The 48,535-nt window shown below is 66.0% G+C and carries 49 protein-coding genes, 4 tRNA genes and 1 pseudogene; 22 read left to right on the top strand and 32 right to left on the bottom strand.

The genetic code is table 11. From position 1 onward, the window contains the following. On the top strand, positions 1-898 hold an 898-nt coding region (gene purM, locus WU80_RS10340), incomplete at its 5' end, for a phosphoribosylformylglycinamidine cyclo-ligase (protein WP_055405755.1). 28 nt (positions 899-926) lie between these two features. Here the strand turns inward: purM and WU80_RS10345 are convergent. Both WU80_RS10345 and WU80_RS10350 read right to left on the bottom strand, forming a co-directional pair. Then, positions 927-1,109 (bottom strand): DUF3073 domain-containing protein, encoded by a 183-nt coding sequence (locus tag WU80_RS10345; protein ID WP_055403512.1) that lies wholly within the window; start codon positions 1,107-1,109, stop codon positions 927-929. Positions 1,110-1,253: 144 nt separating this feature from the next. After that, positions 1,254-2,339: a folate-binding protein YgfZ gene (locus tag WU80_RS10350; protein WP_055403511.1), complete on the bottom strand. Its 1,086-nt coding sequence runs from the start codon at positions 2,337-2,339 to the stop codon at positions 1,254-1,256. Between the two features lie 117 nt (positions 2,340-2,456). Between WU80_RS10350 and WU80_RS10355 the strand changes: the two genes are divergently transcribed. Beyond that, the gene (locus tag WU80_RS10355; protein ID WP_156349569.1) at positions 2,457-3,320 is read left to right on the top strand and encodes an aminodeoxychorismate lyase; all 864 of its coding nucleotides are present in this window, start codon (positions 2,457-2,459) and stop codon (positions 3,318-3,320) included. A gap of 242 nt (positions 3,321-3,562) precedes the next feature. Here WU80_RS10355 and WU80_RS10360 read toward each other — a convergent pair whose 3' ends face one another. From WU80_RS10360 to lmeA, 8 genes are all read right to left on the bottom strand, one after another. After that, a complete protein-coding gene (locus tag WU80_RS10360; RefSeq protein ID WP_055403509.1) occupies positions 3,563-5,119 on the bottom strand; it encodes a sensor domain-containing protein in 1,557 nt (518 codons plus the stop codon). 143 nt (positions 5,120-5,262) lie between these two features. Next, positions 5,263-7,638: a hypothetical protein gene (locus tag WU80_RS10365; RefSeq protein ID WP_055403508.1), complete on the bottom strand. Its 2,376-nt coding sequence runs from the start codon at positions 7,636-7,638 to the stop codon at positions 5,263-5,265. A gap of 123 nt (positions 7,639-7,761) precedes the next feature. After that, entirely contained in the window at positions 7,762-8,424 is a 663-nt protein-coding gene (locus tag WU80_RS10370) for an FABP family protein (protein ID WP_055403507.1), read from the bottom strand. A gap of 145 nt (positions 8,425-8,569) precedes the next feature. After that, a complete protein-coding gene (locus WU80_RS10375) occupies positions 8,570-8,872 on the bottom strand; it encodes a DUF1416 domain-containing protein (protein WP_055403506.1) in 303 nt (100 codons plus the stop codon). A 1-nt stretch (position 8,873) separates the two neighbouring features. Continuing rightward, on the bottom strand, positions 8,874-9,707 hold the full coding sequence (locus WU80_RS10380; protein WP_055403505.1) for a sulfurtransferase: 834 nt from the start codon (positions 9,705-9,707) through the stop codon (positions 8,874-8,876). Positions 9,708-9,743: 36 nt separating this feature from the next. Then, positions 9,744-10,211: a DUF4395 domain-containing protein gene (locus tag WU80_RS10385; RefSeq protein ID WP_055403504.1), complete on the bottom strand. Its 468-nt coding sequence runs from the start codon at positions 10,209-10,211 to the stop codon at positions 9,744-9,746. A 108-nt stretch (positions 10,212-10,319) separates the two neighbouring features. Then, positions 10,320-10,409 (bottom strand): Ms5788A family Cys-rich leader peptide, encoded by a 90-nt coding sequence (locus tag WU80_RS26645; protein ID WP_369808509.1) that lies wholly within the window; start codon positions 10,407-10,409, stop codon positions 10,320-10,322. Positions 10,410-10,479: 70 nt separating this feature from the next. Further along, positions 10,480-11,292, bottom strand: a complete 813-nt coding sequence (lmeA, locus tag WU80_RS10390; RefSeq protein ID WP_055403503.1) for a mannan chain length control protein LmeA — start codon at positions 11,290-11,292, stop codon at positions 10,480-10,482. 178 nt (positions 11,293-11,470) lie between these two features. Here lmeA and WU80_RS10395 point away from each other — a divergent pair, with 178 nt between their 5' ends. The 5 genes and pseudogenes from WU80_RS10395 (at position 11,471) to pstB (ending at position 15,395) form a co-directional block, all read left to right on the top strand. Further along, a complete protein-coding gene (locus WU80_RS10395) occupies positions 11,471-12,247 on the top strand; it encodes a response regulator transcription factor (RefSeq protein WP_055403502.1) in 777 nt (258 codons plus the stop codon). Beyond that, positions 12,244-13,149, top strand: a complete 906-nt coding sequence (gene mshD, locus WU80_RS10400) for a mycothiol synthase (RefSeq protein ID WP_055403501.1) — start codon at positions 12,244-12,246, stop codon at positions 13,147-13,149. The genes WU80_RS10395 and mshD overlap by 4 nt, the downstream gene beginning before the upstream one ends. Before the next feature lie 128 nt (positions 13,150-13,277). Continuing rightward, entirely contained in the window at positions 13,278-14,405 is a 1,128-nt protein-coding gene (gene pstS / locus WU80_RS10405; RefSeq protein WP_055403500.1) for a phosphate ABC transporter substrate-binding protein PstS, read from the top strand. Positions 14,406-14,433: 28 nt separating this feature from the next. Then, positions 14,434-14,551, top strand: a pseudogene (locus tag WU80_RS26360) (phosphate ABC transporter, permease protein PstA); the annotation flags it as partial. A gap of 67 nt (positions 14,552-14,618) precedes the next feature. After that, entirely contained in the window at positions 14,619-15,395 is a 777-nt protein-coding gene (gene pstB, locus WU80_RS10410; RefSeq protein ID WP_055403499.1) for a phosphate ABC transporter ATP-binding protein PstB, read from the top strand. A 17-nt stretch (positions 15,396-15,412) separates the two neighbouring features. Here the strand turns inward: pstB and phoU are convergent, their stop codons facing one another. The 5 genes from phoU to WU80_RS10435 form a co-directional block, all read right to left on the bottom strand. After that, positions 15,413-16,081, bottom strand: a complete 669-nt coding sequence (gene phoU, locus WU80_RS10415) for a phosphate signaling complex protein PhoU (protein ID WP_055403498.1) — start codon at positions 16,079-16,081, stop codon at positions 15,413-15,415. Between the two features lie 58 nt (positions 16,082-16,139). Next, complete coding sequence (locus WU80_RS10420) at positions 16,140-18,161, bottom strand: LCP family protein (RefSeq protein WP_055403497.1); 2,022 nt, start codon at positions 18,159-18,161, stop codon at positions 16,140-16,142. Between the two features lie 216 nt (positions 18,162-18,377). Then, positions 18,378-19,511: a tRNA dihydrouridine synthase DusB gene (dusB, locus tag WU80_RS10425; protein ID WP_055403496.1), complete on the bottom strand. Its 1,134-nt coding sequence runs from the start codon at positions 19,509-19,511 to the stop codon at positions 18,378-18,380. A gap of 7 nt (positions 19,512-19,518) precedes the next feature. After that, entirely contained in the window at positions 19,519-20,541 is a 1,023-nt protein-coding gene (locus tag WU80_RS10430) for an acyl-ACP desaturase (protein ID WP_055403495.1), read from the bottom strand. 180 nt (positions 20,542-20,721) lie between these two features. Next, positions 20,722-21,327, bottom strand: coding sequence for a TetR/AcrR family transcriptional regulator (locus WU80_RS10435; protein ID WP_055403494.1), 606 nt, complete (start codon positions 21,325-21,327; stop codon positions 20,722-20,724). Positions 21,328-21,393: 66 nt separating this feature from the next. Between WU80_RS10435 and WU80_RS10440 the strand changes: the two genes are divergently transcribed. Beyond that, positions 21,394-22,422 carry an oxygenase MpaB family protein gene (locus tag WU80_RS10440; RefSeq protein ID WP_055403493.1) on the top strand — a complete coding sequence of 343 codons (1,029 nt, stop codon included), beginning with the start codon at positions 21,394-21,396 and terminating at the stop codon, positions 22,420-22,422. Positions 22,423-22,437: 15 nt separating this feature from the next. Here WU80_RS10440 and WU80_RS25345 read toward each other — a convergent pair whose 3' ends face one another. Genes WU80_RS25345 through WU80_RS10450 form a run of 3 tightly spaced genes read right to left on the bottom strand, consistent with a single transcriptional unit; the run spans position 22,438 to position 23,638 of the window. Continuing rightward, positions 22,438-22,641, bottom strand: a complete 204-nt coding sequence (locus tag WU80_RS25345; RefSeq protein ID WP_082459866.1) for a zinc transporter Slc39a7 — start codon at positions 22,639-22,641, stop codon at positions 22,438-22,440. Positions 22,642-22,684: 43 nt separating this feature from the next. After that, positions 22,685-23,092, bottom strand: coding sequence for a metalloregulator ArsR/SmtB family transcription factor (locus WU80_RS10445; protein ID WP_055403492.1), 408 nt, complete (start codon positions 23,090-23,092; stop codon positions 22,685-22,687). Between the two features lie 48 nt (positions 23,093-23,140). Next, a complete protein-coding gene (locus tag WU80_RS10450; protein ID WP_055403491.1) occupies positions 23,141-23,638 on the bottom strand; it encodes a nucleoside deaminase in 498 nt (165 codons plus the stop codon). An 89-nt stretch (positions 23,639-23,727) separates the two neighbouring features. On the opposite strand from WU80_RS10450, the gene WU80_RS10455 reads away from it, so the two are divergent. Next, positions 23,728-24,627 carry a class I SAM-dependent methyltransferase gene (locus tag WU80_RS10455; RefSeq protein ID WP_055403490.1) on the top strand — a complete coding sequence of 300 codons (900 nt, stop codon included), beginning with the start codon at positions 23,728-23,730 and terminating at the stop codon, positions 24,625-24,627. 27 nt (positions 24,628-24,654) lie between these two features. Here the strand turns inward: WU80_RS10455 and WU80_RS10460 are convergent. Next, positions 24,655-24,730 (bottom strand) — tRNA-Lys (locus WU80_RS10460). A gap of 124 nt (positions 24,731-24,854) precedes the next feature. On the opposite strand from WU80_RS10460, the gene WU80_RS10465 reads away from it, so the two are divergent. From WU80_RS10465 to WU80_RS10475, 3 genes are all read left to right on the top strand, one after another. Beyond that, a tRNA-Glu gene (locus tag WU80_RS10465) sits at positions 24,855-24,927 on the top strand. 29 nt (positions 24,928-24,956) lie between these two features. Next, a tRNA-Asp gene (locus WU80_RS10470) sits at positions 24,957-25,033 on the top strand. Between the two features lie 26 nt (positions 25,034-25,059). Then, a tRNA-Phe gene (locus WU80_RS10475) sits at positions 25,060-25,136 on the top strand. 32 nt (positions 25,137-25,168) lie between these two features. On the opposite strand, the gene xerC is transcribed toward WU80_RS10475, so the two are convergent. The 5 genes from xerC to WU80_RS10495 all read right to left on the bottom strand — a co-directional run bounded on the left by xerC (position 25,169) and on the right by WU80_RS10495 (position 29,227). Continuing rightward, positions 25,169-26,326, bottom strand: coding sequence for a tyrosine recombinase XerC (gene xerC / locus WU80_RS10480; RefSeq protein ID WP_012396382.1), 1,158 nt, complete (start codon positions 26,324-26,326; stop codon positions 25,169-25,171). Further along, complete coding sequence (locus WU80_RS25350; protein ID WP_012396381.1) at positions 26,327-26,557, bottom strand: AlpA family transcriptional regulator; 231 nt, start codon at positions 26,555-26,557, stop codon at positions 26,327-26,329. It abuts the gene before it with no gap. 10 nt (positions 26,558-26,567) lie between these two features. Next, on the bottom strand, positions 26,568-27,914 hold the full coding sequence (locus WU80_RS10485) for a cell division protein FtsK (RefSeq protein ID WP_009954443.1): 1,347 nt from the start codon (positions 27,912-27,914) through the stop codon (positions 26,568-26,570). Continuing rightward, the gene (locus tag WU80_RS10490; protein WP_012396380.1) at positions 27,911-28,333 is read right to left on the bottom strand and encodes a hypothetical protein; all 423 of its coding nucleotides are present in this window, start codon (positions 28,331-28,333) and stop codon (positions 27,911-27,913) included. The genes WU80_RS10485 and WU80_RS10490 overlap by 4 nt, the downstream gene beginning before the upstream one ends. A 99-nt stretch (positions 28,334-28,432) precedes the next feature. Continuing rightward, the gene (locus WU80_RS10495; protein WP_012396379.1) at positions 28,433-29,227 is read right to left on the bottom strand and encodes a GntR family transcriptional regulator; all 795 of its coding nucleotides are present in this window, start codon (positions 29,225-29,227) and stop codon (positions 28,433-28,435) included. A 77-nt stretch (positions 29,228-29,304) separates the two neighbouring features. Here WU80_RS10495 and WU80_RS25355 point away from each other — a divergent pair, with 77 nt between their 5' ends. Then, positions 29,305-29,733: an NUDIX hydrolase gene (locus WU80_RS25355; protein WP_012396378.1), complete on the top strand. Its 429-nt coding sequence runs from the start codon at positions 29,305-29,307 to the stop codon at positions 29,731-29,733. Between the two features lie 70 nt (positions 29,734-29,803). Here WU80_RS25355 and WU80_RS10505 read toward each other — a convergent pair whose 3' ends face one another. Then, on the bottom strand, positions 29,804-30,403 hold the full coding sequence (locus WU80_RS10505) for a TetR family transcriptional regulator (RefSeq protein ID WP_031349047.1): 600 nt from the start codon (positions 30,401-30,403) through the stop codon (positions 29,804-29,806). Positions 30,404-30,784: 381 nt separating this feature from the next. Here WU80_RS10505 and WU80_RS10510 point away from each other — a divergent pair, with 381 nt between their 5' ends. Then, a complete protein-coding gene (locus tag WU80_RS10510) occupies positions 30,785-31,420 on the top strand; it encodes a TetR family transcriptional regulator (RefSeq protein ID WP_023866545.1) in 636 nt (211 codons plus the stop codon). A gap of 45 nt (positions 31,421-31,465) precedes the next feature. Then, positions 31,466-31,888 (top strand): DUF6188 family protein, encoded by a 423-nt coding sequence (locus WU80_RS26365; protein ID WP_012396375.1) that lies wholly within the window; start codon positions 31,466-31,468, stop codon positions 31,886-31,888. A gap of 115 nt (positions 31,889-32,003) precedes the next feature. Here WU80_RS26365 and WU80_RS10520 read toward each other — a convergent pair whose 3' ends face one another. After that, positions 32,004-32,897, bottom strand: coding sequence for an alpha/beta fold hydrolase (locus tag WU80_RS10520; protein ID WP_014941273.1), 894 nt, complete (start codon positions 32,895-32,897; stop codon positions 32,004-32,006). A gap of 14 nt (positions 32,898-32,911) precedes the next feature. Further along, positions 32,912-35,980 (bottom strand): RND family transporter, encoded by a 3,069-nt coding sequence (locus WU80_RS10525; protein ID WP_012396373.1) that lies wholly within the window; start codon positions 35,978-35,980, stop codon positions 32,912-32,914. 800 nt (positions 35,981-36,780) lie between these two features. Between WU80_RS10525 and WU80_RS10530 the strand changes: the two genes are divergently transcribed. Next, entirely contained in the window at positions 36,781-37,467 is a 687-nt protein-coding gene (locus tag WU80_RS10530) for a TetR/AcrR family transcriptional regulator (protein ID WP_012396371.1), read from the top strand. A 12-nt stretch (positions 37,468-37,479) separates the two neighbouring features. On the opposite strand, the gene WU80_RS10535 is transcribed toward WU80_RS10530, so the two are convergent. Then, the gene (locus tag WU80_RS10535; RefSeq protein ID WP_031349045.1) at positions 37,480-38,673 is read right to left on the bottom strand and encodes a cytochrome P450; all 1,194 of its coding nucleotides are present in this window, start codon (positions 38,671-38,673) and stop codon (positions 37,480-37,482) included. 66 nt (positions 38,674-38,739) lie between these two features. On the opposite strand from WU80_RS10535, the gene WU80_RS10540 reads away from it, so the two are divergent. After that, positions 38,740-39,321: a TetR/AcrR family transcriptional regulator gene (locus tag WU80_RS10540; RefSeq protein ID WP_012396369.1), complete on the top strand. Its 582-nt coding sequence runs from the start codon at positions 38,740-38,742 to the stop codon at positions 39,319-39,321. A gap of 425 nt (positions 39,322-39,746) precedes the next feature. Here the strand turns inward: WU80_RS10540 and WU80_RS10545 are convergent, their stop codons facing one another. Then, positions 39,747-40,088, bottom strand: a complete 342-nt coding sequence (locus WU80_RS10545) for a hypothetical protein (RefSeq protein ID WP_012396368.1) — start codon at positions 40,086-40,088, stop codon at positions 39,747-39,749. A gap of 53 nt (positions 40,089-40,141) precedes the next feature. Continuing rightward, positions 40,142-40,795 (bottom strand): CAAX amino protease, encoded by a 654-nt coding sequence (locus tag WU80_RS10550; protein ID WP_012396367.1) that lies wholly within the window; start codon positions 40,793-40,795, stop codon positions 40,142-40,144. A 199-nt stretch (positions 40,796-40,994) separates the two neighbouring features. On the opposite strand from WU80_RS10550, the gene WU80_RS26370 reads away from it, so the two are divergent. Beyond that, the gene (locus WU80_RS26370) at positions 40,995-41,435 is read left to right on the top strand and encodes a hypothetical protein (RefSeq protein ID WP_012396366.1); all 441 of its coding nucleotides are present in this window, start codon (positions 40,995-40,997) and stop codon (positions 41,433-41,435) included. Here the strand turns inward: WU80_RS26370 and WU80_RS25365 are convergent. Next, positions 41,414-42,916, bottom strand: coding sequence for a hypothetical protein (locus WU80_RS25365; protein WP_012396365.1), 1,503 nt, complete (start codon positions 42,914-42,916; stop codon positions 41,414-41,416). The genes WU80_RS26370 and WU80_RS25365 overlap by 22 nt on opposite strands. A gap of 313 nt (positions 42,917-43,229) precedes the next feature. On the opposite strand from WU80_RS25365, the gene WU80_RS10560 reads away from it, so the two are divergent. Next, positions 43,230-45,776: an excinuclease ABC subunit UvrA gene (locus WU80_RS10560; RefSeq protein ID WP_055405042.1), complete on the top strand. Its 2,547-nt coding sequence runs from the start codon at positions 43,230-43,232 to the stop codon at positions 45,774-45,776. A gap of 25 nt (positions 45,777-45,801) precedes the next feature. Here WU80_RS10560 and WU80_RS10565 read toward each other — a convergent pair whose 3' ends face one another. After that, entirely contained in the window at positions 45,802-46,413 is a 612-nt protein-coding gene (locus WU80_RS10565) for a TetR family transcriptional regulator (protein WP_082459971.1), read from the bottom strand. 78 nt (positions 46,414-46,491) lie between these two features. Here WU80_RS10565 and WU80_RS10570 point away from each other — a divergent pair, with 78 nt between their 5' ends. The 3 genes from WU80_RS10570 to WU80_RS10580 form a co-directional block, all read left to right on the top strand. Then, on the top strand, positions 46,492-47,322 hold the full coding sequence (locus WU80_RS10570) for a mycofactocin-coupled SDR family oxidoreductase (protein ID WP_055405044.1): 831 nt from the start codon (positions 46,492-46,494) through the stop codon (positions 47,320-47,322). Positions 47,323-47,330: 8 nt separating this feature from the next. Beyond that, positions 47,331-48,149: a mycofactocin-coupled SDR family oxidoreductase gene (locus WU80_RS10575; protein ID WP_055405043.1), complete on the top strand. Its 819-nt coding sequence runs from the start codon at positions 47,331-47,333 to the stop codon at positions 48,147-48,149. Next, positions 48,146-48,535, top strand: a 390-nt coding sequence (locus WU80_RS10580; RefSeq protein WP_197285987.1) for a carboxymuconolactone decarboxylase family protein, incomplete at its 3' end; no start/stop codon positions are given. The genes WU80_RS10575 and WU80_RS10580, both read left to right, overlap by 4 nt.

Below are 48,535 nucleotides of genomic sequence, written 5' to 3' on the forward strand. Positions count from 1 at the left end.
AGATGTGTATAAGAGACAGTCCACCGACGGTGTGGGGACCAAACTTGCTGTCGCGCAGGCGATGGACAAGCACGACACCGTCGGCCTGGACCTGGTCGCGATGGTCGTCGACGACCTCGTGGTCTGCGGTGCGGAGCCGCTGTTCCTGCAGGATTACATCGCGGTGGGCCGGACGGTGCCCGAGCGCCTCAGCGCGATCGTCGCGGGCATCGCCGAGGGGTGCGTGCGGGCCGGCTGCGCGTTGCTCGGCGGCGAAACCGCCGAACACCCGGGGCTGATGGAACCGGACCACTACGACATCTCGGCCACCGGCGTCGGCGTCGTCGAGGCCGACGACGTGCTGGGCCCCGAACGCGTCAAGCCCGGCGACACCATCATCGCGATGGGCTCCTCGGGACTGCACTCCAACGGCTACTCGTTGGCCCGCACGGTGCTGCTCGAAATCGACCGGATGAACCTCGCCGGCTATGTCGAGGAGTTCGGCCGCACGCTCGGTGAGGAGCTGCTCGAACCCACCCGGATCTACGCCAAGGACTGCCTGGCGTTGACCGCCGAAACCCATGTCCGCACGTTCTGCCATGTCACCGGCGGCGGCCTGGCGGGCAACCTGCAACGGGTCATCCCGCACGGCCTGGTCGCCGAAATCGACCGCGGGACCTGGACGCCCGCCCCGGTGTTCCCGATGATCGCCCAGCGCGGCCGGGTGACGCGCGAGGAGATGGAGAAGACCTTCAACATGGGCGTGGGTATGGTCGCCATCGTCGCGCCCGAGGACACCGACCGTGCCCTGGCCATCCTGACGGCCCGGCATTTGGACTGCTGGGTGCTGGGGACCGTCGGCAAAGGCGGCAAAGCGGGCCCGCGGGCAAAGCTCGTGGGGCAGCACCCCAGATTTTAGAAACCTGGATCGAAGCTAGCGCCGGGGTTCAGCGACGCCAGTCGTCGCTGTCTTCCCAAGAGTCGTCGGCGCCGTCGTCCGCGAGTTCGGTGGAGTCGTCGCCCGTTCCTGACAACTCGCGCTGAAGCCGCGTGAAGTCGGTTTGCGGGGAACTGTATTTCAGTTCACGAGCAACCTTGGTCTGCTTTGCCTTAGCCCGGCCGCGGCCCATGGGGGAACCCCCTCGCGCAATAACGGAGCGGCCCGAATCAGGCGGCTCCGATCTCTTGGTGTCGTTATTGTCCTGTTGACAGTTTACCGTGCCTTGCGGTTGGGCGTCGGTGCCCCCCGCCGCTGTGGCGGACGTCATCGAGGATTATCTCGCACCGCCCCGCAACCGTTCAACGGCCAGTCTGCCCGCGCCGATCTGTTCCGCCGGCGGCAGCGAATCGGCGTCGATCACCGCAGCGACCGAGGCCTGCGGGCCGGTCGCCAGTTCGGTGTCGGCCGGCACCCCACGCTTGAGCAGCGCCAGGGCCACGGGCCCGAGGTCCACGTGATCCACCACCGTGCCGAGTCGCCCGACGGCGCGCCCACCGGCGAGGACGGGGTCGCCCGTCGCGGGCCGCTCCACCGAGCCGTCGAGGTGCAACAACACCAGCATCCGGGGCGGTCTGCCGAGGTTGTGCACTCGCGCCACGGTCTCCTGCCCGCGATAGCACCCCTTGTCCAGGTGGACGGCGGCACCGATCCAGCCAACCTCGTGCGGAATCGTGCGCTCGTCGGTGTCGACGCCCAGTCGCGGGCGCAGCGCCGCCACCCGGTGGGCCTCGTACGCCCAGACCCCGGCGTGCCGGAGCCCGGCCTGCACCAATCGGTCCTGCCAGGCGGCGGAGTCGGCGCGGGGGACCAGCAGATCCAGTTCAATCTCGTCGGCGGGGGCGCCGGGCATCCGCCGCACGAAGCCACCACCGGCGAGCGGGGCCGCGGTCAGCTCGGCGGGCAGGTCGTCCAGCCCGAGAGCGTCGAGCACCGCCCCGTCGGCCAGCCGCGGCCCCAACAGCGAAAGCACCGCCAGGTCGGCGGCCGCCGGCGCGACATCGGACCAGAAGACCATCTTGCGCAGGTAGTCCAGCAGCGGTTCGCCGCGCCACGGCTCGGTGTCGAGGTAGGTCGTGCCGCCGAGTTCCGTTTGGATCCAATGGTCTTCGACGCGGCCCTGGCCGTCGAGACTGAGGTTCTGCGTGCTGGCGCCGTCGGGGAGATCGCTGACGTGCTGGGTGGAGATGTTATGCAACCACTTCTGCCGCTCACCGCCGGTCAGCGTGAGCACCGCGCGGTGTGATCGGTCGATCACCACCGCGTCGGTTTCGGCCGCGCGCTGCTCACCGAGGGGATCGCCGTAATGCCAGACGGCCCCCGCGTCGGGGCCGGCCTCGGGCGCGGGCACTGCAGAAGACACACGTCAACTCTACGGACTCGGCCGCCGAGCGTGCGGCCAGCCGCACAGCCGCCGCCGAGCGTGCGGCCAGCCGCACGCTCGCGGCTAGGCTTTACCCCCATGGCAGGCCACAGGGGTGTGATCGTCACGCTGGACGGCGAGATCCACCCGCCGGATGCCCCGCTGTTGCACGCCGACGACCTGGCGGCGGTGCGCGGCGACGGCGTCTTCGAGACGCTGCTGGTCCGCGACGGCCGACCCTGCCTTGTCGAGTCCCACCTGCAGCGGCTGACCCACTCGGCACGGCTGACCGACTTGGCGGAGCCGGACCTGCCGGCCTGGCGCAGCGCGATCGAGGTGGCCACCCGGCAATGGGTGGCGGGCACCGACGACGAAGGCGCGATGCGCCTGATCTACAGCCGCGGCCGGGAGAGCGGATCGACGCCCACCGCCTATGTCATGGTCAACGCCGTGCCCGAGCGCGTGACGGCGGTTCGACGCGAGGGGCTGGCCGCGGTGACATTGGCGCGCGGGCTGCCCGCGGCGGGCACCGACGCGATGCCGTGGCTGCTGGCCGGCGCCAAGACGTTGTCCTACGCGGTCAACATGGCCGCCCTGCGGCACGCGGCCCGGCAAGGCGCCGGAGACGTGATCTTCGTCAGCTCGGACGGCTACATCCTGGAAGGCCCGCGCTCGACGGTGGTGATCGCGACCGACGGCTCCGACGGCAACCCGTGCCTGCTGACGCCGCCGCCGTGGTATCCGATTCTGCGTGGCACCACGCAGCAGGCGCTGTTCGAGGTGGCCAGGGCCAAGGGCTACGACTGCGACTATCGCGCGCTGCGGCCCGCCGATCTGGTTGCTGCGCAAGGGATCTGGCTGGTCTCGAGTATGACGCTGGCCGCCCGGGTGCACACGCTCGACGGCCGCCCGCTGCCCCGGTCGCCGTTGGCCGCCGAATTCGCCGCGCTGGTCGACTCGGCGATCGTCAGCGATCGCTGAGCGCTGAATTGTGTTGTCGGCTCGCGGAATCGCGGGTACGGTCGGCCGTACACAAGAAGGGAGGTGGTCCGGGAAATTGATAGCTTCATGGACATGTGAGGTGGCTGCGCGCTAGCAGCAGTGGCTCTCGAATAGCTGGCGATTTACGCGCGCTAGCGAATTCCACGCAGTCACCCGGCCCCCGAGCTTCCGGTCTGTCCAACCAGGAACCTTGCTCGGGGGCCGCGCCATGTCTACGGCCGTTACTGGTTCACCTTCGCCGCGATCTGCCCGGCGAGTTTGCCCGCCTGGCCCGTTTCGGCGTCGGGCCCGCACAGCAGCAGATCGACGACCACACTGGACGCCGCGTGCAGCGCGTGGTGGCAGATCCGGGTTCCGTCCGCTTGGGTCCGCTGCTGGAAAATCTTCGGCGGCGCTCCGGTGACCTCGCCGAACGTCCACCCGCTGCTCTTGCCGTTGAAGCTCACCGTGACCGATTGCCCGGCGCACGCCCTCCACTTGTCCGCCGACAGCTGCACGAACGCGGCGGCCTTCTCCGGGGACGCGAACTCCACGACCGCTTCGTAGAGCCGGTGCGGCGGATTTTCGCCGGCGGTGTGCACGGCCTGCCCGCTCACCGCGGTGTAACCGTCCGCGCCCTTGTAGGCCGCTTCCTCGATGGGTTCGAACGGGCCCTTGCAGTCGGCGTTGGACACCGTCGCCCTCAAGTTGCGCAGTTGCGCGGCTTTCTCGGAGACCACCAGGTTCGGGTCGCCCACCACGGCGCCGACATCGGCGGGGCCGAGCAGATACGAGTCGAGCTTGGAGCCATCCCCGGGATTCGGAACGTTCCCGACATTCGGGGCTGGGTTCGAGCCCGTCTGAACCTGATTCGGGCCGTTGCCCGCCCTGCTGGCGGGCTTGGTCTTGCCGCCCTGCATGGTGAGGACGACGACGATCGCGATTGCCGCGATCACCGCGACGGCGACTCCCCCAATGATGAGCAGCCGCTTGTTGGATCCGCCCGCCGCGGCACCACCGACCGCGGTGGGCGCGGCCTTGGCCGTCGGGCCGCTGGGCTCGGGGGTCGCGGCGGGCCGGGGTGCGACGGCGGTGGTTGCTTCCGCCTCCGCGTCAGCGGCCGGTTTGCTCGACGAACCGCCCTTGGCCTCGATCTCGGCCAGCACATTGTCGATTTCGGTCCGGGTGCGGTAGGTGACGTCGTGGCGCAGGCGCAGCATGCGCAGCAGCTGGGCGATGTCGCCGCGCGCGCTGGGGTCGTCGCCGTCCTCGTCGAATCCCTGGCGCAGTTCGATGAGGAGTTGGGTCTGCTGCTGCGGGCTGAGCTCCTTTTCGGCGAGGGTGTTGCCCAGCCGGGTGATGTAGCCAAACGGCACCGGCGGCTCTTCGGGCAGCGGGTCCGGCAACGGCACCGGCTTGCCCTGCAGGGCGTGCACGGCCGTCACCAGTTGGATGCCGGCGTCCACCGTCGGTTCGCGGTAATCGATGATCTGCAGCGTCGCAAGGGGATTCACGCGCATGCTGTCGATGTCGCCGATCCGAACGGGAAGGATCGGCCGGTTCAGCGCCCGCGCATAACGCAATTCGGCCTGACTCGGCTTGGACTGCAGCCAATTGTTGGACAGCGCGACGATGAACACGTCACACGAGCGGATCTGCTCGAGGATCTTGTTCCACCACGAATCGCCGCCGCCGAGCTCCTGGTCGAACCAAACCTGTTGCTGTGCGCGCCGAAGCGCGGAAGTCAGGGCGTCGACGGTCGCCCTGTCCTGGCTCGAGTAGCTGATGAACAGCGGCATCGCGGTCTCCTACGGGGAGGCGTAGCAAACGAACGGGCGGAATCGGCGCACCCGGCTATTGGGCATGCGCCGATACCGTATCAGTGTCGGGCACCCTCGGACGGCGCAAATCTACTGCTATTCGGGGCGGCGACGGCTAAAAGTCATTCATGGCCGCCGTCTACCGCGGAAGCTTCCTCGGGCGGGTGGAATTCGGCGTAGCGACGCGCGAATTCGGCGCCGGGAACCGGCCACTGCTCGCCCGTGGTTCCGCGCACCACCCAGTCACCTTCCGCCGCGGTCGTGGGCCCCTCCAGGGTGTTCACTGTCTCGCCCGCATGGGCGGGGCGGGCTTGGACCCGTCCTTTCCGCTGCCAGCGCCCGTCGCCGGCGGGCTCGTAGGTGTCCCGAAAGATGTCGTCGCGAACCGACCACACCTTGCCGTCTTCCTGGATCGCCCAGTCGCCGGCGTCGGCGCTCATGGTGTGCCCCGAATCCGACGTCCACGTCCATGGGGCGCTGCGCTGTTCGGCGGTCACCGTTCCCACCCGGGTGAACGACTGCCAGAGCGGGCGCGACCGGAAGCCCAGCTGGCGCAGGCTCCACAGCGTGCCCGCCAGGCTGCGCACCGCGGCGTTGAGCAGGCCCGGGTCGCTCTCCACCACCGACCAGTCGACCAGCTTGTCGTGGACCTTGCGCGAATCGTCGCGCGGTGACCCGTATTTCCACCCGTTGCGGCGGTAGTAGCGGCACCAGTCCTCGTGCTCCGCCCTGGCCATGCTCAACGCCGCGTCCTGGTCGAAGCCCATCAGCGCGAGCTGCTCCAACGGGGGCAGCCCCGCCATTTCGTTGCCGGACAGCTGCGCCGGCGGGCTGCCCCACGTGTTCCACGTGTGCCCGGCGATCTGCTCCACCATCCACAGCGCGTTGCGAACTTGCCGCCGGTTGGACCCGCGGTAGAACTCGTTGAGTTCGGACCACGGCATCGCGGCCGGGGACCGCGGCGCGTCCGGGTCGATCGTCGAGACATACCGCTCGTGGATCAGCCTGGCCGCGCGCTCCCAGGCGTCCTGCACCTGGCCCTCTTGGGTGTCCAGCACCAGCGAGTACGACTGCAACCGCCCGACCACCTGGATCGAGTCGTCACTGATGCTGGTGTTGAGGTCGGAGGCGTAGATGGGCATGTCGGGGAAGCGGGCCGCCAGCCTCGCCGCGGTGGTCGCCGCATGGGAGTCCACGAAGATCACCGCGCTGGTCGCCGGGTCGCCGTCGCCGATCAGCTTCAGCATGGTCGGAACCGTCGGCGCCTCCGCCGTCGCATCGATCGCCGGCCCCTCCGAGGCGAATCCCGCCTGCCGCCGGTAGAACTCGTGATCGGCCAGGTATTCCGCGGCGTCCCTTTCGACCAGCGTGAGGGCGGGCAACGGGACCGCGCCGGACGGCGTGTAGAACTCGCGCTCCAGGGCGCGCTGCGTCAGATCGGCGCACAGGGCCAGGGTCAATTGTGAAGTGCCACAGACCAATACACGCTTGGTTCGGCCCGTCGCGATGATGCTGTCGAGCAGCCTGCCCGCGGTCACCTCGTACTTGCCGACCACGTCGGCCGCCCACCGGGTGTCCGATCCGCCGAACTGCTGCGCCCGCCAGGCCTGGGCCAGCCACGGGTCGTCCATCCGCACAATGAGCGGCAACCGCCGCTTGCGGCCGACCTCGTCGAGCCGGCGGCTGATCAGGTCCAGCCACAACAGGTTGATCGCCGGGTCGGGCGCCATCAGGTAAAGCCGGGACAGGTGGCGCCACAACCGCAGCGAGACCAGGGTGGACGGGTTGTTGAAGTCGACCAGGACCACCCGGGCGCCCTGCCTGCGAGCCCGCTGCACCCGGTCGTCGCTGGCGCCCGTGATGACGACCAGCGTGCTGCGCCGGTCCAGTGTCCGCGCGACGGCGCTGATCATCGATTGGCTGTCGGCGTCGACCCCGACGATGGCCGTGACGGAGTCGGCCAGGTTGGCCCGCAGCCGGTCCACCTGGGACCGGAAGACGCCGACCACGACGCCGCCCAAGCCGGTGAAGATCGCCGACAGGGCGGCGATGCGGGCCAGTTCCAGGCCGACCGGCGTGGGGTTCGGGCAGGTCCGCCCGCTCACCGAGAAGTCGCCGGTGCCGCCCTTGACCAGGCTGGCCGTGGCCATCAGCGGGGTGAACAGGGCCGGATGGTTTGCGTCGTGACACCCCCAGTACGAGGTGAGGCCCAGCAGCGCCGTCAGCGGGACGAGGGCGGCGATCAGGGTGAACGACACGCCCACCACCCGATGGCTGCCGCCCGAGCGGACGGTCAGCACCGACGCCCAGATCAGCACGGTCACGACGATCGCGAGGGTCGGCATCGACCCGGGCCGCCCGAACCACGAAAGGCCCGGCGGCAGCCTGTCGATCAGGGAGGGCTGCAGGTCCAGCACGGCCAAATAGCCGATGAGCAGCAGGCCGACCGCGGTGACACCCCAGCGCAATATGGGCGAGGGTGCCCTCCTGGGACGCATCCGCCGATCTCCCTTCGCGGGGCTGCCCGGACGTCGAACAGTACACGCAAAAGATCGACCGAAGGCAACGATTTCGGGCCGCTGCGCGGCGCCCGGTTGCCCCGGCGGGCAACGGCTCGTCGGCTATCCGGCGTACCGGGAGAGCCGCGCCGAAAGATGGGGTACCAGGCCGCCGTCGGCGTCCACCCGCTCCTCGACGTAGGCCAGGTCGCCGCCCTCGACGATGCCGTAGAGCCGCTTGGCGCCGCCGACCAGCACACCCGATCGGCTGCGGGCCAGCGCATCGGTCACCAGTTCCCACGACGACTGGGTGCGCGGCCGCCCGTAGAACAGCTCGACGTAGCCCGCCGAATGCGCCAACAGCAGCTCGATCGCCTGAGATTCGCTGGGGTCGTCGGGGTCGCTGACAAAGCGCCAGAAGCCCGTCTCGCGCAAGCCGTGTTCCTGGTAGTCGCCCGTCTCGCTGAGCCGCCAGGAGCGGGCTTCCCAGTTGAGGTAGTCGCCGCCGTCGTGCGAGACCACGATCTGCTGACCGAACCGGTAGTCCCCGTCGTGTCCGCGGCCCTCGCCCTCCCCGCGCCACACACCGACCAGCGGCAGCAGGGCCAGCAAGGCGTCGTTCAGATTGGCGCCTTCGCGCAAGTTGGCGGTGTCGGCGGGAACGGGCAGATCATCGAAGGCGGGGATGTTGCGGCCGGCGGTCAACTTGGCGCGCTCAGCGGCGGCGGCCACAGCACGATCGCCGGAGCCCGCGGAACTCAGTGGCTCGTCGCCGGGGGCGGTCACGATTCGTCGGTGATCAGCCGGTACAGCACGTACAGCGCGAACCATGAGATCACCACGACCGCCACGACCAGCATGATCTCGAAGAAAAGCACCACGGGGACAAGTCTATTCGCCCCGGGAGATCCCGGTCAGGGCAGCCGGGGTCTCAGGCGATCTTGACGTCGACCTCGTGGATGCCGGCACCCGACGGGCTGACCACGGCGTTGCCGTTGCCGGCCGCCGACAGCGCGCGCAGCGTCCAGGATCCCGGCGCGGCGAAGAACCGGAAGTCGCCCGTGGCGGACGCGACGACCTCGGCCGTGAACTCGTCCGACGAGTCGAGCAAGCGGACGAACGCGCCGCCCACCGCCTGGCCGTCACTGTCCACGACGCGGCCGGTGATCACGGTTTCCTTCTCCAAGTCGACGCTGGCGGGCAGCGTCACTCCTTGTTTCGGGGCAGAGCACATATCAGCTTCCCAACTCGATCGGGGCACCCACCAGGGAGCCGTATTCCGTCCAACTTCCGTCGTAGTTCTTGACGTTTTTGTGGCCGAGTAATTCCCGGAGCACGAACCAGGTGTGCGACGACCGCTCGCCGATCCGGCAGTACGCGATCGTTTCCTTGGTGCCGTCCAGCCCGGCGGCGGCGTAGAGCTTGGCCAACTCCTCGTCGGACTTGAAGGTGCCGTCCTCGTTGGCGGCCTTGCTCCAAGGCACGTTGATCGCCGCGGGAATGTGGCCGGGCCGCTGGCTCTGCTCCTGCGGGAGGTGCGCCGGCGCCAGGATCTTGCCCGAGAACTCGTCCGGCGAACGCACGTCGACCAGGTTCTTTTCGTTGATCGCCGCGATCACCTCGTCGCGGAACGCCCGGATGCTGTTGTCCGGGGCCGCGGCGGTGTACGAGGTGGCCGGCCTGCTCACGGCGTCGCGGGACAGCGCGCGCCCGTCGAGCTCCCACTTCTTGCGTCCGCCGTCGAGCAGCTTGACGTCGACGTGGCCGTACAGCTTGAAATACCAGTAGGCGTAGGCGGCGAACCAGTTGTTGTTGCCGCCGTAGAGGATCACGGTGTCGTCGTTGGCGACGCCGCGTTCGCTGAGCAGCTTCGAGAATTGCTGCGCGTCGACGAAGTCACGCTTGACCGGGTCCTGCAGATCGGAGCGCCAGTCCAGCCTGATCGCGCCGGGGATGTGGCCGGTGTCGTATGCGCTGGTGTCCTCGTCGACCTCGACGAAGACGACACCGGCGGCGTCGAGATTGCTCTCGGCCCAGTCCGCGGAGACCAGGACGTCGGAGCGTGCCATGCGGGGGATCCTTTCGATCGCTTTGAAATGAACAGTTCAGGCGGTGCGCGCGGCGCCTCTCAAACGCGCGACCAAGGGGTAGAGCTGGCAGCCGAGGCAGATGCCGAAGGCGGCATTGAGGAATGCCGCGACGAGCGCGGCGGCGGTGGCGATCACGCCGACCAGGAAGGCGCCCGCGGCGAATGCGGCGACGCCCACGACGGCGAAGATCAGGCCGACAAGCTGCGCGAACTTCAGCGGGGCGACCGGTTCGCGCTCCCGGACGGGCCCGATGCGGGGCGCGACGAAGCGCGCGAAGACGCGCCCGTACGGGTGCTTGCGGGGGCCACCGACGGCCCCGACGGCGAAGATGACGGCCTGGATCCCCAGAACGACCGCCGCCGCCAGCGGGCTGGCGGCGGATACGGCGAGGGTGATCACCAAGACCACCGTGGTGACCCAGGCGGCGAACCTCGGTCCGCGCACGTCGACGACGTCTTGCTGGGTGGCGGTGTTGCTCGGCACGGTACTACTCCTGGATACGCCTGTTGCTTATGGGAACGAACGACGGGAGACGGGCCTCGGTGACGTTCCGGGGCTGCCCTGAGTGCTTACGCGAAAGCGCGCGGCGACTCAGCAGCTACAGCGACAGCAACAGCCCGCGGTGCGGCACAGATCGACTGCGCGGCGTTGGGTGAGCATGGGCTCAATGCGGGCTTGCACGTCGGCAAGCTTACCGAATGACCGACGGCGATCAAATCCGCGGCGGCGGCCGCTGACGCAGGTACACCGGTCACGACTGCTTGAAGCCGTCCAGATCGACGGTCACGCGATAGCTGATGCCCTCGATGATGACGTCGGAGCCGCGCGCCCCCTCGGTCTTCGGCGCCACCCCGAACGGAAGCCGCTGGTTGGGCACCCGGGTGCTGAAGGCCCGTAGCACCGCATCCCGCTTGTTGTCCGGAACGGCTTGGTCCGCGGTATCGGCCCCGGTCAGGACGCCGGTCGGCGTGATCACCAGCGTCGTCGGATCGTCGGGGGCGATGGAGAGGTCCACCGAGACGCTGACCCGGTGCTCGAAGTCGATCGAGTGCGGCGTGCCGCTGAACACCAGGCCGTGGCTGTCGGAGATGCCCGACGCGGTGACCCCGCCGGTTGCGGTGTTGGTTTCCTTTGGCGGCGCTTCGACCATCAGGTCGCTGATGCCCATGTAGCGGCCCAAATGCGTCGAGTCGATGATGATGCGGCTCTCGAGTTTGCCGACGGGCAGCTTCGCTTCGGGCCCGATCAGCCAGGAGGTGTGGGTCAGGTCGACCGAGTACATCGTGGCCTCGAGGGTGGCCTTACCGACCGTGGCGTGGTCGACGGCGTTGGCCTTGATCTCCAGCTGGTTGTAATGGTGGCGCATCGCCTGCGGGATGAAGGGGAACGCCACGATGGCCACGAACGGGTCGGACCTCAGGCTGGCCGCTTTGCGCACGCTGCACGACAGCCGGTATTCGGCGTAGATGCTGCTCCCGTAGTCGACGCCGAAGGCGCCGAGGACGACCACGACCACGGCGATCGCCACCGCCGCCAGCCCGATCAGGACCTTGCGCACCCGCATATTGTGGCGTAACCCTGTTCCCGGGACGACGACGGGCCGCCCGGGTGGTGGGGCTCACACTGCGGTCGTCGCCACGCAGAAATGGCAGGTGGCAAGTTATCGTTAGGTGACCTGGCAACTAACGCGTCGTTGCGTTGCGAATTGTGAAGATGCCGTTCCCCCGAGTTGGAGGGGCTAGTTGGAGCTATTACTGCTTACCTCGGAGCTGCATCCCGACCCGGTCCTGCCGTCGTTGTCGCTGCTGCCCCACACCGTCCGTACGGCGCCGGCGGAACCGTCCTCGTTGCTCGAGGCGGGGACGGCGGACGCCGTGCTCGTGGACGCGCGCACCGATCTGTCGTCCGCGCGAGGGCTTTGCCGGCTGCTGAGCACGGCCGGCCGATCCGTGCCCGTCCTGGCGGTCGTCAGCGAGGGTGGCCTGGTCGCGGTCAGCGCGGACTGGGGCCTGGACGAGATCTTGCTGCCGAGCACGGGCCCCGCCGAGATCGACGCGCGGTTGCGGCTGGTGATCGGGCGCCGCGGCGGGCTGGCCGACCACGAGAGCGCCGGCAAGGTGAGCCTGGGTGAGCTGGTGATCGACGAGGGCACCTACACCGCGAGGCTGCGGGGGCGCCCGCTCGACCTGACCTACAAAGAGTTCGAGCTGCTCAAGTACCTGGCCCAGCACGCGGGGCGGGTGTTCACCCGCGCGCAGCTGCTGCACGAGGTGTGGGGATACGACTTCTTCGGCGGCACCCGCACCGTCGACGTGCACGTGCGCCGACTCCGCGCCAAACTCGGCCCCGAATACGAGGCGTTGATCGGCACCGTCCGCAACGTCGGATACAAGGCCGTCCGGCCCGCCCGCGGTCGCGCACCGATCGCGGGCCCCAATGAGGATGACGGCGTCGACGACGTCGAGTCCGAGCCCGAAGAACTGCCAGAGCCGCTGGGCGACCCGTTGCGCAGTCAGTGACCGCACCCGTCTGGCGCTCGACGCTGACCGCGGACGAGCAGCGGCAAGTGCGGGAACTCGTCACGGCCGCAACGGGATTCGATGGCGTGGCGCCGGTCGGCGAACAGGTGCTGCGCGAGCTTGCGCACGACCGCAGCGCGCATCTGCTCATCACCGAGGCCGACGAGATCGTCGGTTACCTCAATCTTTCGCCCGATGCCGCTATGGCCGAACTCGTGGTGCAACCGCGGCTGCGCCGGCGTGGCTTCGGGACGGCGCTGGCGCGGTCGGCGTTGGCCAAGACCGCCGAGCGCAACCGGTTCTGGGCGCACGGCACCCTCGAACCGGCGCGGGCCACCGCCTCCGCGCTCGGTCTGGTGCCGGTGCGCGAACTGCTGCAGATGCGGCGCACGCTGCGGGACACGCACGGCCTGATTCGCCCCGTGCCCGGCGTGCGCGTCCGCACGTACGCCGGCAGCGGCGATGACGCCGAGCTGTTGCGCGTCAACAACGCCGCCTTCGCCGACCACCCCGAGCAGGGCGGCTGGACCGAAGCCCAGCTGGCCGAGCGGCGCAACGACCCGTGGTTCGACCCGGCCGGTTTGTTCCTCGCGTTCGACGACTCCGGCGGCGACGAGGCGGGCCAATTGCTGGGCTTCCACTGGACCAAGGTGCACACCGATGAAGGCGGCCTGGGGGAGGTCTACGTCGTCGGCGTCGATCCCTCCGCACAGGGTCGGGGTTTGGGGCAGATGCTGACGGCCGTCGGCATCGCGTCGTTGGCGGACCGGCTGGCCGACGCCCCCGAGCCGACCGTCTTGCTGTACGTGGAGTCGGAGAACGTCGCCGCCGTGCGCACCTATCAGCGCCTGGGCTTCAGCACCTACAGCGTGGACACCGCCTACGCGGTCGCCGCCGACTGACCCGAGCGCGCCCCGCACCCCGTTGTTCACCTGCTTTTGGTAGTGAGACCCGCGGCGAAGCATATTTCGCCGCGACCTGGCAACCTGTTGGGGGGTTGGGTCGGCGAGTGCGTCAGGAAGCGGGTTCGGTGAGGCTCGACAGGGGAGGCAGAGCGCTGACCGCGCTCGCCGCGGTGGCGGCGATCGGTGGTGGCGCGATGACCGGCTGTGGGGGTGACCAGAACCGCCACGCCGCGTCGCCGGCGGCGGCCTCCGGGCCGACGGGCACGGCCGGCTGTAGCGGCAAGAACAACCTGACGGCGGAGGGCTCGACGGCACAGCAAAACGCGATGGCGCTGTTCAACCAGGTCTGGGGCCAGTACTGCCCGGGCAAGAGCGTGTCATACAACCCGACCGGTTCCGGGGCCGGGCGCGAGCAGTTCATCGCCGGCCATGTCGACTTCGCGGGCGCCGACTCCCCGCTGGCCGCCGGCCAGATCGGCCCGGCCGCCGCCCGCTGCGACGGGAACCCGGCGTGGGACCTGCCGCTGGTGTTCGGACCGATCGCGTTGGTCTACAACCTTGCCGGGATCCCGCCGCTGGTGGTCAGCAGTGACGCGCTGGCCAAGATCTTCAGTGGGCGGATCACCGCCTGGAACGACCCGATCCTGGTGGCTCTCAACCCCGGCGTCCCGCTGCCCAACACCAAGATCACCCCGATCTACCGGATGGATTCGTCGGGAACCACGGACAACCTGCAGAAATATCTGACGGCCGCCGCGCCGCAGAGTTGGACCAAGGGCGTCGGCAACGAGTTCCAGGGCGGGGTGGGCGAGGGGGCCACGAAGTCTGCCGGTGTCGTTCAGGCCGTGCGGGGCATGCCGGGCGCCATCGGGTACGTCGAGAAGGGCTTCGCCGACCAGGCCGGCATGCCCTACGCCCAGATCGGCACCAACAAGGGTGCCGTCATCCCGCTCACCACCGAGACGGCCGGTAATGCCGTCCGTGCGGCCAATTTCGTGGCCGACGGCAACGACCTGGTGCTCGATCTCAATCCGATGTACGCCTCTCAGGAGCCGGGCGTCTACCCGTTGCTCATGGCGACGTACGAGATTGTGTGCTCGAAGGGCTCCGACCCCGACACCACCGGGGCCATCAAGTCGTTCCTCACGGTGGCCGCCGGCAGCGGCCAGGCCGATCTGCCATCGGCCGGCTATGTGCCGCTGCCCGACAAGGTCAAAGAGCGACTGGTTGCCACGATCAACGCCCTGCAGTGACGGCTTGGACCAGGCATTGCGGCGCGAGGGGACGTTACCGGGCATGATGTACATCCGGGACCGGCGCCGACGCCGGTGTGAACCCGCTCCCCGCCGAGCGGTTGTGGGGGGCCGCCCCAACCCTCATCCTGGTGTTCGCCACCATCAAAACAGCGGGGCCCGGGTCGGAGCGGATTCGGTGGCACGAAGAAGGCATAGGCAGGAGCAGTAAGAGTGGCCAAACGGTTGGACCTCAAGGCCGTCAACATCTACTACGGTGCGTTCCACGCGGTCGCGGATGTGACGCTGTCCATCCTGCCGCGCAGCGTCACGGCGTTCATCGGCCCGTCGGGTTGCGGCAAGACGACGGTGCTGCGCACGCTCAACCGGATGCACGAGGTGGTCCCCGGCGGACGGGTGGACGGCAACGTGCTCCTGGACGACGAGGACATCTACGGCGCCGGCGTTGACCCCGTCGGTGTGCGCCGGGCAATCGGGATGGTGTTCCAGCGGCCGAATCCGTTCCCCGCCATGTCGATTCGTGACAACGTGGTGGCCGGCCTGAAGCTGCAGGGGGTGCGCAACCGCAAGGTGCTCGACGAGACCGCCGAATACTCGTTGCGCGGCGCGAACCTGTGGGATGAGGTCAAGGACCGGTTGGACCGGCCGGGCGGCGGATTGTCCGGAGGCCAGCAGCAGCGGTTGTGCATCGCGCGGGCGATCGCGGTGCAGCCCGACGTGCTTCTGATGGACGAGCCGTGCTCCGCGCTGGATCCGATCTCGACGATGGCCATCGAGGAATTGATCAGCGAGCTCAAGCAGGACTACACCATCGTCATCGTCACCCACAACATGCAGCAGGCAGCCCGAGTCAGCGACTACACCGCGTTCTTCAACCTGGAAGCCGTCGGGAAGCCGGGGCGGTTGATCGAGGTCGACGACACCGAGAAGATCTTCTCCAACCCCAGCCAGAAGGCCACCGAGGATTACATCTCCGGCCGCTTCGGCTGAGGCGGGCGCGTTTTCGCTTACTGCGAGGCGGGTTTCGCTTCTTCTTCGGGCAGCCTGCCGGTCGCCTGGAAGATGACCCGCCTCGCCACCTCGACGGCGTGGTCGGCGAAGCGCTCGTAGAACCGGCCCAGCAGGGTCACGTCGACGGCGGCCGCCACACCGTACTTCCACTCGCGGTCCATCAACACCGAGAACAGATGGCGGTGCAGATCGTCCATGGCGTCGTCCTCTTCGCGGATCCGGGCGGCCTTCTCCGGATCGCGGGACATCACCACCTCTTGCGCGCTGTTGCCCAATTCGACTGCCACCCTGCCCATTTCGGCGAAGTACCCGTTGACCTCTTCGGGCAGCGCGTGCTGCGGATGCCGGCGGCGAGCGATCTTCGCGACGTGCAGGGCCAGCGCACCCATCCGGTCGATGTCCGCCACCATTTGAATCGCGCTCACGATCGACCTCAGATCACCGGCGACCGGCGCCTGCAAGGCCAGCAGCACGAAGGCGCTTTCCTCGGCTTGGGCGCTCAGCGCCGCGATCTTTTCGTGGTCGCTGATGACCTGTTCGGCCAGCACCAGGTCGGCCTGCAACAGGGCTTGGGTGGCCCGCTCCATCGCGATGCCCGCCAGCCCGCACATCTCGCCCAGTCGCTCGGATAGCTCCGCGAGCTGCTCGTGGTAGGCGGTCCGCATGTCGCCAAGCCTACGTTCTCGGCGCGGAAAAGGGGCGGTGGAGCGCCGCCAAATGCGCTTATTCGCAGGTGGTGTCGGCGGCGTTGGTGACGGTCAGGTCCTCGGGGAGCTTGGCCGGGGCGCTGCCGGAGCCGCGTTCGATCTGCAGGCTGATCGACGACCCGCTCGGTTGCGGAGTGGCGACCGACTTGAAGTCGGGTCCGAGCACCACCTGCACCACCTGGCCGTAGCCGGAGACGCGCTGCACCTTCGCGTTGGTGAACGAGGACGCGACGGTCGCCGCGGCCTGCTCGTTGCCGGGCGAGAACAACACGGTCGTGGTGTTGACGGAGCTCGGGTAGTCGTCCGGCGTCATCACGTTGAAGCCGCTGCGCTTGAGCTGGCTGGTCGCGGTGGCCGCCAGCCCGCTTTGCGTCGTGGCGTTGGAGACCCGCACGGTGACGTCGCCCGGGGTGGTCGTGGTGACCTGTTCCTGTCGGGGCTCGGGCGGCGCGGTCGGTGCCGGCGCCTTCTTGGTGGCGGGCGCCTTCGTCTGCCCCGATTTCTCGTCGGAGGTTCCGAGATTCTTTGCGTTCTGGTCGTTTTCCTCGGGCAGCGGATCATCGTTGATGATGGCGTCGAACAACGCGCGCATGTCCGCCATGCGCGGCGGCTCGTCGCCGTTCTGATCGGTGACGCCGGTCGGCACGGTGACGAACGTGACGTGCCCGGCCGCCATGCCCTGCAACGACTGGCCGAGCTGGATCAGGTCCTTCGACTGCACGTTGTCGACGATGGTGTCGCTAATGAACATGTTGACCACGCTGTTGAGCTTGTTGAGGTCCAGCAGCGTGTCCTCGGAGATCAGCGAACGCAGCAGCGACGACAGGAACAGCTGCTGGCGTTTGATGCGGCCGTAGTCCCCGTTGGTTTCTGTGGTGACCTGCCGGGCCCGCACGTAGTTGAGGGCGGTCGGGCCGTCCAGGACCTGGCGGCCGCCGTGTTCGAGCACGGTGCCCAACTCGTAGTCGTGCAGCGCGGTTTTCGAGCACACCTCGACGCCGCCCAGCGCGTCGACCATCTTGGCGAACCCGGAGAAGTCGACGGCGATGAAGCGGTTGATGCTCAACCCGGACAGCTTCTGGATTTCCTTCACCAGGCATTTCGGCCCGCCGAAGGCGAATGCGGAGTTCAGCTTGGTCTCGGTGTAGACCATCTTCGGGCCCCAGGTCTTGGTCTTCGCGTCGTAGAGGGGCCCGTATTTGCCCGTGTCCGGGTTCCACGCCTCGCATTGCATCGGGGTGATCGCCAGGTCGCGCGGGAACGACACCGCCACCACGCGTTTGCGGTTGGCCGGGATGTTGACCAGCATCACCGTGTCCGACCGCGCGCCGCCGGCGTCCTCGGTGTCGCCGGCGCCCATGTTGGCGTTGTCGCCGGCGCGCGAATCCATGCCGACGATCAGGAAGTCTTCGTCGCCGTATTGCCCGTTGCGGTCGCGAATGTCATCCGAACCCTGGTCGAGGGCGCTGATGGTGTTGAGCCGCGCGTTCTTCGACGTGCTCCACTGCCACGCCCCGCCGGTCATGGCCACGGCGAGCACGGCGAGCAGCGCGGCCACCGAACGCCCCGCCAGCAGTATCGGCCGGTGGCGGCGGCCCGCTTTCCCCCCGCCGGCGGCAGGCGCCCCATCCGAGGCGGGCTCGTCGTCGCTGCGGTGGTCGGACAGGTCGGGGAGTTCGGAGACCGCATCCAGCGAGTAGGCGAGGTCCTCGATCACCTGCGTCTGCTGCAGCTCTACCGGCACGCCCGGTGCGGGCTCGGCGGGCTCTTTCTCGGGCTCGGCGCGGCGGTGCGTGGACCGGCCGGTCTGCGGCGCACCGAGTTTGGCGATCAGATCGGCGACGCTGAGCCCGCCCCCGGTGTGGGACCCGGAATCGTCCTCATCGTCGGCCTGCGGCGGGAGGGCATCTACCGTGGTCTCGGCCTGCCAGAGATGGCGGCTGTCGTCGGACGGGGGCTCCGAGAACCGCTCCCACGGGGCGGCGCCCAGCGCTGCCCGCCGAGCGCCGCGAGTGGCGTCGTCCTCGGCGTCACTCATGTCCTACCGGCCTCCGAAGCTCCGATGCAGATGTCAGCGTGTCCGTGCAAATGCCGCCAGCGCTTGGAGTGTCAGCGCTGCGGCTCCTGCCACCCGTGGGCCGCACTCCTTTGTCGCGGTCGGGTGGCGGCGCGTTACCGATCCGCAGGAACGCGCAATGCGGCAAGGTCCACATGGTACTGAGTAATCGGTCGAGACGCGATTTCGAGCGGTGGATCAGCCGCCGGAGTGCATCACGTCGGCACCGGCCGGGACGGTGCAATCGTCGGGGTCGGCCAGCCAGCCTTCGGGCAGCGCCACCCGGGCCGGTGAGCCCTGCCGGCCCCGCGGGCCGCTCGCCGCGTCCGGGAACGGCACGGTGGGGTCCAATTGGCTTAGCAGCGAGTCGAGTTCGTTGAGGGTCTTGACCATCGCCAGGGCCCGGCGCAGCTCCGAGCCGGCCGGAAAGCCGTGCAGGTACCAACCGATGTGCTTGCGGATGTCGCGCATGCCCTTGTCCTCGCCGAAGTGCGCGGCCAGCAGCCGCCCGTGCCGGCGGACGATGTCGGCGACCTCGCCCAACGTGGGCGGGGTGGGGGCCGGGCTATCGGTGAACGCGGCCGAGAGCTCGGCGAAGAGCCAGGGCCGGCCCAGGCAACCGCGGCCGATCACGACGCCGTCGCACCCGGTGGTGGCCATCATGGTCAGTGCGTCGCTGGCGTCGTAGATGTCGCCGTTGCCCAGCACCGGAATCGTCCGCACGTGCTGCTTGAGCAGGGCGATCTGCTCCCAGTCGGCGGTGCCGGAGTAGCGCTGCGCCGCGGTGCGGGCATGCAGCGCGACGGCAGCGGCGCCCTCGGCCTCGGCGATGCGGCCGGCGTCGAGGTGCGTGCGATGCTCGTCGTCGATGCCGACGCGGAACTTGACCGTCACCGGGATCCGGGTGCCTTCCGTGGCGCGCACCGCCGCCGCGACGATCTGCCCGAACAGCCGGCGCTTGTAGGGTAGCGCCGCGCCGCCGCCGCGCTTGGTGACCTTGGGCACCGGACAGCCGAAATTCATGTCGATGTGGTCGGCCAGGCCCTCGTCCGCGATCATTTTGGCGGCCGTGTACGTGGTCGCCGGGTCCACCGTGTAGAGCTGCAACGAGCGGGGCGACTCGTCGGGCGCGAAGGCCGTCATGTGCATGGTGGCCGGGTGCCGCTCGACGAGCGCGCGCGCCGTCACCATCTCGCAGACGTACAGCCCGCTGACGGTGCCGACCTTCGCCTGTTCCAGTTCCCGGCACAGCGTCCGGAACGCGACGTTGGTCACACCCGCCATCGGGGCCAGCACCACCGGGCTGGGGAGCGCGATGGGACCGATCCGCACCGCTTGGTTACCGCCGGCTCATGGTCAGCGTGCCCGCGGTCCGGTGCAGCTCGAACGCGGTCGTCCTCTTGCCGGTGCGGGCTTCCCGCTCGAGCTGGCGCTGCTTGGAGATCTCGAACTTCTCGCAGGTTTGCTCGAGTTCCTTGATCAGCAGCGCAAGGTCGTCGCGCATGGCGGCCGCCTCACCGGTGAAGTCCTCGCGCTCGAAGATGCGCCATTTCTTCAGCACCGGCATGACCACGTCGTCGAGGTGAATGCGCGGGTCGTACACGCCACCCACGGCGATGGCGACGGCCTTCCGGCGGAACTCAGGTACCTGATAGCCCGGCATCTGGAAATTTCGCAGCACCTTGTGCAGCGACTTCATCGCCTGGTTGGGCGCCGCGCTGAACCCGGCGTCGCTGACGTCGCGGTAGAAGATCATGTGCAGGTTCTCGTCGGCCGAGATCTTCGCCAGCAACTGATCGGCGATGGTCTCATTGCAGGCCTTGCCCGTGTTGCGGTGGGAAATCCGGGTCGCCAGCTCCTGGAACGTCACGTAGATGACCGAGTCGAAGAGGCTCTCGGCGAACAGGTCGGCGCGAATCTGCTGGTTCTGCCCCGGGCTGAAGCCGCGGTTCACCACCTCGATGCGGAGCTTCTCCAGCTCGACGGGGTCGACGGCGCGGGTCACCACCAGGTAGTCGCGCAGCGCGATCCCGTGCCGGTTCTCCTCGGCCGTCCAGCGATTGACCCACTGGCCCCACGGCCCGTCCAAGCCGAAGTTCATCGCGATCTCGCGGTGGTATGACGGCAGGTTGTCCTCGGTCATCAGGTTCTGCACCATCGCCACCTGGGCGAGGTCGGAGAGTTTGCTCTGCTCCGGATCCCAGTCCTGGCCGCCGAGCGCGTAGAAGTTCTTACCGTCCGACCACGGGATGTAGTCGTGCGGGTTCCAGTCCTTGTGCATGCTCTCGTGGCGGTTCAGGTATTGCTCGACGAACGGCTCGAGCTCGTGCAGCAGCTGTAGGTGTGTCAGCTCGGCTGACATGGGGCCTCCAGTTATCTGTGTCGGCGGGTAGCAGTCAATATATCTGTGTACTTCAGTAGCATCAAGCTGCCTGGCCGCGCGTCGCGTCACGGTTGAATTCCACTTTTCGAAACGCCCGATCGGCCCCGCAGGCCTTCAGGATTGCCGCCGGGCTGCGGCAGATAAACACCTGGTCGCGCGCTACCCGAGCTCGGGTGCCGGCACGTAGGGGGCCGCCGTGATGTACAGCATGTTGACGCAGTAGTCGATGAACTGTTGGCGCGTCGCGCCCAGCCGCCCGTTCAGGTACGCGGTGAACAGGCTCGACAGGCCGCCGATCAGGCTGGTGGCGATCATCTTCTCCAGCACGGGGTCGCCGATCCGGGACAGCTTGCGCTGCAGCAGTTCGATGAAATTGGGCATCCACTCCGCGCCCGAGCGGGTCAATATCGGTTCGGACGCCGGCGCCAGCAACAGCACCCGCCCGCGGACCGGGTCGTCGACCATCAGCTCGACGAACTTTTCGACGGCTTCGCGCGGGGTATTCGCCGACGTGAGCGCGCTCATCGCGCGCGTGCACACGTCGTCGTACACCGCGCGCACGAATTCGTCACGGTCCGAGAAGCTTTCGTAGAAATAGCGTTCGGTCAGCGCGGCCTTGCGGCACACCGCGCGCACGGTTAGCGCCGGCCGAGCGTCGCTGCCGAGCAACTGCACGCCGGCGTCGATGAGGTTGTCGCGACGAAGGGCGAGGCGATCCCCCAAGGGGACGCCGGTCCAGCGGCCCCGGCGTTGACCGGACTGCACATCGCTCCTAAGCTCGAAACTGACAACGCATGTAGTCAGTTTGCCGACACCTGTAGGAATTCACTAGTGACTCAACATACGTCCGCACCGGTGCCACCGACCAGCGGTCAAGGCGCGCCCGAAGCGTCCGGTGCCGTAGCCGAAGGCTGCCCGGTGTCGGCGATGGGCTACGAGGCACCGCCGACGCCGCTGGGCCCCGACTCGCTGACCTGGAAGTACTTCGGCGACTGGCGCGGGATGTTGCAAGGCCCGTTCGCGGGCTCCATGCAGAACATGCACCCGCAGTTGGGCGCCGCGGTGGAGCAACACTCGACGTTCTTCCGCGAACCGTTGCCGCGGGTGATGCGGTCGCTGTACCCGATCGGTGGCGTGGTCTTCGACGGCGACCGGGCTCCTATTACGGGGGCGGAGGTCCGCGACTACCACACCGACATCAAGGGCGTGGATGACCAGGGGCGCCGGTATCACGCACTCAATCCCGACGTCTTCTATTGGGCGCACTCGACGTTCTTCATGGGCACAATCCTGGTGGCCGAACGGTTCGGGGGAGGTCTGACCGAGGCCGACAAGCGCCAGCTCTTCGACGAACACGTTCAGTGGTATCGGATGTACGGCATGAGCATGCGGCCGGTGCCCCAGAGCTGGGAAGAGTTCCAGGCCTACTGGGATCACATGTGCCGCAACGTATTAGAGGACAATTATGCGACGCGGGCCGTGCTGGATCTGACCCTGTATGACAAGCTGCCGATCGCTCCCTGGCTCCCGGATTGGTTGTGGGGCGGCCTGACCAGGCTGTCGCGGCCGTTCTTCGTCTGGCTCACCGTCGGCCTGTATCACCCGGCCGTGCGCGAACGGCTGGGCTTCCAGTGGTCCGACCGCGACGAGTGGTTGCACCGCCGCTTCGGCAACCTGGTGCGGCTGATCTTCGCGTTTGTGCCGCCCAGGTACCGCAAGCACCCGAGGGCCCGCGCCGGCCTCGACCGCGCGGCCGGGCGCATCCTGGCCGACGCGCCCCTGCCCCAGACGCCGGCGCGCAACCTGCCGCCCGTGGAACATCGTGGCGACCCGAAGCATTACTGCCCCGTGGTCTCCTGAGCCGCCCCGCCCACGCTATGGGTGGGAGTGACCGTGAACGTCTTCCAGGCCGGCCTGGTGCACGTGCTGATGAGTGTGCTCGGTCCCGTCGCCGTGGGTGTGTGAGTGCTCGTGCTGCACGTGTTCGTGCTCATGCGTGGTGTGCGCGTGCGCGTGCATGAAGTCGCCATGGTCGTGTTGGTGTTCGTGGGGCGTGTCATGGGTGTGTTGCTCGGTCACCGCTGAGTCTCCTCGGGTCAACTGTGCTGTGCTGCTTCGGTATTCACTTGGCGTCGCTGCGCCGCCGGTTGGCCGGGCGGGCCGATTCGCTGACGGCCTTGAGGCCGGCATCCCCGCGGTGATGGCCCGGCACGCCCGGTCCGGCGTGTTCGGCGTTGAAGACGGCGTCGATGACGAGCTGGCGGACGTGATCGTTCTCCAGGCTGTAGAAGATCGTGGTTCCCTCGCGGCGGGTGCTGACCAGGCGCGCCATTCGCAGCTTCGCCAGGTGCTGGGAGACCGACGGCGCGGGCTTGCCGACGTGCTCGGCCAGCTCGTTGACCGACATTTCCCGGTCGGTCAGCGACCACAGCACCTGCACGCGGGTGGCGTCGGCCAGCATCCGGAAGACCTCGACCACCAGGCTGGCCTGGTCGTCCGGCAACCGACCTGCGCTACTATCTGCATGCATACGCAAATAGTAGTCAAGATGGCCGATGCTCGCCAGCGGTGATCTTCCTCAGGTTGGGACGACCGTCGACCGGCGCTGACCGCCGTTGCGTTCGTTCCAGAACCGGTACACCTCCACCGCGCCATCCTGCGGCCGGTAGCGCATGGGCAGCCGCCGCTGGTCCCAGCTCTTGGCGAATTCGTCGTAGAAGGTGGACACCTCGAAGTACTTGCGGTCGTCGAGGTAGTACTGCTCGTAGTCCTCGCGCGTGATCAGGAAGATGACTTCCTTGGGTGAGCAGTAGTACAGCGAGCCCAGGCACATCGGGCAGGGATGCGCCATCACGTAGATCGTGGCGTCGACGAGGTGCTCGGTGCCGAGCTTCGTGCACGCCTCGCGGATGGCCAGGATTTCCGCGTGCGCGGTCGGGTCGTTCGTCTGGGCCACCTTGTTGGCGCTCTCGGCCAGGACCTGGCCGTCCTTGACGATCACCGTCGCGAATGGGCGACCACCCTCGGCGACGTTTTGGCGAGCCAGGTCGATCGTCCGCTGCGCAAAGTCGGTCACACGTCGCAGGGTAGTCGCGCCGGGGCTGGGAATCGGGCCGGCGATACTGATAGATTGCCTATTTAATTTGGTCGGGATGAGGGAGCACCATGGCGCGCACCGATCGTGATCGTTGGGATCTGGCGACGAGCGTGGGGGCGACGGCGACGATGGTCGCGGCGCAACGGGCCCTGTCCTCCGACGCCAAATTGATCGACGACCCGTACGCGGCGCCGCTGGTGCGCGCCGTCGGCATCGATGTCTATGTCCGGATGGTCAACGGCGAAATCCCGGTCGGCGGGGATGCCGAGTTCAATCCGCACCGGATGGCGCGCAGCATGGCTTGCCGCACAAGGTTTTACGACGACTTCTTCCTGGAGGCGACGCGGGGCGGCATCGGCCAGGCGGTGATCTTGGCATCGGGCCTCGACGCGCGCGCCTACCGCCTGCCGTGGCCGGCCGGCACCGTGGTCTACGAGGTCGACATGCCGGAGGTGATCGAGTTCAAGACCTCGACCCTCGAGGAACTCGGCGCCGAACCCACGGCCGAGCGGCGCACCGTTGCTATCGACCTGCGCGACGACTGGGCCGCGGCGCTGCGCGGCGCGGGATTAGATGCGCAGGCCCCGTCGGCGTGGAGCGCCGAGGGCCTGTTGGTGTATCTGCCGGAGGAGGCCCAGGACGCGCTGTTCGACAACATCACCGCCCTGAGCGCCCCCGGCAGCCGCCTGGCCTTCGACTTCGTGCCCGACACCGCGATTTTCGCCGACCCGCGCTGGCGCACGCACTACGAACGGATGAGCGAACTCGGCTTCTCGGTCGATTTCAACGACCTCGTGTACCACGGCGAGCGCAGCCACATCGTCGACCACCTGAGCCAGCGCGGCTGGGAGACGTCGTCGCGGACCGTCGCGGAACTGCACGCGGCCAACGGCTTTGTCTACGCCGACGACGACGTCGCCCAGGCCTTCGCCGATGTGACCTACAGCAGCGCGGTGCTCGGGCGCTGAGCGCGGATCTGCCGAGCCTGACCACGTTGGTGCCCCCACCAGGGCTCGAACCTGGGACCTGCGGATTAAAAGTCCGTAGCTCTACCAACTGAGCTATAGGGGCCGCGGAGATTCAGGATACTTGGGCCCCAAACGCGGCTCGTTTGAGGATTGGGCCTGCGGTGACCTAAGCTGACGTGGCTCCTAACGAAACCTCGTTGTGAGTACCCCGGAGTGATTCGGTTCTGGCCCCCATCGTCTAGTGGCCTAGGACGCCGCCCTTTCACGGCGGTAGCACGGGTTCGAATCCCGTTGGGGGTACGCGACGCGGTGACGCGGAGCAGTAGCAAGGCCCTGTGGCGCAGTTGGTTAGCGCGCCGCCCTGTCACGGCGGAGGTCGCGGGTTCGAGTCCCGTCAGGGTCGCCAACTCGGCGAGGCACTTCATGCCTTCCGGCCAGGTAGCTCAGTCGGTACGAGCGTCCGCCTGAAAAGCGGAAGGTCGGCGGTTCGATCCCGCCCCTGGCCACCAATCTTGAGCTGCACGGACGCGGTGACAGCACTCTATGGATGTTTCGGTGTGTCCGGTTCCTGTCCGTTCGCCTGGTCTTTGGCGACGTCATTGAGCCGGTCGAGATTCGTAGCGACGTGGTCGAGTTCGTCTGAGTAGAGGTCGCTGTAGATGTTGGCGGTGACGGTCGGGGTCGAGTGCCCCATGGTCTTCTGGACGTAGCGGAGGTCGGCCCCGGATTTGCGGGCGAGGCTGGCGTACGTGTGGCGGAGGTCGTGGATCGTCAGCGGCGCCAGGCCGGTTTTCTTGAGGGCTTTGTTCCAGTGGGTGTGTCTGCGCCAGTTGTTTGATCTCAGGAAGCCGCCATTTGGTGATGTGATCGCTTGCTCTTTAGTCGAGCGGTTTTCGATTCGTGGCTTCAGCGCGTCGATGACGATTCGGGGGAGTGGGACGGTTCGGACGGCTGCGCGAGTTTTCGGCGGCCCGACGATGATTCGGCCCTCTACGTCCGGGGCGGCTTGGCGGACGTAGAGGCGGCGTGCTTTGAGGTCGATGTCGCCGACGCGCAGGCCGACGAGTTCGGACCAGCGCAGACCGGTAAAGGCCAGGATTGTGACGATGTCGCCTTGGTCGCCGCAGGCGTGTGCCAGGGCGGCGACTTCCGTGGCGGAGAGGTAGCGGTGACGTTCCCGCGCCGGAATCCGACCGGATGACACACCCTGGGCCGGGTTGATGTGAATTCGGCCGTCCTCGCGAGCCATGTCGAGAATCGAGCGCAGCAGCCGGAGCGTGGCGAGTTTGGCCCACGGGCCCACGGTGAGGCCGCCGATGAACTGCTGCACGTCCTTCCGGCTGATCTCGTCAACCGGGACATGGCCGAAGCGCGGGCTGATACGTAGCTCCCAATGCTGCGCGTAGCCGCTCCACGTCTTGGGGGAAACGGCCGGCTGCTTCGATGCGCTGTATTGCGTCCAGATAGCGGAGAGGCTGGCGCGGCCAAGTCTGGGGTCGAATCGTCGGGCGCCGATCGCCGCCTCGCCGTCGCGATCGGCCTTGAACGCGCGCGCTTCCCGCATGGTGGCAAACGTCGATGACGTCTCGACCCATCCTGACGGGGAGTTTGGATCGCGCACCAGGTAGCGCACTTGGTAGCGCGCCTGGCCGGCTGAATTCGTCCGCTTTCGGATGCCGCGCGGTACTGATCCGGCCACTTAGCGGCGCACCTGCTTGAGCCACGCGCGGACTTCCGCTGCGTCCCAACGTCTTACGCGATCGGATAGCGTGTAGCACGGCGGCCCCACATCTGCGCCGTGTACGCGTAGCGCGCCCCATCGGCTCACGGTGGCAGTGGACACGCCAAGCAGCTCCGCCACCTGTTCCGCTGTCAGCAGCTCTGGAAAGGTCGCTATTGCGGTGGTGGCGTTGATGCCAAGAATTGCCATGCCGCTGTCCTCAGTTCTCTGTGGGGCCAGTGGGTCTTTGGCAAGTGAGACCGTATTCTTGTGCAACAGAACGGATTAACGAATCTGGCCAGTAGTCGGCACGTACTCGCATCGTTGATCCGTCTTCGGCGATGACGTATCCGGTCCCAGGTTCACTCGGGTTGATGCGGTGCGCGGGTGCGGCATCAGCGAGGCCATCACCCAGAACCATCGCGACTTCGTCGCGTGAACGCAGCCGCAATGCAACGGTCTGGGTGAACAACCCGCGCATGGGCAGAATCTCCTTGCGAGGGTCCTGCATGAAGGCGGCGACCACGATGCCTACGGCCCTGCCCTTCGTCAGAATGCGTGAGAGCGAGCCCGCAACTTGCTTCCTCAGGGCGGCGTCCGTCATGTACGCGGTCAAGCCCGCCAATTCATCTATAAGCAGCACGACTAGCGGTTCGGCGGCGCTCGGTGTGTGCGAACGTGCTCGGCCAGCCATCCTGCGGCCACGGCTATCCAGCAGCTCCTCCAACTTGTTTAGCAAGCTCGCGGCCTCGACCTCGGTTGTCGCAATCTTGCTGAATAGGGCGGAGCCGACTGACACTTCGATCCCGTACTTGAGGTCGACGGCGAACAGCCGGACGGTTCCTGACTTGACGGCTGGGCCCAGTCCGCCTGCGATGCCCCAGAAAATGGAGCCTTTGCCCGCCCCTGAGCACCCAACAGTGAGGGTGTGGAGGCCAGCGACGCGGAGAATCCAAGCCGAGCCGTTCTCGCGTCGGCCAATCTTAACGGCAGTTGCCTCGGTGCAGGTTGGCCGTCTAGCAGTTTCGATGGCCGACAGCTGTTGTCGCATAACCAATTCCATGCGAACCGTCCCGGGTGCAACCACCGTGGAACGGGCGGAATGTGCCCCGACAGCGTCGCGGATTGCGGGGACCGCGGTTTCGAGGTCATCGACTGTCTGGCCCGTTCGTGTGCGGACGGTCATGTGCAGACAGTGATCGGAGATGCTCACTCCGAGAAGGCGAGGGTGGGTCCAAACCGTCTTCGTCGTGGTCTTGCCCTGCGAGTCCGTACCTGCCACGCGCTCGGAAGTCGACAGCCCGCAGGCCTTGGCAACTCGTGGCCAGGAAATCAACGCCCATAGCAGCCATCGGGCCCGCCGCGCAGGGGTTGCGACATAGCGCCTAAATGTGGCGGGCGAACGCAGTCTCCAAACGACGAGCGAAAGGGTGACCACCCCGGTCACCGCGGTGAGCCACGTGGCGCCGACCGTCAGCACGTGCGTGAGGTCAAAGAGGTCCGTCCCGGCGTCGGGATCTGGAATCGAATACGGATCGCTAGGTACTACGGGGTCGTACTGACTCATGCTGACGCCCGGTCTGCCGCTGAGGACCCCGCCTTGCCGGTGTCCGCGGTCATGCCCGAGGCCCGAAACGACCACGCAATGCGGCCGGATTCGCTCGAACGGTCTACGTACGGCAACACGCACAGCCCCTCGAAAATCACTGGTGTGAAAGGCATTCCGGCAGTGTTCGGTGGGCACACAGGCTGCTTTGGCGTTGCGAACTTGACGGTCAGGGTGCGTGCCCGCTTGCTCGCGGCCGGATCGCCGTCGAGGACTTCCACCTGCCACAACGGCAGGCCTGATTCTCGATCAGTCGCCTGAACCTTGTTGTCTTTCGTTGACCGCTCGTAATCGATCACCGGCGTCACGTCGGACACCACGAACGCTTTGTGTGGGAAGACCTGCTGGTGAGACAGCGTGAGCCACTTCGGCACAGACATTTTGTCGACCTTTCGTAGAACTGCTCTAGACAAGTTGAGGTTACATAGTCGTCTAGAGGAGTGCAACGGCCGACACGTGATTCGTGTGAGACTTTGCGCTCAGCGGGCCGGGAACTCGTATTCGAGCAGGTAGGCGGAGGCCACCTTCACGGTGTCGCAGACCTCCACCGCCACGTCATTGGTGTCGTAAGCGGTTCGCAGCACCGTCAGCACCGGAACTCCCGAGTCGAGCTCCAGCTGCCGCCGTTCTTCAGGAGTGGGCATCCGAGCGGCGACTTCTTCAGTGAAGCGAGCAAGCACATGACCGTGCTCTTCTAAGCGCGCGTAGATACCACCGGGTCCGGTATCCACCTGCTCGATCCTCGTGCCTTCGGCAAATGCCGCCGGAATGTACGAGACGGCCGTCTCAACGGGTCGTCCATTCGCCAGGTAACGCCTCGATCGCACGACGATGTCATCGTCGGCTGATATTCGAAGTTGTTCCGCTATAAACGAATTCGGCTTCTCGCGGCTGACGGCGATATTGTCGACTTGCGGCGAGTAGCCAGATTTCTCTGCCTCGACGGAAAAAGCCGCCTTTCCTTCGGCGCGATGCTGTCGTGCGAATCTATCCGACGCCAGCCTGCGGATTGGTGGCGTCGGCCGGACGAACACTCCGCGGCCGTGTTGCGAGATGACGAGTCCGTCGGAACGAAGCTCCTGCATGGCCTGTCTTACGGTCATGCGGGCCACACCGAAATGCTCGATCAGTTCCGCCTCGGACGGCAGTCGTTCCCCAGGCGGGAACCGACTGGAACTGATCGCCTCCCGCAACATGCTCGCGATCTGCCGATACGGTGGTTTGTCATCGGTGCGATCGATTTGTCCAAGTTGCAGCACCCGGCAGCCTTCCATTACATGTCTAGACGACTAGTCTAGGAAGCCAGTCAACCGGTGTCACGTCTGCCGGCGTCGAACAATGGAGACCAACGATGGGAACTACGCCAAAGCACTCGGTCAGTGTCGCCGGGGTCGTTGTACGGGATGACGGTCGGGTTCTCGTCATCCGGCGAGAGGACAACGGCCGCTGGGAGGCTCCCGGCGGAGTACTCGAACTGCACGAGTCCTTCGAGGACGGCGTTCGACGCGAAGTGCTCGAAGAAACTGGATTGAAGGTCACAGTGCAACGTCTCACCGGGGTCTACAAGAACCTTACTCAGGGCATTGTCGCGCTGGTTTACCGGTGCGGTCCTGCCGCCGGCGACACGCACCCGACTGCCGAAGCTCGGGAAGTCCGTTGGATGACGAAAGAACAAGTTGAGGGTGAGATGAGCCCTGCCTTCGCAGTGCGGGTTCTAGATGCATTCGATGAAGATCCGCACTCCCGCGCCCATGATGGAGTAAATGTCGTTTCAGGTTAAAGGTTATGACGGACCAGATTGCCGGGCAGTTGGCCAACCGTACGGCCCGGACTTCCAAAGCGGTCTGCACTCAGTCGAATCCAGCCAACGTAACCCTCAAGGCCCGTTCCAACTCAACGTGGAGCGGTGGTCTCGTTTTAGTGTCTTCACTCAGCCGGCGTCGAAGTATGAATTGTGCGGTGGCCAAGGCCGTGTGGACAAGCAGCGAGGGACGAATGTCCAACCCTGCATCGACGCCCATCCGTGCAGCGACGAGTTCGATGAACTTGCGGCCATCGTTATCGCTGATCAGTGCCGATTTGCTCAGTAGGTGGGGGGCGGTCAGTATGGCTTGTTGCCAGTAGTGCGGCTTCGGATTGGTTTTGTCCCACGCGGTTTCGGCGAACAACGCGATCAGCGCGTCGGCTGCTGATTGGTCCGATGGCTGAGTGCCATAGGCGGCAACGATTTCAGCGACCGTTTGCCGCAAGGGGGCGATCAGCAGATCTTCCTTCGTAGGCGCGTAGCGGAAGTACGTGCTGATGGATATCCCGGAAGCGGCAGCGATGTCCTCGGTGGTCACCGCAGCAAATCCACGTTCGGCAAAAAGTTGATGTGCGGTTCCCTGGATCTGCGAGAGCAACTCGGCGCGGCGTCGGTCCCTTAACGAGCCAGTGTTTGCGGAGGGCATGACATCGCCTTCGTCAATCCGACATTCCAGGCTTCCTTCTGCGCTATGGTACGAACAGTAGCGTAGCGAAACCAACAGTACTAGGGGTTGTTTTGCTGGTGTCGCGATGTCGGGGACCGAGGCAGGCGACGCGGATTGCACGGGAATGGCGGTCGCCTCACGAATATTCGCGAGTAGCCGCGGCCACAGGTGCCCGCCAATCGGGCTCAGGTTTCACACCGGCTCGGCATGGCGCAAATTCGGCGCTGGCTATATCGGTCGCCAAACAGTGCGCTCGTGCCTGCCGTTCTCGGTGCTGTCCGGGTTGTCGACATTCCGCTGAGAAGTGGCGCTCCGCAAGCCTCAGGTTGCTAGGTCCATCCCCCAGTAGAGGTCTGTGTCTTGTTGGCTGAGGTAGAGGCCGCGATGTCTCGTCCAGGGGCACACACCGCGAGCAGCGCAGCAGTCCTCGACGCCACCCGGGCGGTCGCAACGTTGGGCGGCTTCAAGGCGGTCCACTTCAAATCGGTCGCCAAGCAAGCCGGCGTCACGGTCGGGTCGGTGTATGACCATTTCACGTCGAAGACCCACCTGCTGGTGACGCTGCTCGCCCGCGAGTTCGTGCGCCTGGATGAAGAACGCGACTGGAGCACGTGTGCGGCGTCCCCGATTCGGCGAGTGGAATCCTTGACTCGGCGGCTTCACGACGAATGGCAGCAAAATGTGAAGCTCACCGAGGCCGTGGTTCGCGCATTCGTTACTGCTGGCACCGATGAAGCTCTGGCGGCCCAACATGCCGCCGATCTGATCGAAAGCATGCTGGCGCGGGCACTGAGTGGCGGTACGGAAGGAATCCACGAGCGACAGATCGCAGGGCTCATCGCTGATATCTGGCTGGCCAACTTGATGGCCTTCGTCGGCGGCCGGGCAACAGCGGAGCAGACACGCGAGTGCATCGACGGAGCTATGCGACTTGTTCTTGATGTGGGCGGGCGCCAACGATCTCTAGCAATACCGACAGTATCGCTGCGATACTAGAAGTCTTATAAGTGTGGCTCCGCTGACGTGTCGAAGGGAGCGGCTATGCCTGCACAATGGATCGAGCAGTGCACTGTTCAGCGAGTCTCACTGCAAGGTGGCCTGGTACTCGACCTCGACGATTACAGCGAGCTCGTAATCTCCCGTCCGATGCGGCTGACGCTTCCTGCAGTAGGAGCCTGGCCCGAGGAAGAGGTGTTGATCGACCCCGCCCACCTTTCGCCGGAAGAGCGGACGTTGTTGGACCTTGCCGGAGCGGTATGCACGCGGGCCTGGTTCGACGATGACGGGTCGCTCCATCTCGGGTTCTCCCGCGGACACCGCATCGATGTCCTCCCAGATGCAGCAGCGACCGCGTGGGAACTCTATGGCAAAGGCCATGGCTACATGGCGTGTCTGCCTCGGGGCCGAGTCCGAGCGGTTCGGCACGACCTTTCTGCCGAAGACGACGACTTAGATACTACGTAAATCACTACATGCGGGGCGTAGGGAACAATCTGGAGCGCTTAGTCGTAATGGCAGCCGGATTCGTCGAATTCAACGAGATCAATAGCAGGGCGGGCCGTGTCCATTGATTGGATCTTCATGTCATCCCCATTGTGCGGTCGAGGAAGTCGGTGACCGCGGCGGTGAACGCGTCGTTGTTGTCGCCGGCAACCATGTGACCGGTCCCGGTGACGTCCGTCGTTTCGGCGTGTGGGACGAGCTGGAGGAATTCGTTGACGGTGTCCTGGGAGACGACGTCTGACAGTGCGCCGCGTACTAGCAGCGTTGGGGCCGTGATTCGACGTGCTGCGTCGGCGAGAAATCCACTGATGGCGTCGAACTCCTCGCTGCCGGTCATGAGATTGCCTTGCAGGACATCGAAGTTGGAGCTGATGAAGGCGGGGTCCCAGCGCCAGATCCATCGCCCGTCGCTCCGTTGGCGCAGAACCTTGTGCAGGCCGTCGAGATTTTCGGGTCGCGCGCGGCGTGGGTTGTATTCGGCGATGACATCGGCGGCGTCATCGAGCGTGCCGAATCCGTCGGGGTGTGCGGCCATGAATGACACGATGCGATGGGCCCCATCAAATTCCATTCGTGGGGTGATGTCGACCAGGACAACGGCTGCCCAGAGGTCGGGTGGGGCCAGCAGGTGGGTAGCGAGGATGATCAGCCCGCCCAGCGACGCGCCGACGACGGCGGGGGGACTGTCGGGGCTGACGTGGTCTCGTACCGAGATCAGATCGGATACGAACCGTTCGACGTCGTATTGTCCGCTGGGGTCCCAGTCGCTGTCGCCGTGACCTCGTGTGTCGTAGGCGACGACGGTGTAGCCGTGGGAATGGAGTCGGCGAGCGGTGGTGGCCCATGCGTGACGGTTCTGACCGCCGCCGTGGAGCAGCAACACGACGGGGCGAGTCGCGGCGTGGCGGTAGCAATCGGCCACGAGGGTGATCCCGTCGCTGGTGCGGATGCGCCCCTGGCTAATCGTCATGTGGTCCGATGTGGTCAGCCGTTGTGAGTCAGGGGTTTCCGTTGCGGCCACCAGCTCGCTTCGCGCAGCAGGGTGGCGATCGCGGGAACGGTGAGGGTGCGAACGACGAAGGTATCCAGTAGTAGGCCGCAGCCGATGATGAATCCGGCTTGGATCATGATCGCGATGGAGCCGGCGATCAGGCCGAACATGCTGGCGGCGAAGATGAGCCCGGCCGAAGTGATGACTGAGCCGGTGTTTGCGACGGTTCGCAGGACGCCGACGCGAATGTTGTGGGCAGATTCTTCGCGTAGTCGCGAGATGAGCAGCATGTTGTAGTCGGCGCCGACGGCGACCAGGATGATGAACGCCAGAAGCGGTACGGGCCAGGCGATTTCCTTGCCAAGGCCATATTGAAAGACGAGGGTTCCCAGTCCGAGCGCGGCGCCGTAGTTGAGCACGACGGTACCCAACAGGTAGAGCGGGGCGACCAGGGCGCGCAGCAATACGACCAAGATGAGGCCGACGATGACGAGGGTCGCAAAGGCCAGCTGATGAAAGTCGGCGGAAAGCAGGCGTTGGATGTCGGAGTTGACGGCGGGGAATCCGGCCATCGACACCGTGGCGTTGGCCAGCGAGGTGTTGGGTCGTGCGGCATCGGCGACCTCGGTGATTTTGTGGGCGAGGTTCATCGCGTCGCTGCTGTAGGGGTCGTAACTGGATTCGATGGCGAAACGTGCGGTTTTTCCGTCGGGTGACAGGAAATGCTTTGCAACGTCGGCGAATTGGCGGTTCTCGAAGGCATTGGTGGGCAGGTAGAAGCCGCTGGCGTTGTCGGAGCCGGCGGTGGTTCGTGCGGAATTCTGCAGTTGGGTGGCGATTTGGCTCATGCCTGACAGCATTTCGATGTTGCTGTCGGCGAGTGTATGCACGCCGGTGGCGAGCGCCTGTGCGCCGGAGGCGAGTTGGCTGATGCCGCTTTGGAGGCGGCGGATGTTGCCGGCCAGGTCGGCGGGGTCGCCGAGCGCTCCGAAAGTCTTGTCCAGCGACGTGATTGTGTTTTGGACGTCGGCCACGGTGCCGGCCGCGGTGTCGCTGCCGGGCTGGTACAGGTCGCCGAGGTTGGCGAGCTGGTTGAAGAAGCCGGTATGGCGCAGGGTCACCAGGATCTGGACCTGGTCGCGGAGTTGGGTGCATTCCGGTGTGGTCGCACACCACGGGGAGGTGTTGAGCGCACCGACGAGCGGGTCGATGGCGGCGATCGCGTTTTGGGCCTGGTCGGCTTGCTGGCGCAGTCCCGGACCGGTTCGGATGGCTTGGTCGACGGCCGGGGCGGTAGCCGAAAGCTGCTGTAGCAGCGGACGGAACCGCTGGACTTGGGATCCACTGGATTGGGCTTGGGTGAGGAGTCCGGTCAACGGGGTCAACGCGGTGCGCAAGGTGGTGTCCAGTTGCGCGAGACCGCCGGCGAGTTGGTCGGCGCCGTGGGTGAGTTTGGCCAGGTCATCCTTGTGTGCGTCGCCCTTGGCGACCGCGCCGGCCATCTTGTCGCCAATCTCGCCGTTTTGCCACGACAGTTGAGCCTGGTCCAGACGCGCGCCCGTCGGCCGGGTGACACCGGAGACCTTGGTGACGCCGGGCAGTTGCGAGACCCGAGAGGCCATTTCATCCAGGTCGGCCAGGGCCTTGCTGGTGCGCATATCGGTGGGCGATTCGACGACCATGAATTCGGTGACGATGGCGTCCTTGCGAAAGTGCCTGTCCAGCAGTCGATATCCCTCATTGCTGGCCGTGGTCGCCGGCTGTCCTCGGCGATCGTCGTAGCTGATGTGCATAGTCAGCGCGACGGCTGCCAGGCCTAGCACCAGCGCCAGACTGGCGACCAATAGCGGCACGGGTCGACGGACCACCGCCACGGCGATCCAGTTCCAGTAGCGGCGAGTGCGATCTGCCTTGGGTTCACCGATGCCGCGTTTGGCCGCCAGCGCCAACACCGGGGGAAATAACGTCACCGTGGCCGCGAATCCGACAAAGACGGCGATAGCGCACGCCGGACCCAACGCGGCGAACACGCTCAACTTCGCGAACACCATGGCCAGAAACGCAAACGCCACGGTGGCGGCCGAAGCCAAAATCACGCGCCCGATGGTGGCGGTCGCGTTGATCACCGACAGATCCGGCGGAACGTTTTGGCGTCGCTGCTCGTGATATCGGCTGATCAAAAACACCGAATAATCGGTGCCGGCACCCAGCAGGATCACCGTCATGAAGGCGATGGTGAACTGCGATACCGGCATGCCCGATTCGCCCAACGCCGATAGCACTCCGCGCCCCACTGCCAGGCTTACACCGATGACCAGCAGTGGCAGCAAGGCGGTAAACACCGACCGATACACGACCAGCAAGATCATTGCGATCAGGCCTGCCGTCGCGATCGAGATGACAACCAAATCCTCTTCGGCCGAGGCGATTTGATCGTGGAAGGTGGCTGGGGGCCCGGTGACGCGAACATTGGTGGGTGAGCCGCTGAATGCTTGGGCGGCGATCGTGCGGACCGCCTGGACCGATTCGGCAGCTTTGACATCGCCCAACGTTCCGGCCACTCCCACCGGTACATACCAGGCTTTGCCGTCTTGGCTGACTGCCTGGCTTGCGGTGACGGGGTCGGCCAACAAGTCTTGAACCAGGCGTACGTGCTCCGAGTCGGCACGCAATCGCGAAATCATGGTGTTGTAGCGCTGGCGCACCGGCGCAGTCAGGCCCGCCGGATCCTCCATCGCGACAAATATCGTTGTCTTGGATCCCTGCTCGCCGAAGGCCGCGCCCATGCGGTCTACCGTCTGCAGCGATGGCGCATCGCGCGGTATGAGATTCACCGACTGCTGTCTAACAACGGTTTCCAGCTGCGGGAACAGCACCGCCAGGGCGGCGGCGGTCACCACCCACATGCCGATGATCAGCACCTTATGCCGGATGCTGAAACCCGCCAGGCGGGCCAGCCGATCGCTGTATGCGCCCTCACCGGCCGCCACTTTTTGCAGTCGCTCCCGAACGGGGCGACTCAAGGTCGCCACACCCGAAGAAACCCACCCGTAATCCGCCATCCCCCGCCCCGCTACCTCAAAAGAAACCAACGGTATCGCAACAGTACTACTAGTACCCTTCCGCCTGCCCGGCAAAACTGCCACCGGTGACCGAATCACTCCGATCGCCGCCGCGCAACCAGCAGCTTCGGGCGGTGGCCAACGCGCCGTCGACTGTCCAGCATGTCCGGTATAGCGATACGTGATCCCTTTGCGCACAGTTGATTTGGCAATAACGATGCACTCCGCACTGTGATAGTTTCATCAACGGCGCAGGCGAAATCCCAGCCGGGATATCAACCTGATTGGCTCCTCGCGCACGTGGTCATACATTTCCCGGTTCATCAACTCGTCGTCCAAGTAAGAGCACGAGCGAGGGGGGTAGTGACGGGGACGAACGCGGCCTTGGTCGTCGACCGGCGGCCGTGGGTGTAGGCGCCGGGTGATAGCGCGGCGGGCCAGCCTGAAATCGCGAACCCCGAGCGCCCACACATGCGTCTTGGTTAGCGCAAGCGCGACATTCATCGCCGACCAGCCCCGCCCGAGTGCACGATTCCCCCTCGCGCCCGCCGGCAGAGTTCGTTCGTCCGCCACACGAATCGGCCTGTGGTAGCCACGCCCTGGGGCTGCTCAACCCGGGATTGTCCGACCCACTGCCCGATCATGCTCCCTCCTTCCCCGCACAGACCCCTACAAGAAAGGGTACTAGTAGTAGCGCTACGCTACTATAGGTAGCATTAGTTGCCTAGAGTCCAGATCAATCGACCGATGCAGGGGCGATTCGGTGCGGGCTGGGTACGCGTGAGGTTTACGGTGACTACGTGGAGCGTGACACCCTGGAATTCCCGGTCGACGACGATGACGACGTTGACCCGCGCCGGCTGCGCTCACGAACCCGGCTCTTGGATGCGGCCACCAAACTCCTGAGCGCCGGCGGCATCGAAGCCGTCACCATCGATGCCGTCACCAAGGCCTCCAAAGTCGCGCGGACGACCCTGTACCGCCACTTCAGCAGCTCCACCCAACTGCTGGCCGCCACATTTGAGCGGCTCCTGCCGCAAGTCCACCCGCCACCGGCGACGGGATCTATGCGCGACCAACTCATCGAACTGTTGAGCCGACAGGCCACGCTGTTCCAGGAAGCCCCGCTGCATGTCACCACCCTGGCTTGGGTCGCGCTTGGCCCAACACCCGACGGCACCCAGGAAACCCAGGACCGACACGCGCTGCGCGCGCGGATCATCGACCAATATCGACAACCGTTCGTTGCCCTGTTGCAAAGCCCCGAAGCTCGCGCCGACCTGGATGACTTCGACATGGAGCTGATCCTGTGTCAACTCATCGGGCCTGTGGCGTTCGCCCGCCTCACCGGGCTGCGTGCCATCGATCGTCAAGACTGCGAGCGCATCGTCGATGACTTCCTCGTCGCGCACCGCCGCCAGGCAGATAAACCCGCACAGCGGGCCGTCAGCCGTAAACCAGTTTCGCGCCGCAGCGGCTCCGACTAGCCTGCAGCGCGGCTAATTCGCCGACCACGAGATCGGCAACGACAGATAACCTCGGATGGGGCCCGACCGCAGGCGTTGCGCGCGCTCTAGGTCGACCTCCCAGTTGGGCACCCGGGCCAGCAGGGCACGCAACGCAATCCGGGCCTCCATCCGCGCTAACGACGCGCCGAGGCAGAAGTGAATGCCCCTGCCGAATGCCACTTGGTGTTCGGGTTTGCGCCCGATATCAAATACGTCGGGATCGGCGAACACGCGTTCGTCACGATTAGCCGAGCCGAACAACAACAGCACCGATTCACCGGCGGACATCCTGACGCCATGCACTGTGACGTCGCGGGTCAACGTTCGCGAAAGTCCTTGCGCCGGTGAGTCATACCGCAGCAACTCCTCAACGGCTGCCCCGAGCAAGCTCTCATCGCCAGCCAGCTGGCGGCGGGTGTCGCGATAGTCGGCCAGTACCACCGCGGCGTTGGCCAGCAGATTCGACGTCGTCTCATGACCCGCGATCAGCAGCAGCAGGCAAAAGCCAAGCAGTTCGTCGTCACTGAGGTGCTTTCCGTCGATCTCGGCACACACCAACGCTGACATCAAGTCGTCGCGCGGTTGGCGGCGGCGGTCGGCGAGGAAATCGGTGAAGTACCCATAGATCGCGGCCGCGGCTGCCAAAGCCTCGCCGGTCTCGCCGTGGGTGGGATTGGATTGCACCAGCGCGTTCGACCATTGCCGAAATTGTGTGCGGTCCTCGCGCGGCACACCGAGCAAATCAGCGATCACCATCGCTGGTAGTACAGCTGCGAAGTCGGCGACGAAATCGGCCGAACCTGCTTCCTGTATTAGGCCGCCCGTCAAGTGATCAGCGAGGTCCTCGATCGCGGACGTCAGCGCCGCGATTCGGCGTGGTGTGAAGGCTTTGCTCACCAATGCCCGCAGCTGATCGTGTCGCGGGGGATCCATCAAAATCATCATCGGCAGCAGCGATTCGCGAAAAGTCGAGCCCGGCGGAGTCGGAAATACTCCGTCGACCGACGAGTAGCTGTGATGGTCCAGCAGCGCGCTGATGACATCTGCGTGGCGACTCAGTACCCACGTGTTGGTATCGGTGGCGTGGTAGACGGGTGCGTCGTCGCGTAGCTGCCGGTAGACGGGGTAGGGGTCATCCTGAATTTCCGGGTCAAAGGGGTCGTAGCGAAGTTGTACGGTCGACATGAGCGTCTCCTGCCACATTGCAGAACACCGGTTTAGACTGAGAGTTTAAACCGAGGGGAGGACTTTATGCGTAAGATTCCCGCTCAGATTTCCGAACGGTTGCCGGCTGCGGCCGAACTCTTTGCCGAGCGCGGACTCAACGACACAAAGATCGAAGACGTGGCCGCGACCACGGGCATCGCCAAGGCCACGCTCTACTACTACTTCGCCGGTAAAGAAGAAATACTCGCCTTCCTGCTCGAAGACGTCCTACAACACGTCGCGGACGAGGTCACCGCGATCGTCGAGGCAGACGGCACCGCCGCCCAACGCCTGCACACCGTCATCAATGCTCAACTGCGCGTGATGGCCCAGCGGCCCGCGGTCTGTCGCGCCCTCATCGGGGAACTGGGCCGCGCCGCCCGCATGCCCGCCATCGCGGACATGATCACCACTGCCTACTTCGAACCCGTCGAGACCTTGCTTCGGGCGGGTGCCGCCGACGGCTCACTCGTGGCACTCGACAAACCCAGAGCTGCCGCCATCGCCCTATTCGGTGCGGTCACGATCAGCGCACTGACCTACCTCATCACCGACGATGCGCTCAACGAAGAGCTAATCGCGCGAACAATCCACGACGTCGCGTTTATCGGCTTACGGCCACGCTAGCTGCCCCTGGGGGACCAATCTGGGACCGGCAAGCCCGGCACGACATCTCGCAGGAATACCGCGGGTTCGGAATACGTCCACCCGACCAACACGAGCAACGGCGGCAGGATTTCACAGCGCACTGGCTGCTGTGTAGCGGACGAGGGACTGTGTGGCTATGGCTGACCTGCGCCTGCTGTCCCTCATGAAGGACGGGATACGCACGTCATTGGCAATCTACGCCGGTCAGATATGCCCTACCCGAGACTGCCTAGCGGACGCAGGGCGATTCGGCAATTACAACCGCCAATGTGCCTGCAGCAGAACACACTTCACACGTTCAATGATGCCACACTAAGAGTGGCTGAGCAGAGCCAGCGCAACACCCAATGCCTAGCGCTACTAACTCGTTTTCCCATCTTTGTGGCGGATCCGCCATTTCTACGTCACGAAGTTTGGAAATCCGCCACGTAAAACTGGAACCTACAGTGGTCGTGGCGCCAGCGGGTGAGCTGGTCGTGGAATGCTACCGCCTTCTCTCCTCCAGATACTCTCAGCAACTCGTCATGGGCAAGCTTGCGCTTCTTGTCGCTGAACGCCATGCGCCCATAGGTGATGACCGCAGACTCCCACAGAGCGCGCCGTGTGAAGGCGTTGGCGGCGGTCTCCGGTAGGTTTTGACGTTCATGCAGGACCATATCGGCGCGGAGAAGGTCCAGCCACAGAGATCCCCACTTTCGGAGTCGATTCGCTTCGCTGGTGGGCAGCTCCACCTGAACGTCCGTCATGCCACGATCACACCATCACAGGGCCGACTTCTGGCCTTCGCCGCGACAGTTGGCTATGGCCGGTTCCGAATGATGGTTTCGACGGTGCTCGTTGCATCGATGTGTTGGGCAAGCTCCGCCGATATGTATCGGGCGTGACCGCGGATTCGGCGGATTATCTCGCGCCCCGAACGAGCGGTCGCCGGCTCATGATGAGCAACCCGATTGCGGGCCTTCAAAAGGTCACTCAAACCATTGTGCAGTTGCACGCGGTGGGTTCCGCTGGGGTAAGCGTGTGCTAGATGCGGCAGCCAGACGAGAGGTTCGTGCCGACGTGACGTTAGGAAGACCCAGAAACCGAACGTTAGCTCGGCAATCACCTTGCCGGCCGGCGCCGCGTTCCCGCCAGCATTGTCACGCGCAGTGGCGATGTCGCGATGCGTTCGTGCGTTCCCGGCCACACTTCGGGGGAACAGGTGATCGGCCGAAGTGCTGTCGAGCCAGTGGATGTCGCCACCTGCGACCGCCCCCTTTAGAGCGGTGTCATACATGTTTCGGAGTCCGACCTCCAGGTGGGCGAAGTCGTGCAGCAGGGCAGCGTTCAGGCTGGTGCTCCATTCGTACAACGCCAAGGCACGAGACCTGTCGTGGCCCGCCATTCTCAAGTAGGTTGCGAACCGGTCGGAACTAAACCAGCTCTCGACCCAAGGCCCGTACGGCACCGCCATGCAGGCAGTCAACCACGGCGTTGCTGGTCGACACGGCGGCCGTGTAGAATCCTCTACATAAAGGCCAGAGTTGCATCCCCAGGGATGTTCTGGTTGAGAATTCAGAAGAGCCCGGTATTCGACCCTCGCGGTCGACCCGGGTTCTTTGCTATTTGGTCGAGGGGCCCCCGCGTTCGTCATCGTCCATACGGTGGCCAGCATGACGGCCACCCTGGCGGTCGTTCATGCCTACACTTTGGGGATGGTTCGAGAACTCTGGCCCACGCCGCCCGGCCAGCCCACTGAACCCGGTGTCCCTGACTTCGCGCGTTGGGGCGACTCGGCACCCTTCGTCGCACAGGCCGAATATCTGCATGCGCAAATGTGCACGTTGTCGCTCGACATTGATGCCTTCGGAGCCGATGTGGGCGATCCCGCGGTGGTCAACTGGGTTGTCAATCGGCTGGCTGGCACAGGTTTGACGATCGCCGACATCGTCCGTTCTTTGTCTACGAGGCTGAACTGGGCGATTATCAACCCCAATCACGCTCTCGAAGTGATGGAGGCGTTCGACAGAGCTCGTCATGCCTTCACCGAAGCCTGCGGCGCGGCTCAAGCCGCCACCGAGGCGTTGCGCAATCACACGCAATTGCCGGGGTGAGGTGCCGCAAGCGTGTTAACCGCCGTGCCAAGTAACGCTGTCGCGAGTCGGGATGCGAACGCCGGCCCGTCATTCACTAGCGCGTATCCGCCGGCGACGCCGCCTTGGTTGCAGAAGGCTCGTCGTCGTCGCACCCTCCGATGAGTCACGGCACCGGTGTTCCGACCAACACGTGGGACCAGCCGAGTGGCCGTGCGCGGCACGACGGCGGTGGGGAAGCTGCTGGCAGGATTGCTGTAGATCGCTTGGCTACGTGACCACCGCCGCACGATTCGGCGCGCTGCCAGGTACGCGTCCTGGGCGATCTCGACGACCGCGATGGCCTTTTTGAGTCCGTAGACGCCCCAGAACCTTCCGGGACCACGTCCGGGCTGCTGCCACAACTCAGGCACGACATGCTGGTATTCCTTGTCGCCCAACGTATTCGGCGAAGAATGTTTGGTGAAGTAAATGGCCAGGCGCTTGGGATCGCACGCACGCAATCCGTTGAGGATGTCGATCCCCGTGCCGGCGAGCAAGTGACGCGCGCGTTGTTCCGGATCTGGATGGCCGACAATGTTTGCCCATTCCTGCGACAGCCAGTCTCGGAACGTGCGACCTGATCGCCCCACAGCGGGCGGCGGAGTCATCCACAAGTGAATGTGTGGTGCGCCGCGGCGTTGAAATTCGAGCTTCCAGATATAGCGGGCCGGTTCACCCCATTCGCGTTGAAACCGCTTGCGCCACAAGGCCATATGTCGTTTCACACTGGCGCCGTCTGGCGCAACGGATTGCCATTCGCCTGGGTAGGTCAGGGTCACCATCGCTGGCACACGGCCGCATTCCACCAGCGGTGTGTAGTCGAGCTCGGCGAAGGTGCGGCACATCGCGGCACGAGATTTGCGAGACCATTCCGTGATCGCTCGCCCAGGCGGGTTGGACATGTTACGGCCCGTCTTTATGCGGTCCTCCTCGGCGGCCACATCCAGCCGGTGACGGTCGACTGACCGCTCCGATGCCTTCTCCGCACGCACAGGACTGGTCCAGCCGAGGCGGACTACACCGGGGCCGATCGTGATCCGGAACCGGCCGGACTCCGGTTCCACCCCGAGACGGTCTTGCCCGTCTGCCCATGGCTGTGCCGGCTCAAACAGCGCTGCCGCCGAGGCCACCAAGTCGGAGCTCGGGAACCGCAGCCCCAGCGCATCTGCGGCCGACAGTTCCGCATCGGCGCCGCCCTCGATGCTGTCGCGGACACTTTTGGCACATATAACAAGCCCGTTGGTCCCAGCCGGAACACCGTCTACGTCGCTCCCACCGTCCGACCGACCGCTACCGCTCTCGCGCCCTCCGGCCGTGCCGGCCTCGGGCCCTCGCGGTCTACCGGCGTCCGCGACTCCGTCCGTGTTCCGGCTGGCCGTTCGGGTCGTGCCCGGGCGAAGAGTGGGTCGCTCCGCAATCGCGCTCGTTGAATGCGCGCTCGACCTCGTGATGCTGGGCATCGGGTGCCTGCTCCCCGGGAGCCCGCGGCGCGCGTCCCTGGGTGACGGGCGATGATGGGTTCCCTGACGGGAGTGCTGTCACCGTGTCCGGTTCTTGTCCGATCGTCGGACGAGCACCCTGCGTCAGACGCGCTCAGCGCGCCGTATTTGACGTATGGGTGTCGTTAAGCCGCAGGCCAGCGGCCGTTCCGCCCACCTGAAAAGCGGAAGGTCGGCGGTTCGATCCCGCCCCTGGCCACCAGCAGTAGCGCAGGTCGTGGTCTAGAAAGCAGCATGCTTGCGCGGCCGCAGCAGGGGTATTCGTCTGAGCACGATGCCAGCAACGTCTGACCGCCCCACGGACGAACTCGACTCTTGTGTGCGCGTTTACGGGACGCGGGTCCACAATCTGCGGGGGGTCGACGTCGCGGCGCCCCGCGACGCGCTGGTCGCGTTCACCGGAATCTCCGGATCCGGGAAGTCGTCGTTGGCCTTTGGGACCATCTATGCCGAGGCCCAGCGCCGCTATTTCGAGTCGGTCGCCCCGTACGCCCGTCGCCTGTTGCTGCCGGCCGGCGCGCCGAAGGTGGATGACATCACCGGTCTACCGCCCGCCGTGGCGTTGCAGCAGCGCCGGGGTTCGGCGACGTCGCGGTCGACGGTCGGCACCGTCACCACCCTGTCGAACCTGCTGCGGATGCTGTTCTCCCGCGCCGGAACCTACCCGCGTGGGGCCACGGAACGACTGGACTCCGACGCGTTCTCCCCGAACACCGCGGTGGGGGCGTGCCCCGAATGCCACGGGTTGGGGCGAATCCATCGGGTGACCGAAGAGACACTGGTACCTGACCCGTCGCTGACCATCCGGGAAGGCGCCGTGGCCGCTTGGCCGGGCGCGTGGCAGGGTCAAAACCTACGCGACATCTTGGTAACGCTGGGGTACGACATCGACAAGCCATGGCGGAAACTCCCGAAGCGTCAACGCAATTGGATCCTGTTCACCGATGATCAGCCAACGGTCGAAATCGACCCGAGCCAGCACCCGGTGCAGGCCGATTATTACTACAACGGCACGTTCTCCAGCGCCGAACGCCACGTCCGCCACACGTTGGCCAACTCGCACAGCGCGATGATGCGTCGCCGCGTGCTGCAATTCGTCGACAGCGTCGAGTGCCCGGTATGCGAGGGTTCCGGGTTGCGACCGGAAGCGCTGAAGGTGACATTCGCCGGGCGCACCATCGCCGAATACGCGGGGATGCCGTTGGCCGACCTTGCGGACGCGTTGCGCCCCACGGCTTCTCGGACCGATGCCGCCGCCGCGTACGAGTCGACGGAATCCGGTGAGTTGACGGAGGTGGCGACAATGATCGCCGCCGACCTCGTCGCACGCCTGCAGGTACTCATCGACCTCGGCCTCGGTTATCTCACGATTAGTCGCCGAACACCGACGGTGTCACCCGGCGAATTGCAGCGCTTGCGACTGGCCACCCAATTGCGCGCCGGCTTGTTCGGCGTGCTTTACGTGCTCGACGAGCCGTCGGCCGGACTGCACCCCGCGGACGCCGAACCGCTACTCGACGTGCTGGATCGCCTGCGGCGCGCGGGCAATTCGCTATTCGTGGTCGAGCACGACATGGACGTGGTACGCCGTGCCGATTGGATCGTCGACGTCGGACCCGGGGCGGGCGAGCTTGGTGGGAACGTGCTCTACAGCGGCCCGGTGCCGGGCCTGGCAGACATCGAGGAATCGGTCACTCGCAGTTACCTTTTCGACGGGGCCGGTCCGACGCATCGCCAGCCGCGCATGCCGTCCGGGCAGTTGCGGATGCGCGGGATCTGCTTTCACAACCTGCGAGACCTCGACGTGGACCTGCCACTTGGTGTGTACACCGCGGTCACCGGGGTGTCCGGTTCGGGCAAGTCGACACTCGTCGTGAAGGTCCTCGGCGACGTCGTGAACAGGCATCTGGGCACCGGGCGCGCCGCCGAGCCGGCCGCATCCGATGGCGACGAAACGGACACCGAAGTCGTCGATCTGGATCACGACGCCAGCGCCGGCGTGACGGCGGAGGGTGTCGAGGAGATCAATCGGCTGGTGTCCGTCGACCAGCGCCCGATCGGACGCACTCCGCGCTCGACACTGGCGACCTACACCGGCTTGTTCGACGCCGTGCGCCACGAATTCGCCGCGACTCCGAAGGCCCGCCGCCGCGGTTGGACAGCGGGCAGGTTTTCGTTCAACGTCTCCGAAGGTCGCTGCCCCACCTGTCAAGGCGAGGGGTTCGTCGCGGTCGAATTATTGTTTCTGCCAGGCACATACGCCACCTGCCCGGCGTGCCGCGGAGCGCGGTACTCCGACGAGACACTCGAAGTCCGTTACCGTGATCGTACGATCGCCGACGTGCTCGCGATGACCGTCGATGAGGCCTCGGACTTTCTTGCCGACGTTACGAAGGCGGCGCGGAGCCTGACCACGCTGCACGAGGTCGGACTGGGGTATCTCCGTCTCGGGCAGCCCGCGACCGAGCTGTCAGGCGGCGAGGCGCAGCGGATCAAGCTCGCCTCCGAGCTCCAGAGACCCCGCCGAGGGCATACCCTCTACGTCCTCGACGAGCCGACCACGGGGCTCCACCCCGCCGATGTGGATCTGCTCGATCGTCAGCTGCACCGCCTGGTCGACGCGGGCAACACCGTGGTGGTGGCCGAACACGACATGCGGATGGTCGCGGGCGCGGACTGGGTGATCGACCTCGGGCCGGGCGCCGGCAACGACGGTGGTCGGGTCGTCGCGGCGGGCGCGCCGAATGAGGTTGCGCGTGCGAAACACAGCCGCACGGCGCCGTACTTGGCGAAACGGTTGGCGTCGTCCGCTACTCGGTGAAAACCCTTGCGCGCCGCCAGGTCCCCTACGCGTGCCGGCACACGCCCTCGTGCGCCTTCGCCAGCCAGAACACCGCCCGCTCGATCGTCGGCACGATGTCGGTGATCTCGATGGAGCCCGCCGCGAACTGGCCCAGCGCCCCGTAGACGACGCCGGCCAGGATGACACCCAGGTCCTCGGCGAAGCGTTCATCGCACTCGCGCATCACCGACCGCGCCGCGGGTGCGACGACGTCGAAGCCGTGTTGGGTCAGTTCGTCGCCCCCGGGCCCGGCCTGGGCCCGCACGTACGCCTGCAGCATGCGGGGGTGTTTCTCCCACGGTTCGAAGATCGCCCGAAAGATCCACATGAGCCCGTCGTAGAGCGATTCCTTGTCCCCGGAGTGCGAGGCGACGGCGGCGTAGCGGTGGGTGTCCATCCACCACCGCAGCGCCGCGACGATGAGGTCGTCGCGGGTGGGGTAGCGCTTGTAGATCGTGGTGAGCGACATGCGGGCCCGGCGCGCGACCTCCCGCAGCTGCACGGCGTCATAGCCCTCGGTGTCGATGAGGTCGACGACGACGTCGATCAACGGATCGACGGCCCGGGCTGCCGCCACTGATCCGTCGCGCCGTTGCGATGAGGCTTTACCGACCACGATAACGATGTTACTGTCCGAACCGGAGTAACGCGGTTACTTGAGAAAACCGCAGGCGACGACGCGAGCGAGGGCGTGGTGGGTGGTCTAGACGGCAAGGTGGCGTTCATTACCGGGGCGGCACGTGGGCAGGGCCGCAGCCACGCGGTCCGGCTGGCGCGCGAGGGCGCCGACATCATCGGCATCGACATCTGTGCCGACATCCCCGCCAATGGCTACGCCATGGCGCGGCGCGACGAGCTCGACGAAACGGTCGGCCTGGTCGAGGCCGAGGGCGGCAAGATGCTCGCGACGGTGGCCGACGTCCGCGAGTTCGATCAGGTGAAGGCGGCGCTCGACGCCGGGGTGGCACACTTTGGCCGGCTCGACATCGTCTGCGCCAACGCGGGAATCGCGCCCGTGGCGTTCCGGCAGCTGAGCATCGAGGAGGAGCTGGCGCAGTGGCGGGCCGCCATTGGGGTCAACCTCGACGGCGCCTATCACACCGCGTGGGCGGCCGTGCCGCACCTGCTCTCCGGGCAGCGCGGCGGTGTGATCGTATTCACCAGCTCGACGGCCGGGCTGCGGGGCTTCGGTGGTCTGCAGGGCGGCGGCCTAGGGTATGCGGCCTCCAAGCACGGGGTGGTCGGGTTGATGCGGGTCCTGGCGAACTCGTTGGCCCCCTTCAACATTCGGGTCAACACGGTTCACCCCACGGCGGTCCGCACGATGATGGCCGTCAATCCGGCGATGACGGAGTTCCTGGAAAGCTTTCCCGAAGGCGGTGCGCACCTGCAGAATCCGATGCCGGTGGAGATGCTGGAGCCCGAGGACATCAGCGCGGCGATCGCTTATCTGGTCTCCGATGAGGCCAAGTATGTCACCGGGGTGACGTTCCCCGTGGACGCCGGCTTCTGCAACAAGCTGTGAGCCCCGCGATGCAACCTCGACCGCCGGGCCGCGTGGCCGGCAAACGGGTCCTGATCACCGGTGCCGCTCGCGGGATGGGACGCAGCCACGCGGTGCGGTTGGCCGAAGAGGGCGCAGACTGCCTGCTGGTCGACATCTGCGAAACCCCCGACGGCTTGGAGTATGCGCTGGCGACCGAGGACGATCTGCGCCAGACCGCCAAACTCGTTGGAGAGCTTGGGCGGTCGGCCGTCTGCAAGGTCGTCGACGTGCGGGACGCGGCCGCCCTCAAGGCCGCCGTCGACGAGGGGGCCGACGAACTTGGCGGCCTGGACGCCGCGGTCGCGAACGCGGGCGTGCTGACGGTCGGCACCTGGGACACCACCACCCCGGAGCAGTGGCGGCTCGTGGTGGACGTCAACCTCATCGGCGCCTGGAACACATGCGCCGCGGCGCTGCCGCATCTGCTGGCGGCCGGCGGCGGCAGCCTGGTCAACATCAGCTCGTCGGCCGGTATCAAGGGAACTCCACTGCATACGCCCTACACGGCCGCCAAGCACGGCATCGTCGGCATGAGTCTGGCGCTCGCCAATGAACTTGCCGCACAAAATGTCCGGGTGAACACCGTGCATCCCACGGGCGTGGCCACCGGCATGGCGCCGCCATCGATGCACCAGCTGATCATGGAGAAGCGACCCGACTTGGGGCCCATCTTCATGAACGCGCTGCCGATTCTGATGACGGAGGCGATCGACGTGAGCAACGCGGTGCTGTTCCTGGTTTCCGACGAGGCCCGGCACGTGACGGGCTTGCAGTTCACCGTCGACGCGGGGGTGACCATCAGATGATGAGCAGCCACAATCAAAGACGCGAGCGCGGCCTGCGGACGTTCGCCGAGGTGATGACGGTCGAAGCGCCAACGGACGCCAGCCCCGCGATCGCCGACGGGCTCATCGACTTCGTGTTCGCCGAGGTGTGGACCCGGCCCGGCCTGAGCCGGCGCGACCGCCGGTTCGTCACGCTGGCGTGCGTCGCCGGTGCCGACGCCGCACCCGCGCTCGAACAACACGTCTACGCCGCGCTGAACAGCGGGGACGTTACGATCACCGAAATGCGGGAAGCGGTCCTGCATTTCGCGGTCTACGCCGGCTGGCCGAAAGCCTCGCAGTTCAACATGGTCGTCGACGCGCAGTGGGAGCGCATTGCGCGCGAGCGCGGGGCTGTCTCTTATACA

Origin of the sequence: Mycobacterium sp. UM_11 (genome assembly GCF_001414075.1) — a bacterium.
Lineage (GTDB): Bacteria > Actinomycetota > Actinomycetes > Mycobacteriales > Mycobacteriaceae > Mycobacterium.

What these genes read in the sequence shown, in the direction of transcription:
- WU80_RS10345 (WP_055403512.1), bottom strand. Translation starts at nt 1,109, where the DNA reads ATGGGCCGCGGCCGGGCTAAGGCAAAGCAGACCAAGGTTGCTCGTGAA.
- WU80_RS10360 (WP_055403509.1), bottom strand. Translation starts at nt 5,119, where the DNA reads ATGCCGCTGTTCATCAGCTACTCGAGCCAGGACAGGGCGACCGTCGAC.
- WU80_RS10365 (WP_055403508.1), bottom strand. Translation starts at nt 7,638, where the DNA reads ATGCGTCCCAGGAGGGCACCCTCGCCCATATTGCGCTGGGGTGTCACC.
- WU80_RS10375 (WP_055403506.1), bottom strand. Translation starts at nt 8,872, where the DNA reads ATGTGCTCTGCCCCGAAACAAGGAGTGACGCTGCCCGCCAGCGTCGAC.
- WU80_RS10380 (WP_055403505.1), bottom strand. Translation starts at nt 9,707, where the DNA reads ATGGCACGCTCCGACGTCCTGGTCTCCGCGGACTGGGCCGAGAGCAAT.
- lmeA (WP_055403503.1), bottom strand. Translation starts at nt 11,292, where the DNA reads ATGCGGGTGCGCAAGGTCCTGATCGGGCTGGCGGCGGTGGCGATCGCC.
- phoU (WP_055403498.1), bottom strand. Translation starts at nt 16,081, where the DNA reads ATGCGGACCGCCTACCACGAGCAGCTCGCGGAGCTATCCGAGCGACTG.
- WU80_RS10420 (WP_055403497.1), bottom strand. Translation starts at nt 18,161, where the DNA reads ATGAGTGACGCCGAGGACGACGCCACTCGCGGCGCTCGGCGGGCAGCG.
- WU80_RS10430 (WP_055403495.1), bottom strand. Translation starts at nt 20,541, where the DNA reads ATGTCAGCCGAGCTGACACACCTACAGCTGCTGCACGAGCTCGAGCCG.
- WU80_RS10445 (WP_055403492.1), bottom strand. Translation starts at nt 23,092, where the DNA reads ATGCATGCAGATAGTAGCGCAGGTCGGTTGCCGGACGACCAGGCCAGC.
- WU80_RS10455 (WP_055403490.1), top strand. Translation starts at nt 23,728, where the DNA reads ATGGCGCGCACCGATCGTGATCGTTGGGATCTGGCGACGAGCGTGGGG.
- WU80_RS25350 (WP_012396381.1), bottom strand. Translation starts at nt 26,557, where the DNA reads ATGGCAATTCTTGGCATCAACGCCACCACCGCAATAGCGACCTTTCCA.
- WU80_RS10485 (WP_009954443.1), bottom strand. Translation starts at nt 27,914, where the DNA reads ATGAGTCAGTACGACCCCGTAGTACCTAGCGATCCGTATTCGATTCCA.
- WU80_RS10490 (WP_012396380.1), bottom strand. Translation starts at nt 28,333, where the DNA reads ATGTCTGTGCCGAAGTGGCTCACGCTGTCTCACCAGCAGGTCTTCCCA.
- WU80_RS10495 (WP_012396379.1), bottom strand. Translation starts at nt 29,227, where the DNA reads ATGGAAGGCTGCCGGGTGCTGCAACTTGGACAAATCGATCGCACCGAT.
- WU80_RS25355 (WP_012396378.1), top strand. Translation starts at nt 29,305, where the DNA reads ATGGGAACTACGCCAAAGCACTCGGTCAGTGTCGCCGGGGTCGTTGTA.
- WU80_RS10505 (WP_031349047.1), bottom strand. Translation starts at nt 30,403, where the DNA reads ATGCCCTCCGCAAACACTGGCTCGTTAAGGGACCGACGCCGCGCCGAG.
- WU80_RS26365 (WP_012396375.1), top strand. Translation starts at nt 31,466, where the DNA reads ATGCCTGCACAATGGATCGAGCAGTGCACTGTTCAGCGAGTCTCACTG.
- WU80_RS10520 (WP_014941273.1), bottom strand. Translation starts at nt 32,897, where the DNA reads ATGACGATTAGCCAGGGGCGCATCCGCACCAGCGACGGGATCACCCTC.
- WU80_RS10525 (WP_012396373.1), bottom strand. Translation starts at nt 35,980, where the DNA reads ATGGCGGATTACGGGTGGGTTTCTTCGGGTGTGGCGACCTTGAGTCGC.
- WU80_RS10535 (WP_031349045.1), bottom strand. Translation starts at nt 38,673, where the DNA reads ATGTCGACCGTACAACTTCGCTACGACCCCTTTGACCCGGAAATTCAG.
- WU80_RS10540 (WP_012396369.1), top strand. Translation starts at nt 38,740, where the DNA reads ATGCGTAAGATTCCCGCTCAGATTTCCGAACGGTTGCCGGCTGCGGCC.
- WU80_RS10545 (WP_012396368.1), bottom strand. Translation starts at nt 40,088, where the DNA reads ATGACGGACGTTCAGGTGGAGCTGCCCACCAGCGAAGCGAATCGACTC.
- WU80_RS10550 (WP_012396367.1), bottom strand. Translation starts at nt 40,795, where the DNA reads ATGGCGGTGCCGTACGGGCCTTGGGTCGAGAGCTGGTTTAGTTCCGAC.
- WU80_RS26370 (WP_012396366.1), top strand. Translation starts at nt 40,995, where the DNA reads ATGACGGCCACCCTGGCGGTCGTTCATGCCTACACTTTGGGGATGGTT.
- WU80_RS25365 (WP_012396365.1), bottom strand. Translation starts at nt 42,916, where the DNA reads ATGCCCAGCATCACGAGGTCGAGCGCGCATTCAACGAGCGCGATTGCG.
- WU80_RS10560 (WP_055405042.1), top strand. Translation starts at nt 43,230, where the DNA reads ATGCCAGCAACGTCTGACCGCCCCACGGACGAACTCGACTCTTGTGTG.
- WU80_RS10575 (WP_055405043.1), top strand. Translation starts at nt 47,331, where the DNA reads ATGCAACCTCGACCGCCGGGCCGCGTGGCCGGCAAACGGGTCCTGATC.